Here is a 57,671-nt window from a genome sequence, read left to right as displayed (position 1 = left end):
CCCGGCCGTCGGCGATCCGGTACGTGCCCGCCGCGTGCCAGCTCATCCGGATGAAGAGCGGCCCGTAGTGGCCGTAGTCGGCAGGCCACCAGTCCTGCGACGTCGTCATCACCTCGAAGACGTCCCGCTTCAGCGCGTCCAGGTCGAGGGCCGCGAACTCCTTCGCGTAGTCGAAGTCCTCGTCCATGGGATTGGAGCGGGACGAGTGCTGGTGGAGAATCTGAAGGTCCAGCTGATTCGGCCACCAGTCCCGGTTTGTCCTGGGCCGAGTCGGCGTGGGGGTCGGTGAGGGGATTGCTGGGTTCTCGCTTTCGCTGCCGGACACGTCCGTCCTTCTTTCTGTCTCCGTGTTTCCACGCACAATGCCGATGATGGTGATGGGTCGGCGTCCGTATGGTCGCGCACCGCACACCGCACCGCTACGAAACACGCAGAGCACCCCGCATGACAGACGCGCGACGAGCGGCTGCTTTCTGCTTCCCCGGACCTTTTGGCGCAAAGACCTTCTGGCGCAAACCGAATCCGGGTTCCCGGATATTCTGACCGCAAACCGTCGGAGAAATGGCCGGGAACTCACCCCGGCGCCCTCACGACGGAGTTCCCGGGCCGGCCGCCTCCTCGTCAGGGGGCGTCGCCACGTCGGCCGGTGCCGGGACGGGCTGCTGGACGGCCTTGGGCAGGGCCTGTTCGGCCCAGATCACCTTGCCCTGCGGGGTGTACCGGGTGCCCCAGCGCTCAGCCATCTGTGACACCAGGAACAGGCCCCGGCCGCCCTCGTCCGTGGTCGCGGCGTACCGCAGATGCGGTGAGGTGCTGCTGCCGTCGGACACCTCGCAGATCAGCGTGCGGTCGCGGATCAGCCGTACGTGAAACGGCTCGGCGCCATAGCGGATGGCGTTGGTGATGAGCTCACTCAGGACGAGCTCCGTGGTGAAGCCGAGTTCTGACAGGCCCCAGGCTTCGAGCTTCTCGGACACGGCGTCGCGCATCCCCGCGACCGCCGCCGGGTCCGGCGGTACATCCCAGTCGGCGATCCGGTCGGGCGGCAGTTCCCGCGTGCGGGCGACCAGCAGGGCGACGTCGTCCTTGGGGCGCTCGGGGAGCAAGCTGTCCAGCACGTCCTGGCAGGTCTCCTCGGGCGGCCGTCCGGGGTGGCCCGTCAGCGCATCGCGCAGCAGTTCCATTCCCAGATCCAGGTCGCGCCTGCGGTCCTCGATGAGGCCGTCGGTGTACAGGACGAGCTGGGTTCCCTCCGCGAGGCACAGCTCCGCGGTCCGGAACGGCATGCCGCCGAGGCCGAGGGGCGGGCCGGCCGGCACGTCCGGGAAGGTGACGGTTCCGTCGGGCTGGACCAGTGCGGGCGCCAGATGCCCCGCACGCGCCGTGATGTAGCTGCGCGTCACGGGGTCGTAGATCCCGTACAGGCAGGTGGCACCCACGAGGCCCGCGGCACTCTCGGCCGCCTCGTTCTGGTCGATGCGGCCGACCAGGTCGTCCAGATGGCTCAGCAGCTCGTCGGGCGGCAGATCGAGGGCGGAGAAGTTGTGCACCGCGGTCCGCAGTCGACCCATCGTGGCGGCGGCGTGGAGGCCGTGGCCGACCACATCGCCCACGGTCAGCGCCACCCGGCTCCCCGGCAGGGGAATGACGTCGAACCAGTCTCCGCCCACGCCCGACTGGGCGGGGAGGTAGCGGTAGGCGATGTCGAGGGCGCTCTGCTCGGGCACGGCCTGGGGGAGCAGGCTGCGTTGGAGGGTGACTGCCAGGGCGTGCTCGCGGGTGTAGCGGCGGGCGTTGTCGATGCTTATCGCGGCACGGGCCACCAGTTCCTCCGCCAGCGACAGGTCCTCCTCGTCGAAGGGCTGACGTGGTCGCGCGCGCCAGAAGTTGGCCATGCCCAGCACGACGCCGCTGGCCTGGATGGGGGCGCTGATGAGGGAATGGATGCCGTAGCCGATGATCGCCTTGGCACGCCCCGGGTCCTGCACGCGCCAGCCCGTGGCCGTCGGCAGATCGCTCACCAGCTGGGAGCGGCCGCTGCCGTAACCGCGCGCCTGGGGCGTGGAGGGAAGGTAGTCGAAAAGCCGCCCCTGTTCCGAGAGCGGATGGTCGTCCCGGATGCCGCGCACGGCAGCGCGTCGCATGTCCTTCGCCGTGGGCGCCGGCTCCTCGCCGTGCAGGACGGCGTCGGCCAGGTCCACAGTGACGAAGTCCGCGAAGCGGGCAACGGGGACGCGCGCCAACTCGTCGGCGGTGCGCATCACGTCCAGCGTGGTACCGATGTGGAGTCCGGCGTCGTACAGCAGCCTGAGCCGTTCCCGCGCCACATCTGCCCTGCCGGTCACCGCCTGCAGTTCGGTGGTGTCGCGCAGCGTCACCACCGTCCCTTTGGGGCCGCCCTCGCGATCCGTGGGCCGCTGGTTGACCGCGAGCAGCCGATCTCCGGCGAGGTGCACCTCGTCAGTCGCCTCGTGTCCGGAGGTGAGAAGCGCCTTCGTTTCGGGATCGAGGCCCGGCAGATCCGAGACAAGCCGTCCCTCGACGTCCGGGGGCAGCTCCAGCAGTCGTCTGGCTTCGTCGTTCGCCAGCATCAGCCGCCCGTCGGCAGCCACGATCAGCACCCCTTCCTTGACGGAGTGGAGCACCGTGTCGTGGTGCTCGTACATCAAGGTCATCTCGTCCGGGGCCAGGCTGTGTGTCTGCCGTCGCAGCCGTCGGCCCACCAGGACCGTCACACCGGTGGACAACGCGAGCGCCCCGGCCCCTGCCCCCAGGATGATCGGTAGTTGGCGGTCCACCTGACTTTCGACGTTCTTGACCTTCATCCCGGCCGAGACGAGGGCCACCACGTCGCTGTCGGCGTTCTTGATCGGGACCGTGGCCTGCACCTCGCGACCGAGCGGGCCCTTGACGCTCTCCACGTAGACCTTCCCCGCCAGCGACGGTCCGATCTTGCCCACAAACCGCTTTCCGATGCGGTCCGGCAAGGGGTGCGTGTACCGGATGCCCTTGGTGTCCATGACCACGATGAAGTCGACGCCGGTGGCCCGGCGCGCCGCCTCGGTGAGCGGCTGGAGAATTTTGCTCGGCTCCGGGGCCTGCAGTGCCGCCAGGATGCCTGGTGAGTGTGCGAACGTCTGCGCGACGGCCATGGAGCGGCGCTTGGCCTCGGCGCTGGTGTCCCGCTCCGACTGCAGGACAAGGGCAAAGACGCCGGCGGCTACGAGCAGCACCACCAGGGCCACCTGGAAAACCAGCACCTGCCCGGCCACGCTTCGCGTGCCCTTGCTGATCAGCCCCTTCGCCGAGAGGCGCCGAAAACGGGCGAAACGACTCGCCATGCGACCTTTCTAACACCGGTGATCCCAAGTGGCCAGGCCTGCCTGTCCTGCCCTTGCTCGGCTGACTTCGGGTGTCTGTGTGGTCATGCGCGGTAGGGGCCGGTCCTCCGGGCGGGGCACGCCCCCCCCGATCGCTCGCGTGCGGTGCGTGACGTCCCCGCGCCCGATGTCCGCTCTGGTCGATATGATGCATTTTGTGATCATGCTTGGGCGGCTGTGGCGCCGTTGTCCTGCCTACGGCGGCCGATGGGAAGCTGCCCGGTTGTCACCCGTGATCCTGACCGTCCTCATCGCCGGCCTGGCGTTCTCCACGCCCAGGGAAATCGCCGTCAGCCGCCTTCTGCCCGCCGCACCCGCCCTTGCCGCCGCGATGTGGCCCGTGCTCCCCACGATCCTGTTGGGGGCGTTCTGCCTGCTGACCATGATCGTTCTCAGCTTCTTCTACACCGATCTGGGGACGCAGTACACGTCGGCCGCGATCATCGCGGTCACTCTGGCGGCCGCGTACGCGAGCCATGTCCGGCTTCAGCGAGAGGAAATACTCTTCCAGGTCCGGTTCGTCGCCGACGCGGTCCAGAAGGTGCTGCTGCGCCCGCTGCCGCGCCGCATCGAGGACGTCGAGATCGAGTCGCTGTATCTGGCGGCCCAGGAGCAGGCCCGGGTCGGCGGCGACTTCTATGAGGCGATCGGTACACCGCACGGGGTCCGGCTGCTCATAGGCGACGTACGCGGCAAGGGCATGGCCGCGGTGGGGGCGGCCTCGGCGGTGATCAGCTGCTTCAGGGAGGCCGCGTACGACGAGCCCGACCTGCAGGGCATCATCCACCGGCTGGAGACCACCATCACGCGCCACAGCGCTGCGTTTCCCGTCCAGGACCAGTCGGAGCACTTCGCCACCGCTCTCCTCGCCGAGATCCCGTACGGCGGCGGCCACATGCGACTGCTCAACTGCGGGCATCCCCCGCCGCTGATCGCGCACCGTGGGCAGGTCCGGGTCCTCGAGCCCACCACCCCCTCGCCGCCCCTCAACCTCGCGGAGCTGATCGGTGACCGCTACTGGGTCGACATCGTCGCCATCGCCCCGGGTGACCAGTTGCTGCTGTACACGGACGGCGTATCGGAGACCCGGGACCACACGGGCCAGTTCTTCCCGCTGTCCAACTGGATGCGGCGGCAGAGCCTGGAGCAGCCCCGCGAGCTGCTCGACCGGCTGCACAGAGATCTGCTGCAGCACAGCGGCGGAAGGCTCGACGACGACATCGCCGCCCTCGCGCTGAAGTGCTCGCGGGGGCCATGACGGGAGGAGCTGCGGGGCGTCGTCCCACGGGCCCGCCGGCTTCGGCTGCACCGACCTCCGGCGGGCACCCCTGAGAGTCCAGGCGTGTACGGATGAACGGGCCAGGACGGCGGCGTGTCGCTGCCCGGGCAAGGTCGCTGCGATCGGCCCTTCGACCGACGCTTCGACGAGTGGCTTTTTGACGGGAACGACGACGGACGGAGAACCGGATGCTGGTACTGGGGCGCTCGCAGGTCGAGTCCCTGCTCGACCTGGACACGTTGATCGATGCGTTCGTCTCGGCGATGGGGGACCTCAGCGCGGACCACGCCTCCGCCCCGCCCGCGTCGCCGCACTGGTGTCCGAGCATGAGGCCCTCCTTGCGGCGATGCCCGGCTTCGTGACGTCGGCCGGGGTACTCATGAGCAAGCCGGTCCCCCTCTCCCCGCGCAACGCGGGAACGGTGCTGCCGACCCATCGGGCGCTGATCGTGGTCTTCGATCCGGGGACGGGCGAGCGTACGGCGCTGCTCGACGTACGGCCATCACCGCGGCGCGGAGCGGCGCCTGCTCGGCCTTGTCGGCGCGGCTGCCGGCCACGCGAGGACGCCACGGTTCTCGCGGTGCTGGGCTCGGCGTGGAGGCGCGGTCCCACGCCCGCGCGATCCGCCGGGTCCGCCCGATCCGGGTGGCCGGCCGTGATCCGGCGACAGCAGACGCCTTGGCCGAGGAGGTGTCGGCGGTGGTGCAGGCCGAGGTTCGTCCGGCGGCCACCTACGCCGAGGCGCTCGATGGCGCGGACATCGTCGCGGCGACCACCCACACCGTCGAACCGGTGATCCGCCGCGCCTGGCTGACACCCGGGGTGCACATCACGTCGGTGGGGTACAACCTGGCCGGCCGGGAGGTCGACGACGCGACGGTCGCCGAGGCTCTGGTGTGCGTCGAATCGCGGCAGTGCCGCGCTGGCCCCTTTCCCCGCGGGCAGCAACGACCTGCTGATCCCGATCCGTGACGGGCTCATCACGGCCGAGCACGTGCACATCGAACGGGGCGAACTCGTCTCCGGCAGCACAACGGGACCCAGCTCGCCGGACCAGATCACTCTGTACAAGTCGGTCGGCGTGGCAGTCCAGGACGCCGCAGCCGCCGCCCGCGAGCAGTCCGCCGGCGAGGAGATCACCTTGCGATGATGCCGATGGTCGTCAAGGTATGTGGTCCACTTACCGGTTGACAGCCGCATGGCGAGCATCCGGTCGATGGCCACGCCGTCGAGGAGGGTCCATCCCGGCGGGCCGAAAGGCTCCCGCTGCCTGAGTAAGGGGACTGGCGTTCGAGATGTCCCCCGGGCGAGGGAAATGGTGAGTAGTTGTATGTACTGATCGAAGGCGCGGGCATGCCCTGAATGGAGTATTCACGCCTGGCCGGGAGGTTGCCATGCACAGCCGCCGAATCCTCGCCCTGGGAGCCGCCGCCCTCATGGGCGGCCTGCTGACCTTGGGAGGCGCACCCGCCACCTCGGCGCAGGAGAGGGTCTGCGCCGCCGTCGATGTCGCCGACCTCAAGGTTCAGGCCGACACCGGGAGAGGGGCGCAGGATGACTGTATCCGTGTCCATGTCCTGTGACTGAGTGTCGAGCCCGCTGATTCGACAACTCGGCGCGGAACGCCCGTCAGTCGGTGGTGAGGTGGGTGCTGACGAAGTCGGTGAGTTTGTCGACGGCGGGTTCGACGTACTGCTTCTTGTCGTAGAGGTCGACGTGGCTGGCGCCCTTGATCCAGCCATCCCGGCCCACCGACGCAAACGCATGCGGCTGCTGTCACGGACCCGGTGGTACGCCGGCTGCACCAGGACTGGGCACACGACGCCCGGGAAGCCGGAGCGTAGTTGGGGATGAATGATGCCGTGGCCGGAACCGGCTGCTCAGACTGCTGACGGCACCGGCGGTGCCGGACCGTGCCCCGCGGGTGCTGGGGACGAATTCCCTTCCGCAAGGGCTGCATCTACGGCACTGTGCTCGTCGACGTCGAAGCAGGTCGGACCGCGGACGTGCTGCCCGAACGCGTCTCGGAGACGTTCGCGGCCCGGCGCAAGGATGATCCTGACGTCTTCTCAGACGTCGGTGATGCGCAGGCCGGCGTGGGCCTTGTAGCGGCGGTTCACCGAGATCAGGTTGGCTACCAGCGACTCCACCTGGTGGGCGTTGCGCAGTCGTCCGCCGTAGAGGCCGCGTGCGCCCGGGAGGCGTGAGGCGAGTGCCTGGACGGTGTCGGTGGCGGCGCGTTCATCACCCAGGACGAGTATGTCGGTGTCGATCTTCTCGATCTGCCGGTCTTCCAGAGTGACGGCGGAGAGATGGTGGAATGCGGCGGTCACCCGGGAGTCCGGCAACAGCGCGGCGGCCTGTTCGGCGGCGCTGCCCTCCTCGGGTCTGAGCGCGTAGGCGCCCTTCTTGTCGAAGCCGAGTGGGTTGACGCAGTCGACCACGATCTTGCCGGCGAGTTCCGCGCGGAGCGCGGCCAGCAGCTCGGCATGTCCCTCCCAGGGAGTGGCGACGATCACCAGGTGGCTCTCCCGCGCGGTCGTGGCGTTGTCGGCGCCGCGGACGTCAGGGCCGATGGATGCTGCCGTGGAGGCGGCCCGGGCGGCGTCCCGTGAGCCGATGATGACCTGTTGGCCCGCGCCGGCGAGCCGGTAGGCGAGGCCGCGCCCCTGTGGGCCGGTGCCACCGAGGATGCCCACGACCAGGCCGGACACATCGGGGAGGCGATGGGGATCGTTTCGACTGGCTTCAGCGGGAGTGGAGGGACGGGCGCCGGCGGCTTCGTCGGGAGTCGTCATGTTGTGGTCCTTGGCTCGTTCGGTTCGTTCTTCCGCGGCCCGGTGCCGCTTGTCGTCGGAGGGCTGCTGGGGCCGCGATGCGGGACATCGGCTGACACCGTCAGGCGGTCAGCGACTCCACGCGGCGCATCACCTCGCGGCAGAACGCGCCCACCCCGTTCGGATCGTCGGTGAACTGCGAGGGCTTGACGCAGAAGGTGGTGAATCCCTGGGCCATCTGCTCGGGGATGGGCTCGAGAGCCTGGGCCAGGTCGGCGCAGGAGTCGTCGTCGGGGAACACGGCGCGGGTGCCGCCGATCATCTCCAGGTCGGCGATGTCGCGGCCCGCGGCGGCCATCGCGGTCTTCAGTGTCTGCATGTGCTCGGGCGTCACCTTGCCCAGCGGGTTGAAGGCGTGGCCGTACCGGACGATCCTGCGGACCATCGCCTCGTGCATGCCCGCGCCGCCGAAGCACAGTCGGGGGCCGTCCGGGCGGTAGGCCTTGGGCTCGAAGTACACGTCCTGGAACGTGTAGTACTCGCTCTCGTGGGACACGGGAGAGGGGCCCCACAACTTCGCCCAGATCTCCAGGTGTTCGTCGAGGAGCTTGCCGCGCCGGGAGAACGGGACATTGAGTGCCGCGTACTCGTCCCGGCTCCAGCTGACGTTGGGCAGCACGATCAGACGGCCCTCGGAGAGAAGGTCGAGGGTGCCGAGCTCACGGGCCAGGAGCAGGGGATGCCGCAGGGGCGCGATGACCGCCGAGGCGGCGAGACGCAGGCGCTCGGTGACAGCGGCGATCGCGCTGAGCAGCATGAGGGAGTTGGGCCAGGGTGTATGGGGGTCCTGGTTGCCGGGCAGGGCGTAGTCGCGGGGGTTGCCCATCACGCCATTGGCTCCGGCGTCCGGGCCGAGCACGATGTGTTCGCTGATCATGACGGAGTCGAATCCGGCGTCCTCGGCCTCGCGAGCCCAGCGGATCACGGTCGGCAGATCCGCGCGGCCTGCGGTCATGGTCCAGTTCTCGCTCAGGACGAGCTGCATGCGGGGAGTGGTCATCGTGGTGGTCCTCGGGACGAGTGGTTGAGGGCAGACGTGAGTGGCGCCGCTCGTTCGGGCCGGGGCGCCCCGGCAGCCGCAGCCGTCCGGACGGCTGCGGCAGGCGGTCAGGCGGTCAGGCGGTCAGACGAGGGTGACCTCGACCGGCAGCTTCTTGATGCCGTTGACGAAGTTGGAGCGCACCCGGGGGACGTCACCCACCAGCCGGATGTCGGCGATGCGCGGGATGAGCTCCTCGAACATGATGCGGATCTCGGTGCGGGCGAGGAGGTTGCCCAGGCACAGGTGGGGGCTGCCCTTGCCGAAGGTGACGTGGTCGTTGTCCCGGCGTGTGACGTCGAAGTCGTAGGGGTTGCCGAAGACCTCCTCGTCGCGGTTGCCGGAGGCGTACCACATGACGACCTTGTCGCCCTCCTTGATCTGCTTGCCGCCCAGTTCGACGTCGCGGGTCGCGGTGCGGCGGAAGTGGTAGACGGGGGAGGCCCAGCGCAGGAACTCCTCGACCGCCGTGGGGATCAGCGACGGGTCGTCCTTCAGCCTCGCCAGCTGCTCGGGGTGCTGGAGGAGGGCCAGCATGGAGTGGGAGATGGTGTGGCGGGTGGTCTCGTTTCCGGCAACGACCAGGAGCAGGAAGTAGTTGTCGAAGTCCTCGGCCGAGAGCGGGATGCCGTCGCGTGGCGTGGTGTTGACCAGCTTCGAGACCAGGTCCGTGCCGTCGCCGCCGCGTCGCTGCCGGGCCAGCTCACGGCCGTACTCGAAGACCTCCAGCGAGGCGGGGGAGCGGAAGGGCAGATCGCGGTACTGCTCGCTCTCCTCGCTGTGCAGCAGGACGTCGGCGTAGTCGGGGTCGGTGTGGCCGATGATGCGGTTGCCCCAGTCGATGAGCTGCTGGTTGTCCTCCGGCGGCACGTCGAGGAGCCGGGCCAGGACGTTGATGGGGAAGTCGGCGGAGACGTCGGCGACGAAGTCGAAGGTGCCCTTGGCGAGGGCCGCATCCAGCGTCTTGGCGGTCAGGCCGCGCAGGAAGTCGCTGTAGCTGTTGATGACGCTCGCGCCGAACTGCCGCTGGATCACGTTGCGCAGGGCGCGGTGGCGGACGCCGTCCATCTCCAGGATGGAGGCGCGCTTCTTGATCTGGTCCTCGTCGACCTCTTCGAGGTTCACGAACTTCGTCGAGGTGAAGGTCTCGGCGTCGCGGTCGACGCGGGCGATGTCGGCGTGCCGGGTCACCGCCCAGAAGCCGGAGTTGGGAGCCTCCTCGGGCTGCCAGTGCACCGGGTCCTGGTGACGCAGGGTGTGGAACATGCGCCACGGGGTGGTCCCGTCGGTGAAGTTGTCCAGGTCGGCGAGGTTGACGTCCGCCAGCGGCATCGGGTCGGTCACGGCGGCGGTCGGGGTCTCGGTCGTCATCGCATGGCTCCCAGTCGTCACAGGTGGTAGGCGTACTCGGTGAACTCCCAGTCGGTGATGTGCCGTTGGAAGCGTTCGATCTCGTTGCGCTTGTAGGAGAGGAAGGATGCGGTGAAGTCCTTGCCGAGGACGTCGGTCAGTTCCGTGTCCGCTTCCAGGGCGTCCAGCGCGGCCGGCAGGCTCATGGGCAGCACGGCTGCCCTTGCGGTGTCGTAGCCGTAGCCCTCCAGTGGGGCGGGGGGCTCCTCGCCGGCCGACACCCCGAGCAGCGCGGCGGCGGCCGCGCCCGCGATCAGCAGGTACGGGTTGGCGCTGGCGTCACCGAGGCGCAGTTCGAAGCGGGCGCCGGAGCCGCGCTCGGGCGGGATGCGGACCATGGCGCTGCGGTTGTCCAGGCCCCAGTCGATCAGCCAGGGGGCGAGGGTGTCCGGGCCGAATCGCTTGTAGGAGTTCACGGTCGGGTTGGCCAGGGCGGCCAGGGCCGGGGCGTGGGCGAGGATGCCGGCGACGGCGTGGCGGGCGGTGGCGGACAACCCGTACGGCCCGGTGGGGTCGTCGAAGGCGTTGCCTCCCTCGTCGTTCTCGCAGGACAGGTGGAGATGGAAACCGGAGCCTCCGGCGTCGTTGAACGGCTTGGCCATGAAGGTCGCGAGCTTCCCCTCCTTCCGGGCCAGCTCCTTGATCGCGGACTTGAAGCGGAAGGCGCGGTCCGCGGCGGACAGGGCTTCGGAGTGGGTGAGGTTGATCTCGAACTGGCCGCCGTCGAACTCGTGGTTGCCGCTGGTCACGCCGATGTTCATGTCCCGCAGCAGGCGCAGGGTGCGCAGCAGGTGGTTGTCGCCGTCGGCGCGCAGACCGGCGGTGTAGACGGCGCCGGTGGTCCCGGCGTAACGCTTCCAGCCGCTCGGGGAGGCAGGGTCCTCGTCGCAGAGGAAGTACTCGAGTTCCGGACCGACCACCGGACGCAGGCCGTATTCGGCGCACCGGGCGAGGACCGTGCGCAGTAGATCGCGCGGTGACTCGGGCGCGGGCAGGCCGGTGGCCGGGTCAGTGGCGTCGGCGAGGCAGGAGACAACGCCGGGTTCCCAGGGGAGGGGGACCAGGCTGTCCAGGTCGGGTCGCACGGTGATGTCGGGCAGGCCGGCGTCGAGACCGCCGGAGACGGGGACCACGTCGCCCTGGGGGCTGGTGTGGTAGACGGCCCGGCAGAAGGCCAGGCCGTGCTCGCAGGCCGACGGCAGGTGGTCCAGCAGGATGTCGCGTGCGCGGTCGACGCCGATCAGGTCGGGATAGGTCACGCGCACCACGTCGATGCCCTCGGCGGCGAGCCGCTGCATGTGCTGACGGAGGCTGGGGTTCGGGGCTGCGCTCACCGATGTCTCCTCGGGCGCTTGGGGGTGTGGGTGGCGAGAGAAGTCGGAGGGCCGGTGCTGGTGGGGGCACGGCCTACTTGTTTGGTGCCAAACGGTATGGGCGCTACGGGCACCCCGCAAGAGGGGATGGAAAAAAATTATCCGCATGGATAGGTATTGACCAGGGGCGGGTCGCTTCCTATGTTGTTTGAAGCCAAATGAGTTGGGGCCCGGTCAGTCGCCAGGCCCTTGGCCGGGGCCCGGCCCAAGCGGTCGGGCCCCTCTTCCTCTCCTCGCCCCCGCCCCGACGCCCTCACTTTCAGGAGGACCGGCCATGAAGGTCGTCGTCGACATGAACAAGTGCCAGGACCACGGCCAGTGCGTCTTCGCCGCCCCCGATGTCTTCTCCATGGACGACAGCGGCCACCTGGCCTACGTCACCGACCCCGACGACGCGCTGCGCGACGAGGTCGAGGAAGCCGCCGACGTGTGTCCGCTCCAGGCCATCCGTATCGAGGACTGACCATGACGTCGACGCACGCACGCATCGTCGTGGCCGGCGCATCCATGGCCGGTCTGCGCGCGGCCGAACAGCTGCGGGCCGCCGGCTGGACCGGAGCCATCACGCTCGTCGGTGACGAGCCGCACATGCCCTACAACCGACCGCCCCTGTCCAAGGAGGTCCTGGCCGGCAACGCGCCCTTCGAGTCCCTCGCCTTCCGCCCGCGGGCGAGCGTGGCCGACGCGCAGTGGCGGCTGGGCACCAAGGTCGTCGCCGCGCGACTCGCGCAGAACATCGTCGAGTTCGACGACGGCGAGGCACTCTCGTACGACGGTCTGGTCGTCGCCACCGGAATGCGGCCCCGGCGCCTGCGCTGCCCCGGCCCGCTCGCCGGCCGGCACACGGTCCGCACCATCGACGACGCGCAGGGCCTGCGGCAGGCCCTCACCCGGCCCGGAGCCCGGGTGGTCGTCGTCGGAGGCGGCTTCATCGGCTGCGAGGTCGCCGCCACCGCCGTGGCCCTGGGTGCCCGCGAGGTGACCGTCGTCGACCCGCTGCCCCTGCCGATGGTCGGCCCCCTCGGCGAACTCCTCGCCAGGGCCCTGCTGAAGCGCCACGAGGAACGCGGCGTGCGCTTCGCCCTCGGCACGGGGGTGACCGGCTTCACCGGCGACGACCACGTCACCGGCGTCGCCCTCGCCGACGGCACCGTCCTGCCCGCCGACGTGGTGGTCGAGTCGGTCGGCTCGGTCGCCAACACCGAGTGGCTGGACGGCAACGGCCTCGACCTGAGCGACGGCGTGCCCACCGACGAGCACCTGCGCGTCGGCGGACGGCCCGACGTGGTGGCCGTCGGTGACGTGGCCCGCTTCCCCAACGCCCGCTACGACGGCGTACCGCGCCGTGTGGAGCACTGGTGCATCCCCACGGACACCGCCAAGCACGCCGCGAAGACCCTCGTCGCCCACCTGACCGGCGCCGGCCACGACCTGTCCCCGTTCGCACCGTTGCCCACCTTCTGGAGCGACCAGCACGACTTCCGCCTGCAGTCCTTCGGGGCACCGGTGCTCGGCAAGGAGGACGTGCGCGTACTGGAAGGCGACCTCGACGGTGACGTCGTCGTCGGCTATCACGCCGGTGGCCGGCTGGCCGGTGTCGTCGCCCTGGGCGGCCAGGCCGCGGCGGCCGCCGCCTCCCGCTACCGCGCCGAACTGCTCGCGCAGCCCGCCCTCATCTCCTAAGGACCTTGCTGACCATGACCACCGTCCGTGGATTCTTCTCCCCCAAGACGGCGAGCGGAGCCTCGTCGCTGATCCCCTCACCACCCTGGCGGTACTCCGGGGACCTGCTCACCGTCGAGTACCGCACCGACCCCTCCCGGGTGCGTGAACTGCTGCCCGAGCCGCTGGAGTTGGCGGACGAGGACCCGGGCGCCGTGGCGCTGATCTGGGCCGACTGGCAGTCCTGCTCGGGTTCTGGTCAGGAGCTGCTGGACCCGGTCCTGGCCCAGTACAAGGAGGCGTTCGCGGTCGTGCGCTGCAAGTACCGGGGGCAGACCTACACCCGCTGCGTGTACATCTGGGTCGACAAGGACTTCGCCATCGCGCGCGGGCTGCACCAGGGATACCCGAAGAAGCTCGGCTCGATCCACCAGACCCGCCCGCACCCCTACGGGCCCGCCCCGCGCATCGAGGCCGGCGCCCGCTTCGGCGCCACCCTCGCCGCCGCCGACCGGCGCCTGGCCCAGACCGTGGTCACCCTGCGCGAACCGTCCGAGACCAACGGCTTCGTCAACGCCCACCCCATGGCCCACCACCGCTGGCTGCCCTCCATCGAGAAGGGCAAGGGTCTGGCGCTCGACGAGCTGATCGAGTCCGGCGCCGCCTCCTTCGAGGGCGGGCAGCCGTGGCGCGGCGACGCCGAGCTGGAGCTGTTCGAGGCGCCCACCGAGGAACTGGCACGCCTGGAGATCCGCGAGCCGATCGCCGCCTACTACCGGCAGGTCGGTGTCGTGTGGGACGGCGGCCGACTGCTGGAGTCCGGCACATCCGGCGCCGAGTAACCCCCGTACAGATCACAGGACTTGGAGACCGGACATGACCGAGCACACCCTCACGGTGGCCGGGGTCGCCGTCGACACCCGGCACTGGATCGGCGGCGAGCGCGTCGCCTCCACCGAAACGTTCCCCGATGTCTCGCCGATTGACGGCAGCGTCCTGGGGGAGATCTCCCGGGGCACCGCCATGGAGGCCGCGGCCGCGGTGGCCGCGGCGAAGGCCGCCTTCCCCGCCTGGGCCGCCACCCCCCGCGCCGAACGCGCCCGCATCCTGCACGCCGTCGCCGACGGCGTCGAGAAGCGGCTGGAAGAGCTCGCCGTCGTCGAGACCACCGACAACGGTGCCCTGCTCCGCTCCCACCGCCGGGGCGTCATGCCCCGCGTCGCCCACAACTTCCGCTTCTTCGCGGACTGGCTGCTGAAGCTGGAGCACGAGGACTTCGAGACGCGCGGGCACACCAACCACGTCAGCTGGGACCCGGCGGGCCCCTGCGTGCTGATCACGCCGTGGAACGCCCCCCTGATGCTGGCTACTTGGAAGGTGGCCCCGGCTCTCGCGGCCGGCAACACGGTCATCCTCAAGCCCGCCGAGTGGACCCCGCTGACCGCGTCCCTGCTGGCCGACATCGCCGCCGAGGCCGGGCTGCCCGCCGGGGTGCTGAACGTCGTCCAGGGCTACGGTTCGGAGATCGGCGACGCCCTGACCTCGCACCCCGACGTGCGGCGGATCAGCTTCACCGGCTCGGTGCCGACGGCGAAGCGGATCTCGGCCTCGGCTGCCGCGAACCTGACCCCGCTCAGCCTCGAACTCGGCGGCAAGTCACCCCTGTTGGTGTTCGCCGACGCCGACCTGGACCTCGCGGTCGACCTGGCGGTGGAGCAGTACGACAACGCCGGGCAGGTGTGCCTGGCCGCGACGCGCTTCCTGGTCGAGGAGTCGGTCGCCGAGGAGTTCACCCGCCGCTTCGTCGAGAAGGCCGGACAGCTCACCCAGGGCGACCCGCGGGACGAGGCCACCGACATCGGCCCGAACATCCACCCGCGCCAGCTGGAGAAGATCGACGGGTTCGTGCAGCGGGCGCTCGCGGCCGGGGCCCGCGCGGTCATCGGCGGCCACCGGGGGGACGGCCAGTACTACGCGCCCACCCTCCTCACCGACGTCGCCCAGGACTCGGAGATCGTGCAGGAGGAGGTCTTCGGCCCCGTCCTGACCCTGCAGACCTTCACAGACGAGGACGAGGCCGTCCGCCTCGCCAACGACACCCGCTTCGGGCTGGCCGCCACGCTCGCCACCGGTGACCCGGAGCGCGCCGAACGCGTCACCGCCCGGCTGGTCGCGGGCACGGTCTGGACCAACTGCTTCTTCGTCCGCGACCTCCAGGCGCCCTTCGGCGGCTCCCGCCACTCCGGAGTCGGCCGCGAGGGCGGCACCTGGAGCTTCGACTTCTACTGCGACGTGAAGAACACCGTGACCGCCCCGCACGGTTGGAGGAACCATGGGTGAGATCGTCGGGGCGGGCCTGCTCGCCCACGTCCCCACCATCGTGCTTCCGCGGGAGACCCGGCTGGAGCTCAACGAGGGCAGGGAGATCACCCTCGTCACCGGCCTGCACCAGCTCCGCAAGGACGTCTTCGAGCGCGACGACTACGACACCGTCGTCGTCCTGGACTCCCACTGGGCCACGACGGTCGAGTTCGTCGTCACCGCGCAAGCACGCAGGGCCGGGCTCTTCACCTCCGAGGAGCTGCCGCGCGGGATGTGCCGGATGCCGTACGACTTCCCGGGCGACCCCGAACTCGCCGCGAACATCGAGAAGTTCGCGGACAAGCACGGCACCTGGATCACCGCGATCGAGGACGACTACCTGCCGATCTACTACGCCACCATCAACCTCTGGAAGTTCCTCGGCGAGGGTCTGCCGGACAAGCGGTGGGTGACCATCGGGGTCTGCCAGACCGGCGACATGGAGGACCACCTGCGCCTCGGCCGCGCCCTGGCCGACGGCATCGCCGCCACCCCGGGCCGCCGGGTCCTGGTCATCGCCTCCGGTGCGCTCTCCCACACCTTCTGGCCGCTGCGCGAACTGCGCGACCACGAGTCGAGCGACCCCGTGCACATCTTCACGCCGGAAGCGCGCGAGGCCGACCTGGAGCGCATCGCCTGGTTCAAGGAGGGCCGCCACGGCAAGGTTCTCGACACCATGCCGGAGTTCTCGCAGTACAAGCCCGAGGCGAAGTTCTTCCACTACCTGATGATGGCCGGCGCCCTCGGTGAGCAGGCGTGCGTCGCCAAGGCCCGCCAGTACGGCGAGTACGAGAACTCCATCGGCACCGGCCAGGTCCACCTGTGGTTCGACCGCCCGGCCGACGGCTGGACCGGCTCCGGCCCGTCCGCGACCCCGGCCCCGCGCACCCCTCACAGTCGTATCTAGGAGCCCGGAAACATGCCCGAGTACCGCCGCATCCTCCTCGACGGCGCCGCCGTCCAGGTCACCGTCGAAGGCGATGAGCTCGTCGCCGGGGACGGCCGCCGCGTCAAGACCGAGGACGCGCAGCACCTGCCGCCTGTCGTCCCTTCCAAGGTCATCGCCGTCCACCTCAACCACCGCAGCCGCGTCGACGAGTTCCAGATCGACCTACCCGACACCCCCACCTACTTCCACAAGCCGACTTCCTCCCTCAACTCCCACAAGGGCGCCATCGTCCGCCCCGAGGGCTGCAAGTGGCTCAACTACGAGGGCGAGGTCGCCATCGTCATCGGGAAGACCGCGCGGAACATCTCCCCGGCCGAAGCGGGCGAGTACATCGTCGGCTACACCATCGCCAACGACTACGGACTGCACGACTTCCGCGACACCGACGCCGGTTCCATGCTCCGGGTCAAGGGCTCCGACACCCTCTGCCCCCTCGGCCCCGGCCTGGTCACCGACTGGGACTTCCACGGCAAGAGCCTGCGCACCTACGTCAACGGCGAGGTGGTGCAGGACGGTTCGACCGACGAGATGAAGTGGGACATGCACTACCTCGTCGCCGACATCGCCCGCACCATCACCCTCTACCCGGGGGACGTACTCCTGTCCGGCACCCCCGCCAACTCCCGCCCCGTCCAGCCCGGAGACGTCGTCGAGGTCGAGGTCGAGGGCCTCGGCCGGCTCACCAACCACATCGTCACCGGTCCCACCGCCATCCGCACCGACGTCGGCGCCCAGCCCACCGAGTCAGAGGAGGTCCTGTCCACCGCCCTCGGCGGCGACTGGGAGTTCCGCGGCATCCGCCCGCCGAAGCGCTGACGCCCCTGCGACGGTCCGCAGGCCACCGTGTGCGGGTAGGGTCGCGTCCATGAGCGATTCCTCCGACAAGCCCCCCGCCAGGCCCCGCAAGCGCGTGGACTACGGGACCGGCCGCGAGGCCCTGCTCAACGCGGCCGTGCGCGTGGTGGCCCGGGGCGGGCTGCGCAAGCTCACCTATCGCGCCGTCGCGGAAGAGGCGGGTGTCACGCACGGGCTCGTGGTGCACCACTTCGGTTCGCGGGACGCGCTGATCGAGGCGGCCCTCGAACACGCGGTGCGCACCAGCACGAGTATCAGCTCCCTGGAACCCGGCACGGGCGACATCGCGGACTTCGCGGCGGGGCTGGCGGAGATGGTCACCCGCGAGCCGGGCATGCAGATCTTCCAGTACGAGCTCATGCTCGAATCACGGCGCAGGCCCGAACTGCTGCCGCAGATCCGCGCGCTGTACGACGAGTACTTCCAGGCCACCGAGAGGGAGCTGTCCCGCAGCCTGCCCGACGGCACCAGCCCTGCCCTGACCCGGCTCGTCTTCGCCGCTCTGGAGGGTCTCGTGCTGCACCAGCTGGTCCTCGACGAGCCGGACGTCACCGAGGCCGCAATGAAGGAACTGCGGTCACTGCTGACCCGGCAGCCTGGAGACGCGGAGTAGTCGCGCCTACGCCAACCACTGCCATAACAGCAGGTCAGGGCTGGGCCCCCGTCGCATGGCGACGGGGGCCCAGTGCTTTTGCGGCGGCGTAAAGAGTTGATTACGCGGCCGCGAAGTATTGACGAAATTATCCGAGTGGATAATTCTCGCGGTACGAGGTCTCTGGTCGTCCCTCTCTCTCCCCATCTCCAGTTCCCCCCCCGTCTCGCGCCCGATACCAGGAGTGCCACGACATGACCGTCACCACCGCCGGACCCGCGTCCGCAACCGAGGACCTGCTGCCCTTCCGCGACCCCGGCTTCCGGGCGGACCCGTACCCGTACTACGCGCGGCTGCGGCAGGAGCACCCGGTCTACCGGCATCCGGTGGGCCTGTACGTCGTCTCCCGCTACGAGGACGTCGCCCGGCTGATCCGCAACCCCACCCTGAGCGTGCAGCAGCTCGACTTCGGGCCGGCCGCCCCGATCCACCACACCATGCTCGGCAAGGACGCCCCCGACCACACCCGGCTGCGCCGGATCACCAACCGCTGGTTCACGCCCAAGGCCGTCGAGGAGTGGTCCAAGGTGATGCGCGCCTGCGTGGAGACCGTGCTCGACGAGGTCGAGAAGGGCGACGGCACCCTGGACGCGGCCGGCGGCCTGTCCCTGAAGTGCACCTTCGAGACGACCTGCCACATCTTCGGCATCGAGCCGACCGAGATGGACACCATCCAGCGCAAGACCTACGAGATCGGGCTGAGCCTCGGCCCCGGCGGCAACGACGAGGAGGCCCGCGCCACCACGGAGGCGTTCGCCTGGTTCGCCGAGCATATCCGCAAGCTCGTGGCCGACAAGCGGGACCACCCCGGCGAGGGACTGGTCGACGCCTTCATCGCCGCGCAGGACGAGGGCAGGATGACCGAGGACGAGGTCGTCTACACCATCTTCCTGTTCTTCGCCGTGGGCCACCTCGACGTCAAGCACCTGATCAACCACGGCATCTGGCTGATGACGCAGCGGCCCGAGCTGTTCGCCGCCTACCGCGACGAGCCGGAGGCACGGCCGGGCATCATCAACGAGATCCTGCGGATCGACACGCCCGAGTCGATGGTGGTGCGCCTGACCACGCAGGACACGGTCATCGGTGACACCACCGTGCCGGCCGGAGAGGCGCTGGCCCTGCTCATCGCCTCCGCCAACCGCGACCCCGAGGTCTTCGCCGACCCCGACACCTTCGACCACACCCGCCCGGTCGCCGCCGGCCAGCACCTGGCCTTCGGCTCCGGCATGCACGGCTGCGCCGGCCAGGTCCTGGCCCGCGCCGAGGCCGACATCGTCTTCAGCTCGATCGTCAACCGGTTCTCCGGTGTCGAGTTGGCGGGAGAGCCCGCCTGTGCGCACACCGAGTTCCTGCGCACGATCACCCACCTCCCCGTCCGTTTTCTCTGATCCTCCCGACCTCTTTCGAAAGACAGGAGCCGTCATGAAGGCCGAAGTCGACCTCAACAAGTGCCAGGACCACGGCCAGTGCGTGTACGCGGCCCCCGACCTGTTCGCGCTGGACGACGAGGGGCGCCTGTCCCTGCGGTCGCAGGCGACCGACGTCTACGTGGCCGACGTGGACGTGGCAAGCGCCGAGGAACTGTACGAGGCCGCCGAGGTCTGCCCGCTGCAGGCCATCACGGTCCACGAGTAGGGACGGGAACGCGGCACGTCGCCGATGGCGTCCGGGCCACCGGAGAGCGACCCCGGCGACTGCGGTCTGACCGTCGGTCGCCCAGGGAGTACGCGGCCTGCATCGCGGCCGTCGTCCAGTCGCCGCGGCACGGCGGCCGCCGGACGGGCGCCAAGCGGACCCTGCCGACCCTGCTGAGCGTCAACCCCCCTCTACGGCCTCGACGATCGCTGCCGCGGCATCCGCGGCGGGTGCCGGGTGATCTACGTCCACCCCCACGACGCGGGTCGTGTCCTGCCCGACCGCGCACGGCTGCTGGGCCGCCCACTTCCCCGAGGCCAACGTCCTGGTACGCCTCATGCGCCGGGGCACGGCCGGCCGGCCCGTCGCCTGGGTCACGGTCTCGCAAAGACCTCCGAGGCCGCAGAAGGATCTCCCCGAAACCCCTTGCCAAACGGATAGTTCCAGCCCACCATGAGGCAACTCGTTTGGCCTAAAACGAAACTCCGCCCCCCGTCCCCCGGCAGGTGATTCGAGTGGACAGTCAGACCGTGTCTCTTACGCAAGCGGGTCATGATGCATCCATGGCAGGCAGGCTCAAGCCCGATTCTCTCGGTGTCCTGGGCGTTCTCTTCTTCGTTCTCTCCGCCCAGGCACCGCTGACGGCCATCGCCGGGGCTGTGCCCTTCGCCGTCGCCATCGGCAGCGGCGCAGGCGCTCCTACCGCCTATGTCGCGGCCGGCGTCATCGTCCTGCTGTTCTCCGTCGGATTCGTCGCCATGAGCCGTCATGTCGTGGACGCCGGAGCCTTCTACGCCTATATCGGCAAGGGCCTCGGTCGGCCGGCCGGTTCCGGCGGCGCCGGGCTCGCCCTCCTGGCCTACTGTGCCGTCCAGGCCGCCATGTACGGGCTGTACGGCGCCTCGGTGAGTGCCCTGGTCGAGCACTACTCGGGTGCCCACGTGGCATGGTGGGTCTGGGTCCTGGTCACCATGGCGGTCGTGGAGATCCTCGGCGCCCTGGGGATCGACATGGGCGCGAAGATCCTCGCCGTCTTCGTGCTGGCCGAGTTCAGCATCCTGGTCGCCTTCGCCCTCGTGACCTTCTTCAAGGGCGGCGGCCCCGAGGGGCTCGGCGTCACCGAGAGCTTCTCGCCGTCCGCCGCGCTCCAGGGCGCTCCCGGTGTGGCCCTGATGTTCGCCGTGGCGTCGATGTTCGGCTTCGAGTCCACGGCCATCTACGGCGAGGAAGCCCGCGAGCCCCGCAAGACCGTCCCCCGCGCCGCCTACGCCTCCGTCACGCTGATCACCGTCTTCCTCGCCTTCACCACGTGGATGCTGGTCTCGGCGCACGGCGCATCCCAGGCGACGGGCGATGCCGGTAAGGCGCTGCAGAGCGGTGACGGGACCAGCTTCGTCTTCGCCCCGATCGCCGCCCTGTTCGGCGGCTGGGCGGGCGACGTGCTGCCGATCCTGCTGGTCACGTCCCTCTTCGCGGGCATCCTGGCCTTCCATAACTCCGCCAACCGCTACCTGTTCTCCCTCGGCCGCGAGGGTCTGCTGCCCCGCGGCCTGACCGTCGTCAACCGGCGTCACTCGCCCTGGGGCGCCGGCGCCGCGCAGACCGCTATCTCCGTGCTGCTGGTGATGCCCTTCGCCCTCCTCGGCAAGGACCCGGTGCTGACCCTCTTCTCCTGGCTCAGCGGCGTCTCCGTCCTCGGCGTCATGCTGCTGTACTTCCTGACCTCGGTCTCGGTCGTCGTGTTCTTCCGCCGCTCGCGCGCCGACACCCGCCCGTGGAACACCCTGATCGCCCCCGTACTGGGCGCACTCGGCATCGCCGGGGCCGTCTGGATCATCGTCGACAACTTCACGACGCTGATCGGCGGTGACCAGACGACGGCCATGTGGCTCGAGCTCACCGTTCCGGTGGTGCTGGTCCTCGGTGTCGTCGGCGCCCGGCTGACACGGACCCGGGCGGAGACCTCCGACTGAACACCGTGATGCCTCACCGATACGGCCGGAGCCTGCGCCCCGGCCGTATCGGGCCTTCTGCCGAGCACCACGAGTTGTTTGTCATCGACCGACATGAAGGAAGCGAAGGGAAAGCGCGTGCTGAACGCCACCCATGAGGAACTGCTGCGCCGCGCCAAGGAACTCGACCTGCCCACGCAGCACCACATCGACGGCAGGAGCGAAGCCGGTGACGGTGGATCGTTCGCCGTGATCTCCCCGCGCGACGGCCAGAGCCTGGTCCAGGTCGCCGACGCGCGGGAGGCGGAGGTCGATCTCGCCGTCGCGGCGGCGCGCCGCGCCTTCGACACCGGGCCGTGGCCGCACCTGGCGCCCGCCGAGCGCGGCCGGGTCCTGCTGCGGATCGCCGAGCTGTTGGAGGAGCGGCGCGAGGAACTGGCGCTGACGGTGAGCCTGGAGATGGGCAAACCGATCACGGACGCGTACGCCATCGAGCTGCGCGCCGCGATCAACACCTTTCGCTGGTACGGGCAGCTCGCCGACAAACTCACGGACGAGTCCCCCCACACCGCACCGGACTCGCTCGCCCTGATCACCCGGGAGCCGACCGGTGTCGTCGGCGCCGTAGTGCCGTGGAACTTCCCGCTCACGTTGGCGAGCTGGAAAGTCGCGCCCGCGCTCGCCGCGGGCTGCACGGTCGTCCTGAAGCCGTCGGAGTCCTCTCCGCTGTCCGCCCTCCTGCTCGGCCGCGTCGCCACCGACGCCGGACTGCCGCCGGGTGTCCTCAACGTCGTGACGGGTGACGGGCCGGTGGCCGGCCGGGCGCTCGGCCTCCACCCCGGCGTCGATGTCCTGGCCTTCACCGGGTCCACGGCCGTCGGCCGTCACTTCCTGCGCTACGCCGCCGACTCCAACCTCAAGCGCGTCTGGCTCGAACTCGGCGGCAAGTCACCGAACATCATCCTCCCCGACGCCCCCGACCTGGAGAAGGCCGCGGCGACCGCCGCCTGGGGCATCTTCTTCAACCAGGGCGAGATGTGCACCGCCCCCTCCCGGCTGCTTGTCCACTCCTCCATCGCCGAGCAGGTCACGGAGGCGGTCGTGGCACGGGCGCGCGAGCTCCGGGTGGGCGACCCGCTCGATCCGGCCACCGAGATGGGTGCGCTGGTCGGCGACAGCCACCTCGGCAGGGTCCTGGAGCATGTCGCCTCCGGCCTGGACGAGGGCGCCCGGCTGCGCGTGGGCGGGGGCCGGGCCCTGGCCGAGACCGGCGGCAGCTACCTGCGGCCCACCGTGTTCGACCGGGTCGACCCCGGCATGCGGCTGGCCCGCGAGGAGATCTTCGGCCCCGTCCTGTCCGTCCTCACCTTCGACGACCTCGACGAGGCGGTACGGCTGGCCAACGCCACCGAGTACGGCCTCGCCGCCGGTCTGTGGACCTCCGACCTGTCCACCGCCCACAAGGTCTCGCGCGCGCTGAAGGCCGGGACGGTCTGGGTCAACTGCTACGAGGAGGGCGACCTGACCGTCCCCTTCGGCGGCATGAAGCAGTCCGGCAACGGCCGCGACAAGTCCGCCCACGCCATCGAGAAGTACACCGAACTGAAGACCACCTGGATCCAGCTGTGACCCGTACGCACACGCGACCCCTGATCGCGATTCCGGCCCGGTTCGCCGCCACCACCTCCGCGCTCCGCTACGCCGCCGAGGTCAACGCCCGCGCGCTGGTCGAGGCCGTGTGGCGGGCCGGGGGCGAGCCGGTGAGCATCCACCCCGCCGACCCGGCCGGAGCCGACGTGGCCGAGCGGCTCGCCCGCTTCGAGGGCGTGCTGCTCCCGGGCGGCGGAGACCTGGCACCGCACCGGTACGGAGCCACCGACACCCACGACAGCGTCTATGACGTCGACGACCTCCAGGACGTGTTCGACCTCGAAGTCGCCCGGCGGGCCCTGGACTTGGGACTGCCCCTGCTCGCGATCTGCCGAGGGCTGCAGGTGGTGAACGTCGCCCTCGGCGGCAGCCTGGAACAGGACATGGGCGGCGCGGACCGCGAACACCGGCACATCGTGCATCCGGTCGCGATCCAGCGCGGCACCCTGCTCGAACAGGCCACCGGCGCCGAGAAGACGGAGGCCTCCTGCTACCACCACCAGCGCGTCGACCGCATCGGTGTCGGGCTCACGGCCACCGCGCGGGCCGCCGACGGCACCGTGGAGGGACTCGAACTGCCCGGACACCCCGGGTGGTTCACGGCGGTGCAGTGGCACCCCGAGGACACCGCGGACCGGGACCCGGCCCAGGAGGCCCTGTTCGACGCACTGGTTGACGCCGCCCACCGAAGACACTGAAAAGGACATGGCTCTCTTCGTCCACAAGCGACAGGCACCCCGCCTCGCCCCCGAACTCGACGACGTCGCGCTGGGCCGGGTGCTGAGAGGCATCGCCGCCGCCCGGGGGCCGGGGCCGCAGGACCTCGCCATCGCCCAGGTGGAGCGGCTCCTGCGGAACACCGGTGACGACTGGGACCGCCGCTGCCACCGGGTCGGCGTCCTCGCGCAGGCCGCGCCCGCGCTGGCCCGGACCTGGCGCGCGCGGCGGCCCCGCGACCCGGATGCCCTGGCGCTGGCCGGGTGGTCCGAACTGGCGACCGACCCGCATGGGGCCCTGGCGCTCTGCCGCGTCGCCGCCGATGCCCGCCCTGGTGATCCGACCCCCTGGGTGGGTGCGCTGGCGGCGCTGCGGCTTCTGGGGCGGCCGAGTTCTGAACTGTCCCCCGTCTGGCAGGAGATACGCGCGCGTGATCCATGGCACCGGGAGGCGCATCTGCAGATCCTGGGCTACCTCTCCCCGGAGGAGCAGGGCAGCCAGGCCGCGCTGCGGGACTTCCTCGACGATGCCATCGCGGTCATGCCGTGGGACGCGCCGACGGCATGCCTGCCGCTGACGGCGGCTGTGCGGCAGTACCACCGGGAAAGGAGCGGCGGAGGACTCCAGGCGCTGGGGGTCAGCCGGTACTGGTCGCAGCCGCACACCGCACGGCTGCTGGACCAAGGCATGGCCCACTGGCTGCACCCTGGTCACCTGCGTCACGCGGCCGCCGTCGCGGACCTGGGAATCCTCGCCTACGCCCTGACCCGGGCAGGCCGCAGCAGGCATGCAGGCCCGGTCTTCTCCGAGGTCGGCGGACTGGTGACGCCGTGGCCCTGGAGCTACGAGGGCGAGCCGGTGGAGTGCTACCTCGACTACTCAGGCCGCAGGTAGGTGTGGGTGCGGCTCTCCTGCCGCACGGCGCCGCATGCGGAGTAGGGGGCACGACCGCACGGTCCTGCCCCCCCACGCTCTGCGCCGACGTCAGCCGCTGCGCTCCGCCGCCTCGACGATGTTGGTCAGCAGCATGGCCCGGGTCATCGGCCCCACTCCGCCGACCGGCGGTGCGAGGGAGCCCGCGACCTGCTCGACGTCCGGGTGGACGTCTCCGAGGATGCCCTCGACCGTCCGGGTGATGCCCACGGACAGGACGGTGGCGCCCGGCTTGATCCAGTCGGGCTTGACCAGATGGGCCACGCCTGCCGCGGCCACCACCACGTCGGCGACGCGGGCGTGGGCGGCGGTGTCCTGGGTGGCCTCGTGGCACAGGGTCACCGTGGCGTGCTCGGTGCTGCGGGTCAGCATCAGGCCGAGCGGGCGGCCCACGGTGAGCCCGCAGCCGATGACGCAGAACTGCTGTCCGGTGATGGGCACGCGGTTGCGCCGCAGCAGGTCGATGATGCCGCGCGGGGTGCAGGGCAGCGGCCCCGGCATCCCCAGCACGAGTCGGCCCAGGTTGGCGGGGTGGAGCCCGTCCGCGTCCTTGGCCGGGTCGATGAGCTCCAGTACGGCGTGGGTGTCGATGTGGGCCGGCAGCGGCAGCTGGACGATGAAGCCGGTGCAGGACGGGTCGGCGTTGAGCCGGAGCACGGCGGCCTCGACATCGGCCTGGGTCGCCGTGGCGGCCAGCTCCACCCGGATCGACGCGATGCCGACCTGGGCGCAGTCGCGGTGCTTGCCGCCGACGTAGGAGCGGCTGGCGGGGTCCTCGCCGACGAGGATGGTGCCCAGCCCGGGAGCGATGCCCCGGTTCTTCAACAACTGCACCCGCTCGGCGAGTTCACGTTTGGTCTCGGCTGCCGCGGCCTTCCCGTCGAGCAGCGTCGCGGTGGTCATGTCGTACGAGCCTCTCGGTGCGGTCGTCAGGCGAAGACGACGGTGCGGGAGCCGGTGAGGACGACGCGGTCCTCCGCGTGCAGCCGGACGGCCCGGGCCAGCACGATCCGCTCGACGTCCCGGCCGATCGCGACCAGCTCGGGTGCCGTGTGGCGGTGTCCGACGCGGACGACGTCCTGCTCGATGATCGGACCCTCGTCCAGGTCGGCGGTGACGAAGTGGGCGGTGGCGCCGATGAGTTTGACGCCCCGGTCGTGGGCCTGGTGATAGGGCTTGGCGCCCTTGAAGCCCGGCAGGAACGAGTGGTGGATGTTGATGACTCTCCCGGAGAGCCTGCGGCACAGGTCGTCGGAGAGGACCTGCATGTAGCGGGCGAGCACCACGAAGTCGACCTGGTGGTCGGCCACCAGCCGCAGCAGCTCGGCCTCCGCCTCGGGCTTGGTGTCGCGGGTGACGGGGAGGTGGACGAAGGGGATGCCGTACCGCTTCGCGACCGGTTCGAGGTCGGGGTGGTTGGACACGATCAGCGGGATGTCGACGGGCAGTTCGCCCAGGTCCCAGCGGTAGAGCAGGTCGACCAGGCAGTGGTCGAACTTCGACACCATCAGCAGCACCCGGCGGCGCTGCTCCTCGGGCCGGACGGTCAGCACGGGGTCGAAGCGGGCCAGCCGCAGCGCGAGTTCGTCCCGCAACTTCTCGGTGTCGGCCGCGGGTGTCTCCAGGCTCACACGGATGGTGAAGATGCCGGTGCCGGGGTCGGAGAACTGGGCGCTCTCCAGGATGTTGCCTTCGGCCTCGGCGACGCCGGCGGCGAGTGCGTGGACGATGCCCGGCTGGTCGGGGCAGCGGAGCGTGAGTATGTAGCGTTGCACGTCAGGATCTCCGTCGGGTCAGGCCCGGACGCGGGCGCGCTCGGGGTCGTACACGGGGGTGGGCCGGACCGTGGCGTCGGCCTTGGACCCGTCGGTGGCGACGGCGGTCAGCGTGGTGCCGGACTTCACGGCGTCGCGGTGCACCCGGGCCAGGCCGAGGGTGGCGCCGTCGAGGGCGGGGGAGGGCACCGCCATCGTCACGTAGCCGATGTCCCGGCCGTCCAGCTCCAGTCGGGCGCCCTCGGCGCTCTCCGGCGCCGCGTCCACGACGACGCTGACGACACGGCCGGTGACGCTGTCCTTCTTGGCCAGCAGCGCGTCGCGGCCCTGGAAGGGGCCCTTGTCGAAGTCGAGCGCCCAGCCCATCCGGCATTCGAACGGGGTGACCGTGTGGTCGTACTCCAGCTCACCCATGATCATCCCGGCTTCGGTGCGGCAGGTCAGCAGGGCGAGGGCGCCGAAGGCCCTGATCCCGAGGTCCGCTCCGGCCTCGAAGACCGCGTCCCACAGTTCCAGCGCGCGCTCCCGCGGGACCTGGATCTCGTAGCCGAGCTCGGCAGTGAACCCGAGCCGGCTGACCTGTGCGGGGATGCCCGCGACGAGGGTGTCGCGCAGGAAGGTGTAGTAGGGGAACGCGGCGCTGGAGACGTCGACGTCGGTGAGGCGCTGAAGGACCTCGCGGCTGCGCGGGCCCTGAAGGGTCAGGACGGCGGACTCGTCGCGGCGTTCGGTGACCGTGGTCCCGGCGGGGGCATGGGCGGCCAGCGACTGCTGGGTGGCCGGATCGCCGCCGGTGACGACGACGTGGTCCGGCGCGAGGACGGCCACGGTCACGTCGTCCACCATCATCCCGTCGTCGTCGACCACGACCCCGTAGGCGATGCGTCCGGCGCCCAGCCCCTTGACGCTCCGTGAGAAGACGGCGTCGACGGTCGTGACGGCGTCCTCGCCCTCGACGTGCCACTTGTAGAGCATCGAGTACTCGGAGGCGCCGACGGCGGTGCGGATGGCCTCGTACTCCTCCGCCGGATCACCGATGGCCAGCGGTACGGCGTTGCCGTAGACGTCGATCCACTCCTCGACGTGGTCCGCGTAGCGGGGAGCGAACGGGGTGGTGCTCAGTCCTTCGGGAAGGGCCATGGGAACTCCAGTGCAGAGGGGAGGCGAGCGCTGGAGCGAGAATCTATCCATCTGGATAACTTGTCAATAGGATAGATTGACCTTCGGGGAACAGCCGGACAGAGGGAGGGTCAGTGACTGCCGAGGCGGAAAGGGACGGAGCTGCCGGCCAGGAGGCCCGGCCCGGTTATGGCGAGGGGCGGGGGGCTCTCCTGGAGGCGGCGGTCAGGGTGGTGGTCCGTGGCGGCCTGCGAAAGCTGACGTATCGTGCCGTCGCAGCGGAAGCCGGTGTCACGCACGGGCTGGTCGCCCACCACTTCGGTTCGCGTGACACGCTGCTCGAAGAGGCGCTGCGGTGGTGTGTCGCCCGCAGCGTCGAGACGTCCTCGCTGGTGCCCGCCAGTGGAAGGCTGGAGGATTTCGCCGCGACCCTGGCCGACTTCGTCGCGGCCGACCCCGACCTCCAGATCTTCCAGTACGAGCTGAAGCTCGAATCCAGTCGGCGGCCTGAACTGCGCCATCACGTCGACCTGCTCTACGACGCCTACCGCAATGCTGTCCGCGAGGCGCTGGCCTGCCTCGACGTGTCACAGGAGATGACGGGCATCGTGTTCGCGGCCCTGGACGGCCTGGTCTTTCACCAGGTCACGTCCGGCGCACCGGACCGCATCGACGAGAGCGTCGCCGCCTTGCGGCGACTCCTCGCGGCCCATCGCGCGCAGGCGTCCGGCGTTGCGTGAGCCGAACCTCTCCTGCACCTACTTCAGGAGCGGCGATGACGAGCACCTTCAAAGGGCGTGATCAGCCAGTCCGGCCGCAGGGCAGGTCTTCCTCTGCCATACCGACGCCCCTGGGCGCGACCGCGGTGCTGGACGAGCAGGTGCGGTTCGCCGGAAGGCCAAGGAACTGTTCGGCTGGGCGTCAGGATTCGACTGGCGGGCCGCCCAGGCCGAGGGGCGGTCCGGCGGGAAGGGCCACCAGCTCAGCGTGTCCTTCCGGGGTCACGAGCACGGGTGGGGATGGCCCGCTCGCGCCATGACGCAGTGCCGGGAGACTGGATCATGGATGGCGTACAGGCAGGTGACGCCCCATGCCTGGTCCTCGGCCGCGGTGGGTCCGGAAGGCAGGGCGCCGGTCCGCGCCACGAGGTCGCCGAGACGGGCGGTGGTGACCGTGTGGCGTGGCGTGTTCGGATTCCCTGGCCTGGCGTCATGCCTCCTCGGCGCCGCGGTCCGGCAGGGAGCCGTACTGGCTGCGCAGGCGGGCCTTGAGGATCTTGCCGGTGGCGTTGCGGGGCAGGGCGTCGACGAGGACGACCGACTTGGGGAGCTTGTACTTGGCGAGTCGGCCGGACAGGGAGTCCATGATGTCGTCGGGCGACACGTCGGAGCCCGCGCGGGGCACGACCAGCGCTCTGCCCACTTCGCCCCATCGTTCGTCGGGTACGCCGATCACCGCGCATTCGGCGACCGCGGGGTGCTGGTACAGGAGTTGCTCGACCTCGGCCGGATAGACGTTCTCCCCGCCGGAGATGTACATGTCCTTGATGCGGTCGACGATCGTGACGTACCCCTCCTCGTCGACGGTGGCCGCGTCTCCGGAGCGGAACCAACTTCCTTCAACGAAGGCGTCCTTGGTCGCTTCGGGCCACTGCCAGTAGCCCTTCATCACGTTGGGGCCCTCGATGATCACCTCGCCGACCTCGCCCGGTGCGACGTCGGTGAGGTCGGGTCGCACCACGCGTACGTCGGTGAAGAAGCAGGGTGTGCCGGCCGAGCCGGCCTTGCGGATGCTGTCCTGTGCGCGCAGGCCCAGTGCGGCGGGGGCGGTCTCGGTCAGGCCGTACGCCTGGAGGAAGGTCAGGCCGCGGCCCTGGTATGTGTGGATGAGGGCCTTGGGTACGGGTGCCGCCGCGCACTGCAGGATCCGGATCGACGACAGGTCGGCCGTCGCCCACCGCGACGACCGGGCCATGGCCTGGTACATCGCGGGCACGCCGAACATCCTCGTCACCCGGTGCTCGGCGATGACGTCGAGCACCCGTTCCGGGTCGAAAGCGCGCATCAGCACCGACTTCCCTCCTTTGAGGAAGCCCGGCAGGAAGACGGCGTTGAGGGCGGCGGTGTGGAACATCGGTGCCACCACCAGAGCCACGTCGTCGGAGGCGATGTCCACGTCCAGCAGCATGTTGAAGCAGTTCCAGGCGATGTTGGCGTGGGTGAGCATGACCCCCTTGGGACGGCCGCTGGTGCCCGAGGTGTACTGGATCATGCACACCTCGTCGAGGCCGACCGTCTCGTCCAGGGGGTCGTCCGGTGCGTTCGCCAACAGCTCCTCGTACGCGCTCCCCACCTCGACGTACTGCTTCACCTCGACGTCGTCCCTGAACGCGTCGACGACGTCGGTGAGTTCGGCCGCGAACACCAGCACCGACGCTCCCGAGTCGCCCAGGATGAAGGCCAACTCGGGTGCCGCGAGGCGGGTGTTGAGCGGGACGAAGACGGCGCCCAGCGCGTTCGCGGCGAACAGGGTCTCCGCCAGGGCCGGATGGTTCGCGCCGAGGTAGGCCACCCGGTCGCCGTGCCCGACCCCCAGGGCACGCAGGGCGTGCGCGAGCCGCGTCACGCGCGCGGCCAGCTCCCCGTAGGACAGGGATCCACCGTCGTGCACGACGGCGGTGGCCTCCGGCGCCATGCGGGCACGCCGCACGGGCCACGAGCCGAGCCCTTGATCGCGCATGGTGCGTCTCTCTTCTCTCAGAGTTCTCAGAGCCAGTCGGGCCAGGTGTAGTCGGCCGATTCGTCGTGGTCCCGGCGGGGCGGCAGCGGGGCGAGCCGCCCCCGGGAGAAGACCAGCGGTGCGGCGCCGGTCTTCTCCACCCCGAGTTCCCGGACGTGGCCGAGGACGAAGTAGTGGTCGCCGAGGGTCCATACGTCGGCGATGTCGCAGTCGATCCAGGCGGCGACGCCCGCCAGGACGGGGCTGCCCGAGGCCGCGCCGCGCCACGGGTGGCGGTCGAAGACGTCGGGTGCCTTGGCGCTGACGTCCCGGCACAGGCCCTCCTGGCCGGCGGCCAGCACGTTCACGCAGAAGGAGCCGCCGGCCATGATCCTTGGCCAGGTCGTGGAGGAGCTGCCGGGGAGGAACGCGACGAGCGGAGGGTCCAGGGACACCGAGGTGAACGAGCCGATCACCATGCCGACCGGGGTGCCGTCGGGTTCCTTCGCGGTGACCACCGTGACACCCGTCGGGTAGTGGCCGAGCACGTGCCGGAACCGGCCGGGGTCGTCCGCCGGGCCACCGCCGGGCGCCGTCGCGGCGGGCGTCCGCCGGTTCACGCCGGGGTCTCCAGCCCGAGCAGAGAACGGGCGTACGCCGTGGCCCACGAGCCGTGCTGCGCGTTGATGTGGGTCTTGTACGTGGCGACGTCGCGCAGGTACCGCTGCATGCGCTGGCCGTTCGCCAGCGCGCTGGAGCCACTGGCCGCGGCCAGCATCTCGACGGCCTGGCAGGCGAGTTGGCCGGACTGCCGGGCCGTGACGGAGAGAGCCTGGTCGTCCAGTTCGGAGAAGGGCTCGCCCCCTGCCAGGCCCCGGGCGGCGTACGCGACGTAGTCGTCGGCGACCGACAGGATGATCCGCTGCGCGCTGTCGGCCAGGGCCGTGGCCAGGCCGAGGTTGCGCTGGTGTTCCGGGTCGTGGCTGCGCGGCTTGAAGGGCGGCAGCAAGCTGTTCTTGGTGGTGATGATCCGCTGGTACTCGTCGACCGCGGCCCAGGCGGTGCCCGCCACGATCGAACACAGCTGGATGTTGAAGAACGGCATCAGCCGGCCCGCGTACATCGGGTTGCCGTGCAGTTCCACCCCCGGCCCGTCGGTGGCGTCGGCCGCCCCGAGGTGGGTCCTGGACACGTACTCGTACGGTACGAGGACGTCCTCGGCCACGACGCTGTTGGAGCCGCTGCCGCGGAAGCCCAGGATCTCGCCCCAGTTGTCGAGCATCCGCCAGCCGGAGGGCACGAGCACCATGCCCGGCACGGGTATGCCGCCCTCTTCGTCGATGATGAGCACGCCCCCCAGGAAGTGCGTGGAGACGTTGACTCCGGAGGCGTAGTCCCAGCGGCCGTTGACCAGGTATCCGTCGGGGGTCCTCGTCGCGGTGGCGCTCGGGGCGATCGGCAGCGGGGCCCGGAAGTCACCGTCCGGCCCGAACACCTCGCGCTGGGTGCTCTCGGGAAAGCGGCCGGCCACCACCAGGCTGTGGGAGGCGGCCAGACACAGGTTCCAGCCGCTGGACGGGCAGCCGCGGGCCACCTCGGTGACCATCCGGGAGTAGGTCCGCAGGTCGAACTCGTAACCGCCGAAGCGGCGTGGCTGGAGGGACCGGTAGAAACCCGCCTCCAGGAACGCCTTGTGCGTGTCCTCGGAGATACCGGTCCGCTGTTCGGTCTCGTCCTGGTGATCACGAAGCCAGGCCCTCATGCCGGCGGCCCGGCGCACGAGTTCCTCCGGTGTCAGGTCCGGCTCCGGCTGCGGAATCTCGATGATTTTCTCGGCTGCCTCGGTTGTCTCGGACAATTCGCACCCCATCCGCTGCTGTTCTGGGTCGGCCTGAAGGGAGTGTTGGCAGCGCGGCGAAGGACCGTCCAATGCCGGTAACTGGGAGCTTGATGAGTGTCGCGCATCACAGCAGTTCGGAGGGGGTGACGGGAATGCCGCACATTTCTGCCTGGTGACGTGCGGGGAAGCGCGCGGTAACGTGGCGCGGACCACAACGCTGTGGACCTCGCCTTTCTGGAGGCTGAGTGGAACTCCGGAACCTGCGCCATTTCTCGGCGCTCGCGGAGACCTTGAACTACCGGGTCGCCGCCGAGCGGCTGCACCTCACCCAGCCCGCGCTGACGCGATCGATCGCCGCCCTGGAGCGTGAGCTGGGTGTCCAGTTGTTCGACCGCGACAAACGGCATGTGGCGCTCACCGCCGACGGCTCGGAACTGCTCCAACGGGCGGGCGAGGTGCTGGCCGATGCCGACCGGCTCGCCGCCACCGCAGACGCCATCAGGGCCAGGCGACGGGACGAGGTGCGGATCGCGCTCTACGGGGTGGCTCTCGCGGAGCTGACGCATCCGGTCATCGAGGCGTTCTGCGAGCGGTATCCCAGAGCCACGATCCGGGTGCACGAAGCGGACTTCCACCAGGGGCAGGCTCCGCTGCTGGCCGGCGAGTGGGACGTGGCGCTGATGTGTCTGAACGTCGACATGCCGGGCCTGACACGCGTACCGATCTTCACCGAGCCCGTTTCCCTCGTGCTGTGGAAGGGGCATCCGCTGGCCTCGGCCGCCGCGGTGGACATGACCGAGGTCTACGACCAGCCCTGGGTCACCCCCCACCCGGATGACGACTTGTGGGTGGGGGGACACCACGGGGACCACGACGCCCCGACAGTCGGCTCCCACGCCCGCTCGGTCCTGGACATGACCTCGAAGATCGCCTACCAGCACATGGTGGGACTGATGCCCCTGTCGGGCGCCCGGATGTTCCCGCACCACCCGGGAGTGGAGACCGTCGCCCCGAAAGAGCCCCTCCACGCAGTGGCCGCGGTCGCCTATCCGAAGACGGGCCACTCGCCCGCCGCCCCCGCGTTCGCCGAGGTCGCCCGCCAGGTGGCCCGACGCGCGACCGGCGTTCCGTACGCCGAGATCTCCCAGTAGGAGGGGCGAGCCGCCGTACGGCGGCTCGCCCGCCCAGGCCGCGTGCAGGACGGCGCGCAGATCGTCGGCGGAGGCCGGGCGGGGATTCGCGTACGGCGCCCCGAGAGCGACATCGACCGCACGGTCCACGTCGGCGGCGGTCAGGCTCAGGTCGGCGAGCGATCGCGGGATGCCCAGCCGCTCGCCCAGCTCGTGCAACTCCCTTACCGGGTCCGGGACATCGAGCGCCCGGCGCAGCGCCGCCGGTGCCTCGGGAACCGCCGGCGCGCTGAAGGCCGGCACATGGGGCAGGGCGACGGCGTGTGTCTCGGCGTGCGGCAGGTCGAACGTGCCGCCGAGCACATGGCAGAGCTTGTCGTGCAACCCCATGGTGGTGGCGCCGAGACAGGCACCGCACAGCCACGCCCCGTACAGCGCGCGGCTGCGCGCGTCATGCCCCGAGGGGTCGGCGACGATCTCGGGAAGGGCCGCGACCGGCGTCCGCACACCCTCCTCCGCCATGAGGGAGACGATCGGAGTGGAGTCCGGGGCGTACAGCGCCTCGACGGCGTGCGCGATCGCGTTCATGCCGCTCGTCGCGGACCCCACGGGCGGCATGGTGAGCGTGGGCAGCGGGTCGTACACGACGCTGCGCGGCAACACCTTCGGGTCGCGCCCGGTGCGTTTGACCGCGCCCTCGGTCAGGCCCTGGACGGGTGTCATCTCCGGTCCGGCGTACGTCGTCGGGACGGCGACGATCGGCAGGCCGGTCCTGAGCGCGACGGCCTTGGCCAGGCCGGCCACGGAACCGCCGCCGACCGCCGCGCAGCCGTCGGCCCGGGCTTGGCGAGCCGCTTCGACGGCCAGGTCGGCGACCTCCACCGGGACGTGCGTCACCGCCCCCGCGTGCAGCCCGGCGCAGGCGTCGCCGGGAGACGCGGCGACGGCCCGGGCCGTGTCCAGGCCATGGTCGTCGCACAGCACGAGCACGCGACGCAGGCCGAGAAGCGCGACCTCGTCGGGCACCGCGTCCGGGACGGCACCCGACCGGAAGAGGACGCGCATCGGCTGGGCCTGACAGGTGAAGTACAGGGCGCGTTCCCTCACGCGATCACCGGTTGCAGCACGATGTCGGAGCGCGCCCGGCCGAAGGGGTTGGCCAGGCCCAACTCCGCGGCCTCCTCGGGGGGAGTCCACCTCGACGAACTCCTCGACCACGGCCGAGCTCCTCGCCCGCGATGGCGGTGAAGGAGACGGTGTTCCCCATCAGATGCTGCGGAGTGGCCTGGGCGATCACATCCTCTTCGGCACCCAGGTCACGCGGCACTTCTATGGTGCGCTGGTGGGTGATGTGCGCCCGGGGGCGTGTTCGCGAGGCGTGAGTAGCGGGTGACCATGACGTTCGGCACGCCCTAGGTGCTCAGCGCCAGTACGGCGCTCGCTCCCGCGGGCCCGCTTCCCACGATGAGCACATCGTCTCGACGGTCGGCACGGTGGTCATCGGGACGTTTCCTCCGCATCCGTCAGCCGCTTGTTCAGCCAGGTCATCAGTGCCTCGGCCACGTCGTCGGAGTTCTTCTCGCCCATGGGCAGGTGACCGTTGCCCGTGAAGCCCAGGTCCGCCAGGCGCAGCAACTCGACGTCGGCACCGGCCTGGACGAGGTAGTCGGCGACACCGTGCTGGAACGCCGCGAACGGCGAGGCGTCGGCCGCGACCACGGCGATCGGGAAGCCCTGGAGCCCCGGCAGGGACCGCACGGCGCCTGCCTTCTCGTCCTGGACGAGACAGTCCTGCAGCCCGTCGCCCCCCGCCTCGCGCAGCCGAAGGCGCAGTTCCTCCGGGGTCCGTACCGGCGGCTCGTAAGTGATCGGGGCCGCGGTGAGCCCCCACTCCAGCTTTCCGAGGCCGGGCAGTTCGGTGAACGGCGGCCCGATCGGCTCGACGGAGACAAGGGCCTTCACCAGCCCGGGCCGGGCATCGGCGACCAGCCAGCCGAACGGCGCCCCCATGGAGTGAGTGATCAGCACGGCCGGTCCGATACGGTCCAGCAACTCGGCCCCGCAGCGCCGCATCTGCTCCTCGTTCTCGGCGAAGGTGGGCAGCGTCGGGCCCTGGCTCGCCATCAACTGGTCCAGCGCGGAGTCGTCGCCGATCTCGCCGCTGCCGGGCCACTGGCTGCCAGGTCGTCCCGCCCCCTCGCAGAACAGCCAGCGGATGAACTCGTACGTCGGCGCCGCGCCCTCGATGGGCCCGAGGACATCGGGGTGGTACGGGGAGCGCCCGTGACCTGGACGGTCGACCACGTACACGGCGTAACCGGCCTGGAGGAAACGGGTGGCCCAGCCGGGGCGCCCGTCCGGCGTGGACAGGTAGTCCGTGCCCTGGCCGCCGCCCCCGTGGACCATCACCACGGGCAGCGGATGCCGGAGATCGGCCGGGATCTGGTACTGGACGTACATCGCGGCCTCGGCGGCGGTCCCGGCCTCGGTCGGCTTGCGCCCGACACCGACCCAGAACGCGCCTTGCTCGCTGATCGTCAACGGCGAGGTGGCACGGGCCGGCTCGGCGGTTGCGGGTGGTGGGGAGATGGTCATCGTCGAACCTCCGTCACGGCGTCTGCGCCCATGCCCAGCACTATTGGTGATCGGCTCCGGGGCGGTCCAATGCCGGTTGGGGACGCCGTGATGCATGGCGCTCATCAGCGTCCCCGAGGGCGGCTGCTTCACCGGGAAGGTGCGCGTGGCGGCGAGGGTGACCAGGGCGTCGGTGCAGAGCGCGGCCTCCAGCTGAGACCCAATCGCTCGGCGCGCACGACGTCGAAGGACGACTCCACGAACTCGGCGACGACGGGCGGCCGGCCGGGCAGTACGTGAAGCTGAGTGAACCTCAGCGGCTACTTCGCCAGCCGCTTCGGCTGCCAGGTGAACGCCGAGAATGACGCCACCCTCGCCACCGTCGCCGAGCACGGGCGCGGCTGCGCCCGCCACATCGACGATGTCGTGGGCATCCTCGCCGGCCCGGCGCACCGGTGCCGGGATGATCGTCGGCGGACGGCTGCACCGGGCCCGAACGGCGCCGCCGGCGAGATCGGGAACCTGCGCCTACTGGGCTGGTGCGACGCCCCCGGCGGTCTGGAGGCCCACGGTGCCGACGCCGAGGCCGTGTTGAGCGCCGCGCCGAGCAGCGCATGGAAGCAGCCGCCCCGCTCCAACCGCCGCTAGCGCTGCACCGTGCGGCCCGCCTTCCTGCTGGGCATCGCCGTCTCACTCTTCGCGAACATCGCCGCGGCGCCGGCCCTGGCCTGGAAACCCATGGCCGAGCACGCCAAGTGGACGCGCAGCACCGCGAATTGCACGGCTGTCCCGTCTCGGCCGAGTCGCTGCGCAAGGAGTTGCACATCGGCACCGAACGGTCCCGGCAGTTGGTGAGATTGATTCGGGCCGGTCAGAACGGTGACGCTCTGCAGTAATGAGGGTTGCCATCCCTCCCCTCGCGCTCCCTGCCAAGTCGGACGGAGTTTGGCTGGAAACTCGGGCAGGTCTACGGACGGCCTAAAGGGCGTTGGGCATTCCCTGCTGTTCTGTCGACCCATGGTCGATGGACGGGTGTGTGGAGTGTCGGTGGCCGCCTTCGAAACCTGGCCGCGCACGGCCGGTGCGCCCGCCGTCGTACGCGTCGACCTCACCGAGGTTCAGCAACGCCGGTCACCGCAACCGCTGGAGCGTGGCGTGTCCGGTGTGGAGTCGTCGTCTCCGCAAGGCTGTTACCGGTCGCGATGCGGGGTGCATCGAGCGTCTGTCGTCCAAGGCTGTGCGGCTACCGAGGTTGATGTGCCACGTGAGAGTGGGGCTGGCCGTGCCGCTACCCACGGTGACAGCGCAGTCGGCTGTTGACCGATCGTGAGGCTGCACGCCATGAGTCCTCATGTTGGGGGGACTCAGACGTCGGGAAACGTGGCTGCGGCGGCAGCCGGCTGTTCCCCGTCGTGCTGACGTCCGCGTCCCACAGGCTCAGGTCCGCCAGGGGTCTCGTCCACGTACCAAGCAGAACGCGGCACTCCATCGCGCAAATTGTCGAAAGTGACCCTTGACTTCCCGGTGGTCCGGAGCGGGCCGTCCGTGCGGCCTCGGTGTCTGCCTGCTTGAACAGAGCGCTGAGATTCCGCTTTCTATGTGCCGTGGAGCGCTCCCACCCGCAGTCACAGCCCCGTGCTCACCGACAAGATCCCGTCGGACAGACCCTCTCCGCGCCCGGCAGCACAGGTCACAGGCGCGTCCTCCGTCGCCGCGGCACCCGCAGGCGGCCACCGATCCAATGGAGCCATCTTCAAATCTCGGGCACAAATTCCACACGTTCCACTCTCCAGATGGGTTCCGATGGTCTAGATTGACCTTGCTTCGCATGCTGGGACACGAGGCGACAAATGGTGATCCATGGGTCGGCGTTGCAGAGAGCCAGTAGCCGCGTTTCTGGTGCCGACGTGGGGGTGATCAATTCTTGAGGCCCGAGAGGGGCTTCGGGTGCGGGGAGCATCCGGGGCGTCGACGGGTTTCCGTACAACTCGAGAGTCTGGCCGGGCACGTGAGTGTGCTGCGGCCAGGGCGAGTTGTTCAGGTGCGGTTGCAGTAGCCGTGATGTCGTGCGCGGGAGGCGGGGGCCTCCCACGGGAAGGGACAGCGCATCGCGGGGGGCGGGGACCTCCCAAGGGGAGGAAGCGTGCGGGAGGCGGGGGCCTCCCGTGGGGGAGGGGCAGCAGTGTTGGGCGAACACGTCGTATCACTGGGGACCGGGGGGTTTCTGTGCGGCAGGGGGGAATAGTCGACCCTTTTTCGTCAGCGCGCGGGCGTCTGGCGAACGAGGCGATGAGCCGGCCCGCGAGCGACTGGGAACAGCGGTACCGCCGTACCGTGATCACCAGCGACACGGTTGCCACCGCCTTGGTGGTGGCGGCGATAGGCAACTTCTTCGGGGCCCGGGACGCGGCCAACTGGCATGAGAAGTGGGGGATACTCGCCTTCGGCACCTGGCTGCTGGTGCTGGGAGCGCTCGCGGTGGGCCGGGCGTGGGCTCCTGCCGTGCTCGGCCAGGGCGCCGAGGAATTCCGAAGACTCGGACGCTCACTGTTCGCGGCGACCGTCGTGCTGGCGCTCGGCGGCATAGCCCTCACCTCGCGCAACATCAAGCTCTGGATCTTCGTCGCGGTCCCCGCGATCGCGCTGGTCACCATGACCGCGCGGTATGTGCTCCGCCTCTGGCTGCACAAGCAGCGCAAGGAAGGCCGATGCCTCAGGCCGGTGCTCGCCGCCGGAAGCCCGGCCACCGTGCGCGACCTGATCACCCGGACCCGCAAGTTCCCGCACATCGGCTGGCGCGTCGAGGCCGTGTGCACGCCGGACGGTCGCGGGCGCGACGGCGACCAGCTGGACGGTGTACCGGTCGTCGGCCGGTTGACGGACGTCGCCAAGCACGTTCACCACGACGGCTACCGCGTCGTCGCCGTCACGCCGGACCCGCACTGGACGCCGGACCGGCTGCAGCGGCTGGCCTGGAACCTCGAAGGCAGCGATGCCGAGATGGTCGTGGCGCCGGTGCTGATGGAGGTGGCCGGCCCGCGGCTGCACGTCGACGCGGTGCTCGGTATCCCGCTGCTGCGGGTCAGCCTGCCGGCCTTCACCGGAGGCCGCCGTGCCATCAAGGCGGTCGTCGACCGGGTCGGCTCGGCGGTCCTGCTGATGCTGTTCGCGCCGCTGATGGTGTTCGTGGCGCTGCTCGTGCTGGCGGACAGCCGGGGCGGTGCCTTCTACCGCCAGCGCCGGGTCGGCAAGGACGGCCGCGAGTTCACCATCCTGAAATTCCGCACCATGGTCGTCGACGCCCACCGGGCACGCGCGGAACTCGCCGACCGCGACGAGGGCGCAGGGCTGCTGTTCAAGGTCCGCCACGATCCGAGGGTGACCCGGGTGGGCGGGGTGCTGCGCCGGTACTCGATCGACGAACTCCCGCAGCTGTTCAACGTACTGACGGGATCGATGTCGCTGGTCGGCCCACGACCGCCCCTTCCGGAGGAGTGCGCCGCGTACGACCCGGACATCCGGCGGCGGCTGCTGGTCAAGCCCGGCCTCACCGGTCTGTGGCAGATCAGCGGACGCAGCGACCTGCCGTGGGAGGAGGCGGTCCGCCTCGACCTTCGGTACGTGGAGGACTGGTCGCTCGCCCTCGACACGGTGATCTTGTGGAAGACATTGCGTGCGGTGCTGCACGGGCAGGGGGCCTACTGATGCGCGGGGGGCGTCGTCCGGCCGACATGTGGACGGCAGGCCACAAGGGCCTTGCTGGGGGGACCGCAGGCCACAAGGGCCTGCGTGGGGGGAGGAACGGGTCATGAGAGTCAGCGTTTTCGGGCTCGGCTACGTGGGCTGCGTATCGGCCGCGTGCCTGGCCAGCCTGGGGCACGAGGTCATCGGCGTGGACGTCAACCAGGTGAAGGTCGACCTGGTCAACGACGGCAAGGCGCCGGTGGTCGAGGAGCGCATCGGCGAGCTCATCGCCGACGTCGTGCGTACCGGCGCCCTGCGCGCCACCGCCGACGTCCGCGAGGCGATCGAGGACAGCGAGATCTCGCTGATCTGTGTCGGCACACCGTCGGAGCCCAACGGCAGCCTGTGCACCACCTACTTGGAGCGGGTCACCGAGGAGATCGGCGCCGCGCTCGCCGAGCGCGGCGGACGGCACACCGTCGTCTTCCGCAGCACCATGCTCCCGGGCACCTGCCTGAACCTGCTGGTGCCGATCCTGGAGAAGAGCCTCGGCGGCACGGTCGGCGTGGACGTCGGGGTCGCGGTCAACCCGGAGTTCCTGCGCGAGGGCACCAGCGTGCGGGACTTCTTCGACCCGCCCAAGACCGTCATCGGCGAGCTCGACCCGGCCAGCGGCGACGCGGTGACGGCGCTGTACGAGGGCCTGCCCGGCGAGGTGTTCCGGGTGCCGGTCCCCGTGGCCGAGGCGATCAAGTACGCGGACAACGCGTTCCACGGCCTGAAGATCGGCTTCGCGAACGAGCTGGGCGCGGTGTGCCAGGCGCTCGGGGTGGACTCGCACCAGGTCATCGACGTGTTCCTGGCCGACCGCAAGCTGAACATCAGCCCCGCCTATCTGCGGCCCGGCTTCGCCTTCGGCGGCTCCTGCCTGCCCAAGGACCTGCGCAGCCTGGTCCACGCGGCACAGCGGGCCGACGTCTCGGTGCCCATCCTCTCCCACGTGCTGCCCTCCAACGCCGACCACCTCCAGCGCGCGGTGGACCTGGTCGAGCGCACCGGCAAGCGCCGGGTGGGAATGTTCGGGCTGTCCTTCAAACCCGGCACCGACGACCTGCGCGAAAGCCCGCTCGTCGAGCTGGCGGAGCGCCTGTTCGGCAAGGGCTATGACCTCAAGATCTACGACGCCAATGTCAGCCTGTCCCGGCTGCTCGGCGCGAACCGCGAGTACATCGAGAACCGGCTGCCGCACCTCGCGCAGCTGCTCGCGGAGTCCGTCGAGGAGGTGCTCGACCATGCCGAGGTGTGTCTGGTCGGCACCAGGGACCCGTCCGTGCTGTCGGTGCTGCCCCACGGGAACGCCCCGGTGATCGTCGACCTCATCCACCTTCCCGACGCCGACGAGCGCCGGGCCGAACCTGGGTACGTGGGCCTTGCTTGGTAATGCAATGAGCGGTGAGGGGTCGGGGCGACGCGCCCTGATCCTGGTGGAGAACCTGTCGGTGCCCTTCGACCGGCGGGTGTGGCAGGAGTGCACGACGCTGCGCGACGCGGGCTGGACGGTGGACGTCATCTGTCCGCAGGGCACCAAGCGCGACACCGAGCCGGAGGCCGTGATCGACGGGGTGCGGATCCACCGCTACCCGCTGCGCGCGGCCACCGGAGGGCCGGCCGGCTATCTCAAGGAGTACGGATCGGCGCTGTGGCACACGGCCCGGCTGGCCCGCAAGGTCGGCCCGGTCGACGTGGTGCACGCCTGCAACCCGCCCGACCTGCTGTTCCTGCCGGCCCTGTGGCTCAAGCGGCGCGGCGCGCGGTTCGTCTTCGACCAGCACGACCTGGTGCCCGAGCTGTACCTCTCCCGCTTCGACCGCGGCAAGGACCTGCTCTACCGCGGCGTGTGCGCGCTGGAGCGGCGGACCTACCGGGCCGCGGACATCGTCCTCGCCACGAACGAGAGCTACCGCGAGGTCGCGGTGCGCCGCGGCGGCAAGCGGCCGGAGGACGTGTTCGTGGTGCGCAGCGCGCCGCAGATCGATCGGTTCCAACCGGTGCCGCCCGAGCAGGAGTTGAAGCGCGGCAAGCCTCATCTGCTGTGCTACCTGGGCGTCATGGGCCCCCAGGACGGCGTCGACTACGCCCTGCGGGCGCTTGCGAAGCTGCGCGACGAGCTCGGGCGGACCGACTGGCATGCGGTGTTCGTCGGCTCCGGCGACGCCTTCGACGCGATGGTGGAGCTGTCCAAGGAACTCGGTCTCAGCGAGCAGGTGCAGTTCACCGGGCGGATTCCGGACGCCGACCTGGTGCGCTACCTGTCCACCGCGGACGTGTGCCTGTCTCCCGACCCGCGCAACCCGCTCAACGACGTGTCGACCATGAACAAGGTCCTCGAGTACATGGCGATGGGCCGGCCGATCGTCTCCTTCGACCTGAAGGAGGCGCGCGTCTCCGCCGGTGACGCCGCCGTCTACGCACCCGCCAACGACGAGGCCCGGTTCGCCGAGCTCGTTGCGGAGTTGATGGACGACCCGGACAAGCGGGCCCGGATGGGCAAGATCGGCCAGGAGCGGATCAGCGGGCCGCTGTCCTGGGAGAACTCACAAGCGTCGCTGCTCGCCGCCTACGCGGCCGCCTGCCGTGACCACACCCCGGTGTCGGCGAACGACCCGATCCGGACAGGGAAGAGGCAGCGCAGTTGAGCGAGGACACGATACGCCTGGTCACCATCGGGCGGATATTCAGCCGGCGTTGGCGGCTTCTCGCCGTCCTCGCCGTCGTGGGCGCGCTGGTCGGCTTCGGCGCCTCGGTCGTGGTGTTCCCACCGCGTTACACGGCGTCGGCCCCCGTACTCCTGCCGGGACTGTGGGAGGAGCGCGAGCTGCTCACCCAGGTGGACCTCGCGACCAGTTCGGCGGTGGTCGACCGCGCGGCCGACGCGCTGCACTGGTCCGGCGTGAGCACCACCGAGCTGCGGGACCGGGTCAGCGCCAAGGCCGCGGACGGAAACATCATCACCATCGCCGGAACGGCCGACACCCCCAAGCGCGCGCAGCAGCTCGCCGACCAGGTGGCCCAGCAATTCGTGCAGTACACCGCGCAGATCGCGGGCAGCGGCACGGACTCCGCGACCAGCACGGCGAACGACGCGTTGCGCAAGAAGGTCGAGGAGGCCAACCGCCGCATCAGTGACCTGGCCAAGGCGGCCAACCCGGGACAGACAGTGGAGAGCGTGCAGGCCCGCACCGAGCTCGAGAACCTGCGCACCTCGCTGGAGGGGGCCATGAAGAAGGTGGACGAGGCCAACCCGGCGACCAACAAGGCAGGCATGGTCGTCATGGGGCCCGCCGCCCCGCCGACCGGTGAGGCCGCGCCGACGAGGGTCCAGCTCATCGTCGGCGGCGCGTTGCTGTTCTTCCTGCTCGCGGTCATCGGCCATCTCGTCGCCGCACGGATGAACCGCCGGCTGCGCACCGAACCGGAGATCGCCGCGGCGCTGGGTTCCACGCTCCTCGGCACCGTCGACGTGGCCGGTGAACGGCGCGCACGCCGGCCGGAAGCCAGGGGCTCACGAGCCCGCATCCGCCGCTTCCTCGGGCTCGACACCCCGTGGGACCTGCCGGCCCCGCAGAAGTCCGGCGACGAGGCCGGCCGACGTCTGCGCTACCGGCGGGTCTGCGCTCGCCTGAAAGAGCGACTGCCCTCCGCCCAGCGGCTGCTGGTCGTCGTACCGCAGGGCGACGACATCGCCCGCCGGGCCGCGGGGCAGCTCGTCGCCGAGGCCAGGAGCGGTCCGATGCTGCGGATGGTGGAGGTGCCGGTGGACCGGCCGGTGGTGCCGGACCGCGAGAACGAGTCCGGTGCCGTGGTGGTCCTCAGCGTGGACAGCTGGACCGCCGAGGAGCTCGCCGGCATCGCGGAGGCATGCGCGGACGGCAGGCATGAGGTCGTCGGCATCGTCGTCGCCGACCTGGTCCAGGCCCGCCCCACGAGGTCTGCCGGCCCGCTTCCGGACGACGCCACGCTGGCGCTCGCGGTGCGCGGCCACGCAACGGGAGGTTCAGCGTGACGACAAGCACGACCTCGGAGTCGTCGCCCGCCACTCCGCTCATCGACCTACAGGCGCTGGTGGTGGCGGTGCGCAGGCGCCGTCGCCTGTGGACGGCCATGGCGCTTCTCGGCCTGCTGGCCGGCGCCGCGGTGGCGGTCCTGATGCCGCCCCCGCCGACCGCAGTGACCAAGGTGCTGGTCGCGCACGCGGAGGACCAGCCGAACGACACCGGCACGCTGATCCGCACCGACGTCCAGCTGCTGCAGACCACGCAGATCGCCGACAGGGCGCTGCAGTCCCTGAAGTCCCCGGTGAAGCCCGAGGACTTCATGAAGGACTACCAGGGTGCCGGTCTGACCAACAACCTGATGCAGATCACCGTGACCGGCGACACCGACGCGCAAGCGGTGGCCCGCGCCAAGGCACTGGCCGACTCCTTCATCGCGGACCACGTACGGCGGATGAAGGACACCGCGAAGGCCGAGGCCAAGGCCCTGCTGGACCAGCGTGACCGCATGCGCGTCGAACTCGCCCAGGTCAACAAGCAGATAGGAAACCGGTCCCCGGACACCGACCCCAAGGCGTCGGCGGGCATCGAGACGCTCTTCGCCCGCCGGGCCGAACTCAACGCGCGCATCTCCGACTTCGACCAGCGCGCCGCGGACGCCCGCACCGGAACCCCCCAGGTCATCGCCGGCACACAGATCGTGGACACGCCGCGCGCGGTGCGCCACTCCCTGCCCAAGGCCCTGGTCACCGAAGCCGCCGTCGGGGGGATCCTCGGGCTCGTCCTCGGCCTCGCCCTGGCCGCGGTCGGCACGGTGGTGGCGGACCGTCCCGTATTGCGCCGGGACATCGCCGCGAACCTGGGCGCCTCGGTCATCGCGGAGCTGCCCCGCCGCTCGGGCAAGCTGTGGCAGCGCCGCCGCACCCGGGTCACCCGCGAACGGCTCACCGCGACCCTGGCCCGCACCACCGGCGATTTCGCGGAACCGGTGTCGCTGCTGGAACTGGGCTGCGCACGCAGCACGAGCGTGATCGCCCTGGACCTCGCCAGGGCCGTGGCGGCACAGGGTCCGGTGACCGTCGTCGACGCTCTGCCCGGCGGGCAGCTCGAAGGCCGTAAGAAGCCGGGAGATCCGCCCGTGGTCAGCGGCGAGCGTGCCGCGACCCTCTCGCCTCAGGAGCGCCGCATCGGCGTCGGCTCGGTGGCGCCCGGCACGGCATGGACCGACCTGCGCCACCTCGGCACCCAGACGGTGCTTGTCGTACGGGCCGGACACGGCAGCGCGGCCTGGCTGCACACCGTGGCCCGGCAGCTCGCCGACCAGCGCATTCCGGTGATCGGTGTGGTGCTGATCGACCCCGATCCGCGCGACCGTACCGACGGCACCCTGTGGGACGGGCTGCACACCGCGCTGCGCGGCCGCGCCGAACGGCCGGCCCGGCAGAACGGCACCAACCAGCCGCGGACGGAGCGGCAGCCGATCTGGGCCACCCGCGTCCCGGGCAACGACCAGGACGGGCGGTAGCACATGTGTGGCATCGCAGGCACCTACCGCTGGCCGGACGGAAAGCTGGTGACCGACCGGCTCACCGAGACCCTCGCCCACCGCGGCCCGGACGGGGCGGGCCGCTACGGCCACCCCGTCGGTGACGGCGAGGTGCACCTCGGGCACCGCCGCCTCTCCATCATCGACCTGAGCGAGACCGGCGCCCAGCCGATGGTCTCGGACGGCCTCGCCCTCACGTACAACGGCGAGCTGTACAACGCGCCCGAGCTGCGCGCCGAGCTGGAGGCGGCCGGGGTGCGCTTCCGCGGCACCTCCGACACCGAGGTCCTCCTGGAGGCCTGGCGGCGCTGGGGCACGGACTGTCTGCCCCGGCTGCGCGGCATGTTCGCGTTCGGGATCTTCGACGAGCGCACCGGTGAACTGGTCCTGGTCCGCGACCAGTTGGGCATCAAGCCGCTGTTCCTGCTGCGGCGCGGCGAGGGTCTGGTGTTCGCCTCCGAACTGAAGGCGCTCGCCGCCGCCACCGGCGGCAAGCTGGAGGTGGACCACGCGGCGCTGGTGGCCTCCCTCCTCTATTACTGGGTGCCGGACTCGCGGTGCGCCTTCCGCGAGGCGGAGAAGCTGCCGCCGGGCAGCTGGCTGCGGTGCCGGCCCGACGGCCGGGTGGAGCGCGGCCGGTTCTGGGACCTGAAGGAGGTCGCCGCCGAGGGCCAGGAGCGGGCCCGGACGGGTGAGCAGCCCGACCTGGCCGCCGTCATCGAGGAGTCGACCCGGCGCCACCTGCTCTCCGACGTCCCCGTGGCGACCTTCCTCTCCGGCGGCCTCGACTCCAGCTATCTGACCGCGCTGGCGGCCCGCCACCAGCCGGGGATCTCCGCCTACACGATCGGTTTCCGCGCCGAGGACGCCAAGTTCGAGGCGATGCCCGACGACCTGCGCTACGCCCGGCAGGTGGCCGCCCGGTTCGGCGTCGACCTGCACGAGATCGAGATCGCCCCGAACGTGCTCGACCTGCTGCCGCAGATGACGTACAGCCTGGACGAGCCGATCGGCGACCCCGCCGCGATCAACACGTTCCTCATCTGCACGGCCGCACGCGAGGCCGGGGTCAAGGTGATGCTCTCCGGAATGGGCGCCGACGAGCTGTTCGCCGGCTACCGCAAGCACCTGGCCAACCTGATCGCGCTGCGCTACCAGCGCGTCCCGCGGCCCCTGCGGCGCGGGGTGTCCGCGGCCGTGGACCGGCTGCCGGTCGCCACCTCCCGCCGGGGATTCCGGTCGGTGCGCTTCGCCAAGCGGTTCCTGTCCTTCGCCGACCTGCCGGAGGAGACCGCCTTCCGGCGCAGCTACACCATGTATGACCAGGAGGAGCTGCTCGCCCTGCTCGATCCCGACCTGGCCGGCACGGTCGACGACGTACTGACCGAGCATCAGGACGTCTACCGGGACAACGACCTCGACGACTTCGTCAACCGCATGTGCCTGACCGACGCCCGGATGTTCCTGCCGGGACTGAACCTCACCTACACGGACCGTTCCAGCATGGCCGCGTCGACCGAGGTACGGACGCCGTACGTGGACGTCGAGGTGGTCAAGGCGGCGTTCGCGATCCCCGGCGACCGCAAGATCGCCGGACGGCAGGGCAAGGCGGTCCTGAAGGAGGCGGCCACCTCGATCCTGCCCCGGGAGATCGTGTACCGGCCCAAGGGCCTGTTCAGCGCCCCGCTGCGGGCCTGGATGAGCCGGGACCTGGCGCCGCTGGTGCGCGAGGTGGTCAACGACGGCGAGCTCGTCCGTTCCGGGATCCTGCGCCGCGACGCACTGAAGCGGATGGTCGCCGAGGACGCGGCCGGGCAGCAGGACTTCTCCAAGCATCTGTGGCACGTACTGACGCTCGAGTACTGGTATCGCGACGCGACCTCTGGGTCCGGCCAGAGCACTCGTTTGACGGCTTAGGAATCTCAGAGGAGTTCGAGTGAAGCAGGTTGTACAGAACTACAAGAGCGGCGAGCTGGCGGTGCTCGACGTTCCGGTGCCGGGGTGCAAGCCGGGCGGGGTGCTGGTCCGCAGCGCCTACTCGCTGATCTCCACCGGCACCGAGATGATGAAGGTGTCCGAGGCCGGCATGTCGATGCTGGGCAAGGCCCGCTCCCGCCCGGACCAGGTCGCCAAGGTCATGCAGAGCGTGGCCACCAACGGGGTGCCCGCCACCTACCGCAAGGTGATGGGCAAGCTGGACTCCTACACACCGCTGGGCTACTCGCTGTGCGGGGTGGTCGAGCAGGTCGGCGCCGGCATCGACGACGTGAAGGTCGGCGACCTGGTCGCCTGCGCCGGCAACGAGCACGCCCTGCACGCCGAGCTCAACTGGGTGCCCAAGAACCTCTACGTCCCGGTGCCCGACGGACTCGCGCCCCAGCACGCGGCCTTCGGCACCGTCGGGTCGATCGCCATGCAGGGCGTCCGCCAGGGCGAGCCGCAGCTCGGCGAAGTGGCCCTGGTCATCGGCCTCGGACTGATCGGGCAGCTGGTGGTGCAGCTCCTGGCCGCCTCCGGCGTCCGCGTCGTCGGCGCCGACCCCGATCCGGCGCGCTGCGAACTCGCCGAGCGCCTGGGCGCCGCGGCCTGCGGCGACCCCGCCTCCGCCGCCGTGGAGAACGCCGTCGCCGAACTCACCGACGGTCATGGCGTGGACCAGGTGTACCTGGCCGCCGGCGGCGGCAGCAACCAGCCCGTGGAGCTGGCCGCCAAGCTGGCCCGGGACCGCGGCCGGGTCGTCGACATCGGCAAGTGCCGCCTCGACCTGCCGTGGAACGCGTACTACGAGAAGGAACTCGACGTCCGCTTCTCCCGCTCGTACGGCCCCGGACGCTACGACCCGGAGTACGAGCTGGAGGGCCGCGACTACCCGATCGGCTACGTCCGCTGGACCGAGCGCCGCAACCTGGCCTGCTTCCTCGACCTCGCCGCCCGCGGCAAGATCGACGTGGAGCCGCTGATCTCGCACGTCGCCGACTTCGACGACGCTGTGGAGACCTACCAGCGCCTCAAGGACGGCGAGCTGAAGGCCATCACCGCGCTGTTCCGCTACCCCGAGCAGGCGGGGGAAGCGAAGGCTCCGGCGGTCGCCGTACCCGCAGTGAACGTGAAGCCGAGTCCGGCCCGCGCCGCCAGGACACCGGTCAGGCTGGCGTTCGTCGGCGCCGGCAACTACGCGACGTCGATGCTGCTGCCGCACCTGGCGCAGCGCGAGGGCGTCGAGTTGTCGACCGTCGTCACCACGACCGCGCTCTCCGCGGCCAACGCGCAGCGGAAGTTCGGCTTCACCGAGGCGACCACCGACCTCGACGCCGTGCTCGGCGACAAGTCCATCGACGCGGTGTTCGTGGTCACCCGGCACAGCTCGCACGCCGATCTGACCCGCAAGGCGCTGCTGGCGGGCAAGACGGTGTTCGTGGAGAAGCCCCTGGCGCTCAGCGAGGACGAGCTGGCCGGAGTGCTCGCGGCGGTGGAGGAGTCCGGCAACGACCGGCTGCAGGTCGGCTTCAACCGCCGCTTCGCGCCGCTGCTGCAGGAGGCCAGGAAGCAGTTCGGCACCCGGAGCGGCCCGGCGAGCCTGCGTTACCTGGTCAACGCGGGTCAGTTGCAGCACGGCAGCTGGTACCTCCAGCAGGGCACCGAGGGCTCACGCTTCGCCGGCGAGGGCGGCCACTTCATCGACACGGCGAGCTGGCTGCTCGACGCCGACCCGGTCTCCGTCTACGCGGTCGCCCCGTCCGGCAACGAGGATCTGCAGGTCGTGCTGCGCTACCCGGACGGGTCCACCGCCACCATCAGCTATGTCACCACCGGCGCCCCCGGCTTCCCCAAGGAGACGCTGGACCTGGTCGCCGACGGCAAGGTGCTGCGCCTCGACGACTTCGTCCGCGCCTCGCTGTATTTCGAAAAGAGCACAGCCGGCCGTAAGAAGTGGGTCAGTTCACGGCTGCCCAAGGCCCGCGACAAGGGCCAGAACGCCGAACTGGCCGCGTTCATCAAGGCCGTGCGGACCGGCGGCCCGATGCCGGTGCCGCTTCAGTCGCTGGTCGCCACCACGGCGGCCACCCTCGCCGTGCAGGCCGGCCTGGCCGGCGGCGCGCCGGTGACGTTGGAGAACGCACGATGACGATGAGCGCGGGCTGGTACCTGCGGCGGCTGTCCCGGATGGGACCGCAGGAGGTCGCGGGCCGGGTGGGCGACACGCTGCGCAGACGGCGCTGGCGGTCGGCGCCGCCGAACTGCCCGAGCGTGACCGGCGCCCGGTTCACCGCGGTCCTGCCCGCCGGAGCGATCGCCGCGGTGCCGTCGGACGCCGCGAAACGCCTCGTGGCCGAGGCGGACCGGCTGATGGACGGGCACGCCGAGTACTTCGGGGTGGCCCGCGACGACCTCGTCGACCCGGACTGGTGGTACGACCCCAAGACCGGGCGCCGGGCCCCCTCGGGCTATGCCTTCGACGTGCCGTACCGCAGCGAGGACGCGGTCGGGGACATCAAGCAGATCTGGGAGCTGTCCCGGCACCACCACCTCACCCAGCTCGCCGCCGCCTACGCGGTCACCGGGGACGAGCGGTATGCGGAGCGCGTGGCCGCGCACCTGCGGTCATGGTGGGAGGCCAACCCGCCGCTGCGCGGGGTCCATTGGATCAGCGGCATCGAGCTGGGCGTCCGGCTGCTGTCGTGGGTGTGGGTGCGCCGGCTGCTGGAGGGCTGGCCGGGCGCGGCCGGACTGTTCGAGGACAACCCGGTGGCGCTGAACCAGATCTGGCACCACCAGCGCTGGCTGGCCGCCTTCCCCAGCCGGGGATCGTCGGCGAACAACCACGTCATCGCCGAGGCCGCCGGGCAGTTCGCCGCGGCCTGCGCGTTCGGCTGGTTCCCCGCCTCGGAGCGCTGGCGGGCCGACGCCCTGCGCTCGCTCGACCGGCATCTGCGCAGCAACACCTTCCTCTCCGGCCTCAACCGTGAACTGGCCTCCGAGTACCACGGCCTGGTGCTGGAACTCGGCCTGGCCGCCCTGGCCGAGGCCGATGCCGCCGGCGTGCCGGTCCCCGCGACCCTCCGTCTGGTGCTGCTGCGGATGACCGACGCGCTCGCCGCCGTCGTGGACAACCGGCTGCGGCCGCCGCGCCAGGGCGACGCGGACGACGGGCACGGTCTGATCCTGGACGGCGAGGGCACCGACCGCTGGGGCTCGCTGCTGTCCACCGGGGACGCCGTGTTCGGGCGGCTCGACTGGTGGCCGAGGGTGACCGGCACCGATGTGCGCACCCCGCTGCTGGCCGCGCTCATCCGGCCGTACGAGAAAAACGGAACCGGACCGGCCGTGTCCCGCCCGGCAAGCAGGCCGGGCCACTTCGCCGATGCGGGTATGACGATCCTGCGTGGCCCGGAGGAGATCTGGTGCCGCTGCGACGGCGGCCCGCACGGCTTCCTGTCCATCGCCGCGCACGCCCACGCGGACGCGCTGTCCGTGGAGGTCCGCCACGACGGCGTCGACGTGCTCGCCGACCCGGGGACGTACTGCTACCACGGGCAGCCCGAGTGGCGGCAGTACTTCCGCTCCACCCTCGGCCACAACACCCTTGAGCTGGACGGCGCCGACCAGTCCGTCTCCGGCGGCCCGTTCCTGTGGACCCGGCATGCCGACACCCGCGTACTGGTCGCGGAGACGTCCGGCGCGGGGTCGGCCCGCTGGAGCGCGGAGCACGACGGCTACCAGGGCTCGGTGCACCGCCGCCAGGTGGAACTCACCGCCGAGAGCCGGGAGCTGAAGGTGGTCGACGAGGTGCGCGGCCCGGGCGGGGCCGTGCGGCTGGCCTTCCACCTCGGCCCGAGGATCACCGCGGAGCTGGTGGAGAACCGGGCCGAACTGACCTGGACCCGGGACGGCGAGGACCGCTCCGCGGTGCTCGACCTGCCCGGGCAGCTGTCCTGGCGGGCGCACCGCGGCGAGAGCGAGCCGCCGCTGGGCTGGTACTCCGCGGGATTCGGGCGCAAGGAACCCGCCACCACCCTGGTCGGCACCGGCTTCACCGACGGCACGGAGGGCTTCACCACCGTGCTCAGGTTCCGCGGCTAGGGAGGGGCACGTGCGGATCAAGAGGCGGCCTTGGGCGTGGGCGGTGGCACCGCTCACGCTGGCCCTGCTGGCGTTGACGGGCTGCGACGGCACGCAGCCCGCCGAGGCGAAGGCGACGACCGCCGCGCCCACCATGTCCGGGGCGCGGACCACCGCCCTGGCCCGGGTGTGCGCCAAGCCCGAGGCCGGGCCGGCGAAGGCCCCGGCGGGCGCGGTGACGGTCGACCCCGCGAAGGTCGGCGACCTGGCGGCGAAGACCAAGAGCCACCCCGCCGACACCACGTTCTGGCTGCGACCGGGCAAGCACCGGCTCGACCCCGACCGCTACGCCCAGGTCATCCCCAAGAAGGGGGACCGCTACCTCGGCGCGCCCGGCGCGGTGCTCGACGGCCGGAAGACCAACCAGTACGCGTTCGCCGGCACCGCCCAGGGCGTCACCATCGCCTACCTGACCGTGCAGGGCTTCGTCCCGCCGCAGAACGAGGGCGTGGTCAACCACGACTCGGCCGACGGCTGGGTCATCGAGCACTCGACCATCCAGAACAACCTGGGCGCCGGGCTGATGGCCGGAGCCCGCCAGCAGGTCCGCGCCAACTGCCTGCGCGCCAACGGTCAGTACGGCATGAACGCCTACAAGGGCAGCGGCCGCATCAGCGGCCTGGTGGTCGAGGGCAACGAGATCGTCGGCAACAACACCGGCGACTGGGAGCGGCGCCAGCAGGGCTGCGGCTGCACCGGCGGCATCAAGTTCTGGGCCGTCGACGGCGCCGACGTACGCGGCAACTGGGTGCACGACAACCGCGGAACCGGACTGTGGGCGGACACCAACAACAACGACTTCCGCATCGAGGACAACGTGCTGGAGGCCAACGACGGCGCCGCGCTGATCTACGAGACCAGCTACAACGCGGTCATCCGCAACAACACCATCCGGCGCAACAACTGGGTCGAGGGCCGCAAGGCAGCCGGCCGCGGCGACACCTTCCCGTTCGCGACCGTCTACCTGTCCGAGTCCGGCGGCGAACCACGCGTCAAAGCCCGCACGAACAAGATCGATATCTATGGCAACCTGCTGGAGAACAACTGGTCCGGGATCACCCTGTGGGAGAACGCCGACCGGTTCTGCAACAGCCCGGCCAACACCTCCTCCGGTGACTGCACGCTGCTGGTGAAGAAGACCAGCCGCTGCTCGAAGTCCACGATCACCAAGGCACCGCTCTACGCCGACTGCCGGTGGAAGACCCAGCGGGTGGACATCCACGACAACCGCTTCGTGCTGGACAAGTCGGTCCTCAAGTGCACGACGAAGTGCGACCGCATGGCCGTGCTCTCCAACTACGGCACCTATCCGGACTGGTCGCCGTACAAGGGCGAGAAGGTGGCCGACGCGATCACCCTCAAGCAGCACAACCGCTGGCACGACAACGTCTACGCCGGGCCGTGGGCCTTCGTCGTCCACGACCCCAGCAAGGTGCTCGACTTCCAGAGCTGGCAGGGCGCGCCCTACCAGCAGGACGCGGGCAGCACCATCAGCGGACAGGCGGGTGGTTGAGATGAGCACGCTGTCCGGCGCCGAACCGCGCTCCGCCGGCACACCGAGGATCATCGGGGTCGTCTGGGGGCTGCTGGTCCTCAACACGCTCGGCTCCGCCGGGGCGAAGACCATCGTCCCGCTGCCCCGCTCCCTCATCCAGATGGTCACGATGGGCGCCCTGGTCGCCGCGTTCACCCTGGCGCTGACGGTCAATCTCCGGGTGCGCATCCGGCCCAGTGCGTACGTCTTCACCCTCACCCTGCTGCTGGTGTCGAGCGTGATCTCCAGCGCGAATCTGGAGTCGGGGTTCGGCGCGCTGTTCCGCTGCTTCCGGCTGGCTCTCTTCGTCGGCACCCTGTGGCTGCTCACCCGCTGGTGGGACGGCGGCCTGACGTTCGTCAGGCACCACATCCGAATGTACTTCGCGGTGCTCGGATCGGTGGCCGCGGGCCTCGCCGTCTCACCGGGTGCGGCCCTGCCCGACCTCTACGGCGGACGCCTGGTCGGCGCGCTGTGGCCGCTCACCCCGCCGCAGATCGGACAGTACGCGGCGGTGATCATCGGGCTGACCGTGCTGCTCCTGCTGGGCCACCGGACCGACAAGAAGAGCGCGGCGGTCATCATCGTGCCGTCCCTCGTCCTGCTCGCGCTGACCCACACCCGTACGGCCACGCTCGGCCTGCTCGTCGGGCTGGTGCTGGCGATCGGCTCGCTCCTGCTGACCAGCGCCGCCGCCCGCCGCTTCTTCACCTGGGCGGTGCTGTTGGCCACGGTGGCCGCGGTGGGGTTCGCCTCCATGCTCCAGTCGTGGTTCCTGCGCGGACAGAGCAAGGAGAACTTCTCCAGCCTCACCGGCCGCGCCAAGGTCTGGGACGCCCTGCTGTCCGCGCCCCGCTCGACCTCGGAGCAGCTGTTCGGCGTGGGCCTGGGCGACAAGTCGTTCGGCGGCCTGCCGATCGACAACAGCTGGCTGGCCGTCTACAACGAGCAGGGCCTGATCGGCGTGACCCTCGTCGCGGTGATCATCGTGGTGCTGGGCGGTGTCGCGCTGCTGCGGCCGCCGTCGCTGCAGCGGGCCTGCGCGATCTTCCTGATCAGCTACTGCGCGATGGCCTCGTACACGGAGGCAGGTCTCGGCGACGCCTCACCGTATCTGCTGCATCTGGCCCTGGCCGCCTCGCTGCTGGCGGCACCTGCCGAGGCCGCCGTCCTCACGACGCCCGAAGTCCCCCGGCTTTCCACGCCGGAACTCCCTCGACAGCGCGTCCCGCGCTGGGCCCGCCGATCGGAGGTGACCTGAGCATGCACATCCTCGTGGTGCACAACCGCTACGCCTCGGCGCAGCCGAGCGGGGAGAATAGGGTCGTCGACCAGGAGGTGGAGCTGCTGCGCGCGGCCGGCCACCGGGTCGAGGTGTTCGAGCGGCGCAGCGACGACATCGGCGCCATGTCCCTGCTCAGCAAGGTCGCGGTGCCCCTGCGGGTGCCGTGGAACCCGGCGGTGCGCACGGAACTCGCCGCCAAGCTGCGCACCGAACGGCCGGACGTGGTGCACGTCCACAACGTCTTCCCGCTCCTGTCGCCCGCGGTCCTGGCCGCCTGCGCCGACGCCGGGGTGCCCGCCGTGGCCACGCTGCACAACTACACCCAGGTCTGCCCGCCCGGCACGCTGCAGCGGGACGGCCGGCCGTGCACCGAGTGCGTCGGATCGGCGCTGCCGCTGCCCGCCGTCCGGCACGGCTGCTACCGGGGCTCCCGCCTGGCGACGGTGCCGCTCGCGATCAGCCTGTCGGCCAACCGGCGGCGCTGGTGGTCCGGCGTGGAGCGGTTCTTCTGCATCTCCGCGGCGCAGCGCCACACCCTGGTGCAGGCCGGAATGCCCGCGGAACGGCTGGCGGTGAAGCACAACTTCGTACCCGACCCGGGCGCCACCAGAGAGGGCGACGGAGAGCATCTGCTCTACCTCGGCCGGCTCGCGGAGGCCAAGGGCGTACGGCTGCTCATGACCGCGTGGGACGAACTCGCGGCGAGCGGCGGTGTGGGCGTGCCGCTCGTGATCGCCGGCACCGGGCCACTGGAGCCGGAGGTGACCGCCTGGGCGGCGGGCCGGGACGACGTGCGCCACGTCGGCCTGCTCGACACGGCGGAATGCCAGAAGGCCGTCGCGCGATCGGTCGCGGTGGTGGCTCCCTCGACCTGGCTGGAGGCGTTCGGCCTGGTGGTCGTGGAGGCGATGGCGGCGGGCGTCCCGGTCGTCGCCGCAGGGCACGGCGCCTTCGTCGAACTCGTCGAGGACGGCGTGACCGGGCTGCTGCACGAGCCGGGGGAGTCCGCCTCGCTCGCGTCCTGCATCCGCCGGATCACGGCCGAGCCGGACGGCAACCGGGAGATGGGCCGAGCGGCCCGGCTCCGTTACGAACAGGGTTTCAGCCCGGCGGTCGGCCTCGACCGCCTGGTTGATGAGTACCGCACCGCGATCGCGGGGCGGTCAGCACAGACTCGCGGCGGGGACGTCCGCGCGAGCAGGGGGGATGGGAACAGCAGATGACACGATGCCGACTGTGCGGCTCGGAGGCGACGGCGAGCGTCGTCGACCTCGGGGCGACGCCACCTTGCGAGAGCTTTCTCGCCGCGGACCAACTCGACCAGCCGGAACCGGCGTACCCGCTGCACCTGCGGGTCTGCACCGACTGCTGGCTGGCGCAGATCCCGCCGCTGATCACGCCGGAGGAGACCTTCAAGGAGTACGCGTACTTCTCCTCGTACTCGACCTCCTGGGTGGAGCACGCCCGCACGTTCGTCGCCGACGCCGCAGAGCGCGTGGGTCTCGGACCCGACGCCTTCGTCGTCGAGGTCGCCAGCAACGACGGGTACCTGCTGAAGCACGTGGTGGACCGCGGGATCCGCTGCCTGGGCATCGAGCCGTCGGTGAACGTCGGCGCGGCGGCACGGGACAAGGGCGTGCCCACGCTCACGGAGTTCCTGAGCCCTGAGACCGGCGCGGCCGTCCGCGAAGAGCACGGCCCGGCCAACCTCGTCGTGGCCAACAACGTGTACGCACACATCCCCGACGTGGTCGGCTTCACCCAGGGCCTGCGCGCCCTGGTCGCCGACGACGGCTGGGTCTCCATCGAGGTGCAGCACCTGCTCACCCTGATCGAGGAGAACCAGTACGACACGATCTACCACGAGCACTTCCAGTACTACACGGTCGCCTCCGCGATCCAGGCCCTGGCCAGCGGCGGACTCGCGCTCGTGGACGTCGAGTTGCTGCCCACGCACGGCGGATCCATCCGGCTGTGGGCCCGCCCGGCCGAGGTGGCCGGCGAGCCGACCCAGCGGGTGGCCGACGTCCTGGCCCGGGAGAAGGCCGCCGGCCTTCAGGAACTGTCCGGGTACACCGAGTTCTCCGCCCGGGTCGCCAAGGTGCGCCGCGACCTGCTGAAGTTCCTCATCGAGGCGGCCGAGCGCGGCGAGACGGTCGTCGGCTACGGCGCCCCCGGCAAGGGCAACACCCTGCTCAACCACTGCGGCATCCGGCCCGACCTGCTCGCGTACACGGTCGACCGCAACCCGTACAAGCACGGCCGGTTCACCCCGGGCACCCGCATCCCGATCCTCGCGCCCGAGCAGATCGCCGTCGACAAACCGGACTACGTCCTCGTCCTCCCGTGGAACCTGCGGGCCGAGCTGGTCGAGCAGCTGTCCTACGTGCACGAGTGGGGCGGCCGGCTGGTCTTCCCCATCCCGGAACTGAGCATCGTCGAGGCCGCGTCCCGAAAGGTCACAGCATGAAGGTCGTCCTGTTCTGCGGCGGTTACGGGATGCGGATGCGCAACGGAACCTCCGACGACGTGCCCAAGCCGATGGCGATGGTCGGCCCCAGGCCGCTGATCTGGCACGTCATGCGCTACTACGCGCACTACGGGCACAAGGAGTTCATCCTGTGCCTCGGCTACGGCGCCCACCACATCAAGGACTTCTTCCTCAACTACGAGGAGACGACGTCCAACGACTTCGTGCTGCGCAAGGGCCAGACCGAGCTGCTGTCCACCGACATAGCCGACTGGACCATCACGTTCGCGCAGACCGGCATCGAGTCGCCGATCGGGGAGCGGCTGCGCCGGGTGCGGCACCACCTGGACGGCGACGAGATGTTCCTCGCCAACTACGCGGACGTCCTCACCGACGCCCCGCTGCCGGACATGATCGAAAACTTCGCCCGGCGCGACGCCGGCGCGTCGATGATGGTGGTACCGCCCCAGTCCTCCTTCCACTGCGTGGACCTGGGCGAGGACGGCCTGGTGGGCGGCATCACCGCGGTCAGCGACATGCCGCTGTGGGAGAACGGCGGCTACTTCGTGCTGCGCCAAGAAGTCTTCGACCACATCCCGGAGAACGGCGACCTGGTCGCCGACGGATGCGCCCAACTGGCCAAGCAGGGCCGCCTGGTGGCACACCAGCACCGCGGCTTCTGGAAGCCCACCGACACCGTCAAGGAGCGGGCCGCGCTCGACGAGGCCTACGCCCGCGGCGACCGTCCCTGGGCCGTGTGGGAACACGACAACACCGGGGTGCACGCGTGATCCGCCTCGAAACCGGAAGCCTGGACCGGATCGTCGCCGTCGGCGCGCACTGCGACGACATCGCCATCGGCGCCGGTGGCACCCTGCTGACGCTGTGCCACGCACGGCCGGGCCTCCGCGTCGACGCGCTGGTGCTCTCCGGCGGCGGCAGCGAGCGCGAGCAGGAGGAGCAGGCCGCGCTCGCCGCCTTCTGCCCGGGCGCCGACCTGCGGCTGACCGTGCACAAGCTGCCGGACGGCCGGCTGCCCGTGCACTGGGACGAGGCCAAGGCCGCGGTCGAGGAACTGCGCGCGCAGACCGACCCGGATCTCATCCTCGCCCCGCGCACCGACGACGCCCACCAGGA

Annotated in this window: 46 protein-coding genes and 5 pseudogenes (2 of these 51 cut by a window edge); 34 read left to right on the top strand and 17 right to left on the bottom strand. The window is 70.5% G+C overall.

Annotated elements, in window-relative coordinates:
- Both katG and ACWC1K_RS21125 read right to left on the bottom strand, forming a co-directional pair.
- Positions 1–325: the 5' end (the start) of a catalase/peroxidase HPI gene (katG, locus tag ACWC1K_RS21130; protein WP_450833291.1), read on the bottom strand. Its footprint begins 1,865 nt before the window's first position; only the first 325 of its 2,190 coding nucleotides appear in the window; it begins with the start codon at positions 323–325; its stop codon lies beyond the left edge, outside the window.
- A gap of 262 nt (positions 326–587) precedes the next feature.
- Complete coding sequence (locus ACWC1K_RS21125; protein WP_450833290.1) at positions 588–3,341, bottom strand: SpoIIE family protein phosphatase; 2,754 nt, start codon at positions 3,339–3,341, stop codon at positions 588–590.
- Positions 3,342–3,612: 271 nt separating this feature from the next.
- Between ACWC1K_RS21125 and ACWC1K_RS21120 the strand changes: the two genes are divergently transcribed.
- The 4 genes and pseudogenes from ACWC1K_RS21120 (at position 3,613) to ACWC1K_RS21105 (ending at position 6,242) form a co-directional block, all read left to right on the top strand.
- Positions 3,613–4,638 (top strand): PP2C family protein-serine/threonine phosphatase, encoded by a 1,026-nt coding sequence (locus ACWC1K_RS21120; RefSeq protein WP_450833304.1) that lies wholly within the window; start codon positions 3,613–3,615, stop codon positions 4,636–4,638.
- A gap of 367 nt (positions 4,639–5,005) precedes the next feature.
- Positions 5,006–5,631 (top strand): annotated as a pseudogene (locus tag ACWC1K_RS21115) (hypothetical protein).
- Positions 5,632–5,653: 22 nt separating this feature from the next.
- Positions 5,654–5,809, top strand: a complete 156-nt coding sequence (locus ACWC1K_RS21110) for a hypothetical protein (RefSeq protein ID WP_450833288.1) — start codon at positions 5,654–5,656, stop codon at positions 5,807–5,809.
- A 244-nt stretch (positions 5,810–6,053) separates the two neighbouring features.
- Positions 6,054–6,242 (top strand): hypothetical protein, encoded by a 189-nt coding sequence (locus ACWC1K_RS21105; RefSeq protein WP_450833287.1) that lies wholly within the window; start codon positions 6,054–6,056, stop codon positions 6,240–6,242.
- A 46-nt stretch (positions 6,243–6,288) separates the two neighbouring features.
- Here ACWC1K_RS21105 and ACWC1K_RS21100 read toward each other — a convergent pair.
- The 5 genes and pseudogenes from ACWC1K_RS21100 to ACWC1K_RS21080 form a co-directional block, all read right to left on the bottom strand.
- Positions 6,289–6,393: pseudogene (locus ACWC1K_RS21100) on the bottom strand (alpha/beta hydrolase); the annotation flags it as partial.
- Between the two features lie 335 nt (positions 6,394–6,728).
- Complete coding sequence (npdG, locus tag ACWC1K_RS21095) at positions 6,729–7,457, bottom strand: NADPH-dependent F420 reductase (RefSeq protein ID WP_450833285.1); 729 nt, start codon at positions 7,455–7,457, stop codon at positions 6,729–6,731.
- A gap of 100 nt (positions 7,458–7,557) precedes the next feature.
- On the bottom strand, positions 7,558–8,496 hold the full coding sequence (locus ACWC1K_RS21090) for a TIGR03619 family F420-dependent LLM class oxidoreductase (RefSeq protein ID WP_450833284.1): 939 nt from the start codon (positions 8,494–8,496) through the stop codon (positions 7,558–7,560).
- 123 nt (positions 8,497–8,619) lie between these two features.
- Positions 8,620–9,906 (bottom strand): cytochrome P450, encoded by a 1,287-nt coding sequence (locus ACWC1K_RS21085; RefSeq protein ID WP_450695835.1) that lies wholly within the window; start codon positions 9,904–9,906, stop codon positions 8,620–8,622.
- A 17-nt stretch (positions 9,907–9,923) separates the two neighbouring features.
- The gene (locus ACWC1K_RS21080; protein ID WP_450833302.1) at positions 9,924–11,243 is read right to left on the bottom strand and encodes a glutamine synthetase family protein; all 1,320 of its coding nucleotides are present in this window, start codon (positions 11,241–11,243) and stop codon (positions 9,924–9,926) included.
- A 349-nt stretch (positions 11,244–11,592) separates the two neighbouring features.
- Here ACWC1K_RS21080 and ACWC1K_RS21075 point away from each other — a divergent pair, with 349 nt between their 5' ends.
- The 13 genes from ACWC1K_RS21075 (at position 11,593) to ACWC1K_RS21015 (ending at position 24,648) form a co-directional block, all read left to right on the top strand.
- Positions 11,593–11,781 (top strand): ferredoxin, encoded by a 189-nt coding sequence (locus tag ACWC1K_RS21075; protein ID WP_062019341.1) that lies wholly within the window; start codon positions 11,593–11,595, stop codon positions 11,779–11,781.
- Positions 11,782–11,783: 2 nt separating this feature from the next.
- On the top strand, positions 11,784–13,001 hold the full coding sequence (locus ACWC1K_RS21070) for an NAD(P)/FAD-dependent oxidoreductase (RefSeq protein WP_450833282.1): 1,218 nt from the start codon (positions 11,784–11,786) through the stop codon (positions 12,999–13,001).
- A 14-nt stretch (positions 13,002–13,015) separates the two neighbouring features.
- Positions 13,016–13,822, top strand: coding sequence for an acetoacetate decarboxylase family protein (locus ACWC1K_RS21065; RefSeq protein WP_450833281.1), 807 nt, complete (start codon positions 13,016–13,018; stop codon positions 13,820–13,822).
- Positions 13,823–13,856: 34 nt separating this feature from the next.
- Positions 13,857–15,320, top strand: coding sequence for an aldehyde dehydrogenase (locus ACWC1K_RS21060; protein ID WP_450833279.1), 1,464 nt, complete (start codon positions 13,857–13,859; stop codon positions 15,318–15,320).
- Complete coding sequence (locus ACWC1K_RS21055) at positions 15,313–16,248, top strand: 3,4-dihydroxyphenylacetate 2,3-dioxygenase (protein ID WP_450833278.1); 936 nt, start codon at positions 15,313–15,315, stop codon at positions 16,246–16,248. Before ACWC1K_RS21060 ends, ACWC1K_RS21055 begins: the two co-directional genes overlap by 8 nt.
- Positions 16,249–16,260: 12 nt before the next feature.
- The gene (locus tag ACWC1K_RS21050) at positions 16,261–17,106 is read left to right on the top strand and encodes a fumarylacetoacetate hydrolase family protein (RefSeq protein WP_450833276.1); all 846 of its coding nucleotides are present in this window, start codon (positions 16,261–16,263) and stop codon (positions 17,104–17,106) included.
- Positions 17,107–17,155: 49 nt separating this feature from the next.
- Complete coding sequence (locus ACWC1K_RS21045) at positions 17,156–17,758, top strand: TetR/AcrR family transcriptional regulator (RefSeq protein ID WP_450833275.1); 603 nt, start codon at positions 17,156–17,158, stop codon at positions 17,756–17,758.
- A 233-nt stretch (positions 17,759–17,991) separates the two neighbouring features.
- Positions 17,992–19,188 carry a cytochrome P450 gene (locus ACWC1K_RS21040; protein WP_450833273.1) on the top strand — a complete coding sequence of 399 codons (1,197 nt, stop codon included), beginning with the start codon at positions 17,992–17,994 and terminating at the stop codon, positions 19,186–19,188.
- 34 nt (positions 19,189–19,222) lie between these two features.
- Positions 19,223–19,435 carry a ferredoxin gene (locus tag ACWC1K_RS21035; RefSeq protein WP_450833272.1) on the top strand — a complete coding sequence of 71 codons (213 nt, stop codon included), beginning with the start codon at positions 19,223–19,225 and terminating at the stop codon, positions 19,433–19,435.
- A gap of 515 nt (positions 19,436–19,950) precedes the next feature.
- Positions 19,951–21,408 (top strand): APC family permease, encoded by a 1,458-nt coding sequence (locus ACWC1K_RS21030; RefSeq protein ID WP_450833270.1) that lies wholly within the window; start codon positions 19,951–19,953, stop codon positions 21,406–21,408.
- Positions 21,409–21,501: 93 nt separating this feature from the next.
- A complete protein-coding gene (locus ACWC1K_RS21025; RefSeq protein ID WP_450833269.1) occupies positions 21,502–23,016 on the top strand; it encodes an aldehyde dehydrogenase in 1,515 nt (504 codons plus the stop codon).
- On the top strand, positions 23,013–23,735 hold the full coding sequence (locus tag ACWC1K_RS21020) for a gamma-glutamyl-gamma-aminobutyrate hydrolase family protein (RefSeq protein ID WP_450833267.1): 723 nt from the start codon (positions 23,013–23,015) through the stop codon (positions 23,733–23,735). The genes ACWC1K_RS21025 and ACWC1K_RS21020 overlap by 4 nt, the downstream gene beginning before the upstream one ends.
- Before the next feature lie 7 nt (positions 23,736–23,742).
- A complete protein-coding gene (locus ACWC1K_RS21015; protein ID WP_450833265.1) occupies positions 23,743–24,648 on the top strand; it encodes a hypothetical protein in 906 nt (301 codons plus the stop codon).
- A gap of 90 nt (positions 24,649–24,738) precedes the next feature.
- Here ACWC1K_RS21015 and ACWC1K_RS21010 read toward each other — a convergent pair whose 3' ends face one another.
- The 3 genes from ACWC1K_RS21010 to ACWC1K_RS21000 are packed head-to-tail and all read right to left on the bottom strand — an operon-like array spanning position 24,739 to position 27,602.
- The gene (locus tag ACWC1K_RS21010; RefSeq protein WP_450833263.1) at positions 24,739–25,590 is read right to left on the bottom strand and encodes a bifunctional methylenetetrahydrofolate dehydrogenase/methenyltetrahydrofolate cyclohydrolase; all 852 of its coding nucleotides are present in this window, start codon (positions 25,588–25,590) and stop codon (positions 24,739–24,741) included.
- A gap of 26 nt (positions 25,591–25,616) precedes the next feature.
- The gene (gene purU / locus ACWC1K_RS21005) at positions 25,617–26,462 is read right to left on the bottom strand and encodes a formyltetrahydrofolate deformylase (RefSeq protein WP_388924339.1); all 846 of its coding nucleotides are present in this window, start codon (positions 26,460–26,462) and stop codon (positions 25,617–25,619) included.
- Between the two features lie 18 nt (positions 26,463–26,480).
- Entirely contained in the window at positions 26,481–27,602 is a 1,122-nt protein-coding gene (locus ACWC1K_RS21000) for an aminomethyltransferase family protein (protein ID WP_450833261.1), read from the bottom strand.
- 113 nt (positions 27,603–27,715) lie between these two features.
- On the opposite strand from ACWC1K_RS21000, the gene ACWC1K_RS20995 reads away from it, so the two are divergent.
- The gene (locus tag ACWC1K_RS20995; protein WP_450833259.1) at positions 27,716–28,321 is read left to right on the top strand and encodes a TetR/AcrR family transcriptional regulator; all 606 of its coding nucleotides are present in this window, start codon (positions 27,716–27,718) and stop codon (positions 28,319–28,321) included.
- Positions 28,322–28,505: 184 nt separating this feature from the next.
- On the opposite strand, the pseudogene ACWC1K_RS20990 reads toward ACWC1K_RS20995, so the two are convergent.
- The 4 genes and pseudogenes from ACWC1K_RS20990 to ACWC1K_RS20975 all read right to left on the bottom strand — a co-directional run.
- Positions 28,506–28,738 (bottom strand): annotated as a pseudogene (locus tag ACWC1K_RS20990) (SpoIIE family protein phosphatase); the annotation flags it as partial.
- Between the two features lie 52 nt (positions 28,739–28,790).
- Positions 28,791–30,320, bottom strand: a complete 1,530-nt coding sequence (locus ACWC1K_RS20985) for an acyl-CoA synthetase (protein WP_450833257.1) — start codon at positions 30,318–30,320, stop codon at positions 28,791–28,793.
- A 26-nt stretch (positions 30,321–30,346) separates the two neighbouring features.
- The gene (locus ACWC1K_RS20980) at positions 30,347–30,919 is read right to left on the bottom strand and encodes a flavin reductase family protein (RefSeq protein ID WP_450833256.1); all 573 of its coding nucleotides are present in this window, start codon (positions 30,917–30,919) and stop codon (positions 30,347–30,349) included.
- Positions 30,916–32,157, bottom strand: a complete 1,242-nt coding sequence (locus ACWC1K_RS20975) for an acyl-CoA dehydrogenase family protein (protein ID WP_450833254.1) — start codon at positions 32,155–32,157, stop codon at positions 30,916–30,918. Before ACWC1K_RS20975 ends, ACWC1K_RS20980 begins: the two co-directional genes overlap by 4 nt.
- A 227-nt stretch (positions 32,158–32,384) precedes the next feature.
- Here ACWC1K_RS20975 and ACWC1K_RS20970 point away from each other — a divergent pair, with 227 nt between their 5' ends.
- Positions 32,385–33,290: a LysR family transcriptional regulator gene (locus ACWC1K_RS20970; protein ID WP_450833253.1), complete on the top strand. Its 906-nt coding sequence runs from the start codon at positions 32,385–32,387 to the stop codon at positions 33,288–33,290.
- Positions 33,291–33,308: 18 nt separating this feature from the next.
- Here the strand turns inward: ACWC1K_RS20970 and ACWC1K_RS20965 are convergent.
- The 3 genes and pseudogenes from ACWC1K_RS20965 to ACWC1K_RS20955 all read right to left on the bottom strand — a co-directional run.
- Positions 33,309–34,334 (bottom strand): annotated as a pseudogene (locus ACWC1K_RS20965) (maleylacetate reductase); the annotation flags it as partial.
- A gap of 145 nt (positions 34,335–34,479) precedes the next feature.
- Positions 34,480–34,789 (bottom strand): annotated as a pseudogene (locus tag ACWC1K_RS20960) (FAD-dependent monooxygenase); the annotation flags it as partial.
- Complete coding sequence (locus ACWC1K_RS20955) at positions 34,767–35,864, bottom strand: alpha/beta hydrolase (RefSeq protein WP_450833251.1); 1,098 nt, start codon at positions 35,862–35,864, stop codon at positions 34,767–34,769. The gene ACWC1K_RS20955 and the pseudogene ACWC1K_RS20960, both read right to left, overlap by 23 nt.
- 285 nt (positions 35,865–36,149) lie before the next feature.
- On the opposite strand from ACWC1K_RS20955, the gene ACWC1K_RS20950 reads away from it, so the two are divergent.
- The 15 genes from ACWC1K_RS20950 to ACWC1K_RS20880 all read left to right on the top strand — a co-directional run.
- A complete protein-coding gene (locus ACWC1K_RS20950) occupies positions 36,150–36,491 on the top strand; it encodes a hypothetical protein (RefSeq protein WP_450833250.1) in 342 nt (113 codons plus the stop codon).
- Positions 36,492–38,069: 1,578 nt separating this feature from the next.
- Positions 38,070–39,548: a sugar transferase gene (locus tag ACWC1K_RS20945; RefSeq protein ID WP_450833249.1), complete on the top strand. Its 1,479-nt coding sequence runs from the start codon at positions 38,070–38,072 to the stop codon at positions 39,546–39,548.
- A gap of 103 nt (positions 39,549–39,651) precedes the next feature.
- Complete coding sequence (locus tag ACWC1K_RS20940) at positions 39,652–40,968, top strand: nucleotide sugar dehydrogenase (RefSeq protein WP_450833247.1); 1,317 nt, start codon at positions 39,652–39,654, stop codon at positions 40,966–40,968.
- Positions 40,969–40,972: 4 nt separating this feature from the next.
- A complete protein-coding gene (locus ACWC1K_RS20935; RefSeq protein WP_450833246.1) occupies positions 40,973–42,223 on the top strand; it encodes a glycosyltransferase family 4 protein in 1,251 nt (416 codons plus the stop codon).
- The gene (locus ACWC1K_RS20930; RefSeq protein WP_450833244.1) at positions 42,220–43,590 is read left to right on the top strand and encodes a polysaccharide biosynthesis protein; all 1,371 of its coding nucleotides are present in this window, start codon (positions 42,220–42,222) and stop codon (positions 43,588–43,590) included. The genes ACWC1K_RS20935 and ACWC1K_RS20930 overlap by 4 nt, the downstream gene beginning before the upstream one ends.
- Entirely contained in the window at positions 43,587–45,104 is a 1,518-nt protein-coding gene (locus tag ACWC1K_RS20925) for a Wzz/FepE/Etk N-terminal domain-containing protein (RefSeq protein WP_450833243.1), read from the top strand. The genes ACWC1K_RS20930 and ACWC1K_RS20925 overlap by 4 nt, the downstream gene beginning before the upstream one ends.
- Before the next feature lie 3 nt (positions 45,105–45,107).
- A complete protein-coding gene (gene asnB / locus ACWC1K_RS20920; protein WP_450833241.1) occupies positions 45,108–47,042 on the top strand; it encodes an asparagine synthase (glutamine-hydrolyzing) in 1,935 nt (644 codons plus the stop codon).
- Positions 47,043–47,061: 19 nt separating this feature from the next.
- Positions 47,062–49,251: a bi-domain-containing oxidoreductase gene (locus ACWC1K_RS20915; RefSeq protein ID WP_450833240.1), complete on the top strand. Its 2,190-nt coding sequence runs from the start codon at positions 47,062–47,064 to the stop codon at positions 49,249–49,251.
- The gene (locus ACWC1K_RS20910; protein ID WP_450833238.1) at positions 49,248–51,206 is read left to right on the top strand and encodes an alginate lyase family protein; all 1,959 of its coding nucleotides are present in this window, start codon (positions 49,248–49,250) and stop codon (positions 51,204–51,206) included. Before ACWC1K_RS20915 ends, ACWC1K_RS20910 begins: the two co-directional genes overlap by 4 nt.
- A gap of 10 nt (positions 51,207–51,216) precedes the next feature.
- Complete coding sequence (locus ACWC1K_RS20905) at positions 51,217–52,758, top strand: right-handed parallel beta-helix repeat-containing protein (protein ID WP_450833237.1); 1,542 nt, start codon at positions 51,217–51,219, stop codon at positions 52,756–52,758.
- 1 nt (position 52,759) lies between these two features.
- Positions 52,760–54,040 carry an O-antigen ligase domain-containing protein gene (locus ACWC1K_RS20900; protein ID WP_450833235.1) on the top strand — a complete coding sequence of 427 codons (1,281 nt, stop codon included), beginning with the start codon at positions 52,760–52,762 and terminating at the stop codon, positions 54,038–54,040.
- A gap of 2 nt (positions 54,041–54,042) precedes the next feature.
- Entirely contained in the window at positions 54,043–55,287 is a 1,245-nt protein-coding gene (locus ACWC1K_RS20895; protein WP_450833233.1) for a glycosyltransferase, read from the top strand.
- Positions 55,284–56,534, top strand: a complete 1,251-nt coding sequence (locus tag ACWC1K_RS20890) for a methyltransferase domain-containing protein (protein ID WP_450833232.1) — start codon at positions 55,284–55,286, stop codon at positions 56,532–56,534. The genes ACWC1K_RS20895 and ACWC1K_RS20890 overlap by 4 nt, the downstream gene beginning before the upstream one ends.
- Positions 56,531–57,325, top strand: a complete 795-nt coding sequence (locus ACWC1K_RS20885; protein WP_450833230.1) for a glucose-1-phosphate cytidylyltransferase — start codon at positions 56,531–56,533, stop codon at positions 57,323–57,325. The genes ACWC1K_RS20890 and ACWC1K_RS20885 overlap by 4 nt, the downstream gene beginning before the upstream one ends.
- A protein-coding gene (locus tag ACWC1K_RS20880; protein ID WP_450833229.1) for a PIG-L deacetylase family protein crosses the window boundary here: on the top strand, positions 57,322–57,671 show its 5' portion. The gene runs 298 nt beyond the window's last position; the window shows 350 of its 648 coding nt (coding positions 1–350); it begins with the start codon at positions 57,322–57,324; its stop codon lies off the right edge, out of view. The genes ACWC1K_RS20885 and ACWC1K_RS20880 overlap by 4 nt, the downstream gene beginning before the upstream one ends.

It is taken from the genome of Streptomyces sp. NPDC001492 (genome assembly GCF_053597275.1).
Note: the sequence above shows the minus strand (reverse complement) of the source record. Positions and strands in the feature narration are given on the sequence as shown.

Bases quoted from the DNA above. Each gene is read 5' to 3' on its own strand.
- ACWC1K_RS21055 (WP_450833278.1), top strand. From the start codon at position 15,313: ATGGGTGAGATCGTCGGGGCGGGCCTGCTCGCCCACGTCCCCACCATC.
- ACWC1K_RS21050 (WP_450833276.1), top strand. From the start codon at position 16,261: ATGCCCGAGTACCGCCGCATCCTCCTCGACGGCGCCGCCGTCCAGGTC.
- ACWC1K_RS20935 (WP_450833246.1), top strand. From the start codon at position 40,973: ATGAGCGGTGAGGGGTCGGGGCGACGCGCCCTGATCCTGGTGGAGAAC.
- ACWC1K_RS21090 (WP_450833284.1), bottom strand. From the start codon at position 8,496: ATGACCACTCCCCGCATGCAGCTCGTCCTGAGCGAGAACTGGACCATG.
- ACWC1K_RS20895 (WP_450833233.1), top strand. From the start codon at position 54,043: ATGCACATCCTCGTGGTGCACAACCGCTACGCCTCGGCGCAGCCGAGC.
- ACWC1K_RS21070 (WP_450833282.1), top strand. From the start codon at position 11,784: ATGACGTCGACGCACGCACGCATCGTCGTGGCCGGCGCATCCATGGCC.
- ACWC1K_RS21085 (WP_450695835.1), bottom strand. From the start codon at position 9,906: ATGACGACCGAGACCCCGACCGCCGCCGTGACCGACCCGATGCCGCTG.
- ACWC1K_RS20900 (WP_450833235.1), top strand. From the start codon at position 52,760: ATGAGCACGCTGTCCGGCGCCGAACCGCGCTCCGCCGGCACACCGAGG.
- ACWC1K_RS21080 (WP_450833302.1), bottom strand. From the start codon at position 11,243: ATGCAGCGGCTCGCCGCCGAGGGCATCGACGTGGTGCGCGTGACCTAT.
- ACWC1K_RS20940 (WP_450833247.1), top strand. From the start codon at position 39,652: ATGAGAGTCAGCGTTTTCGGGCTCGGCTACGTGGGCTGCGTATCGGCC.
- ACWC1K_RS21045 (WP_450833275.1), top strand. From the start codon at position 17,156: ATGAGCGATTCCTCCGACAAGCCCCCCGCCAGGCCCCGCAAGCGCGTG.
- ACWC1K_RS21105 (WP_450833287.1), top strand. From the start codon at position 6,054: ATGCACAGCCGCCGAATCCTCGCCCTGGGAGCCGCCGCCCTCATGGGC.
- ACWC1K_RS21125 (WP_450833290.1), bottom strand. From the start codon at position 3,341: ATGGCGAGTCGTTTCGCCCGTTTTCGGCGCCTCTCGGCGAAGGGGCTG.
- ACWC1K_RS21025 (WP_450833269.1), top strand. From the start codon at position 21,502: ATGAAGGAAGCGAAGGGAAAGCGCGTGCTGAACGCCACCCATGAGGAA.
- ACWC1K_RS21010 (WP_450833263.1), bottom strand. From the start codon at position 25,590: ATGACCACCGCGACGCTGCTCGACGGGAAGGCCGCGGCAGCCGAGACC.
- ACWC1K_RS20885 (WP_450833230.1), top strand. From the start codon at position 56,531: ATGAAGGTCGTCCTGTTCTGCGGCGGTTACGGGATGCGGATGCGCAAC.
- ACWC1K_RS20985 (WP_450833257.1), bottom strand. From the start codon at position 30,320: ATGCGCGATCAAGGGCTCGGCTCGTGGCCCGTGCGGCGTGCCCGCATG.
- ACWC1K_RS20955 (WP_450833251.1), bottom strand. From the start codon at position 35,864: ATGACCATCTCCCCACCACCCGCAACCGCCGAGCCGGCCCGTGCCACC.
- ACWC1K_RS20890 (WP_450833232.1), top strand. From the start codon at position 55,284: ATGACACGATGCCGACTGTGCGGCTCGGAGGCGACGGCGAGCGTCGTC.
- npdG (WP_450833285.1), bottom strand. From the start codon at position 7,457: ATGACGACTCCCGACGAAGCCGCCGGCGCCCGTCCCTCCACTCCCGCT.
- ACWC1K_RS20910 (WP_450833238.1), top strand. From the start codon at position 49,248: ATGACGATGAGCGCGGGCTGGTACCTGCGGCGGCTGTCCCGGATGGGA.
- ACWC1K_RS21065 (WP_450833281.1), top strand. From the start codon at position 13,016: ATGACCACCGTCCGTGGATTCTTCTCCCCCAAGACGGCGAGCGGAGCC.
- ACWC1K_RS21075 (WP_062019341.1), top strand. From the start codon at position 11,593: ATGAAGGTCGTCGTCGACATGAACAAGTGCCAGGACCACGGCCAGTGC.
- ACWC1K_RS21000 (WP_450833261.1), bottom strand. From the start codon at position 27,602: ATGGCCCTTCCCGAAGGACTGAGCACCACCCCGTTCGCTCCCCGCTAC.
- ACWC1K_RS21060 (WP_450833279.1), top strand. From the start codon at position 13,857: ATGACCGAGCACACCCTCACGGTGGCCGGGGTCGCCGTCGACACCCGG.
- asnB (WP_450833241.1), top strand. From the start codon at position 45,108: ATGTGTGGCATCGCAGGCACCTACCGCTGGCCGGACGGAAAGCTGGTG.
- ACWC1K_RS21035 (WP_450833272.1), top strand. From the start codon at position 19,223: ATGAAGGCCGAAGTCGACCTCAACAAGTGCCAGGACCACGGCCAGTGC.
- ACWC1K_RS21040 (WP_450833273.1), top strand. From the start codon at position 17,992: ATGACCGTCACCACCGCCGGACCCGCGTCCGCAACCGAGGACCTGCTG.
- ACWC1K_RS21015 (WP_450833265.1), top strand. From the start codon at position 23,743: ATGGCTCTCTTCGTCCACAAGCGACAGGCACCCCGCCTCGCCCCCGAA.